General features: G+C 53.3%; 61 protein-coding genes and 2 pseudogenes (2 of these 63 running past the window's edge). 50 read left to right on the forward strand and 13 right to left on the reverse strand.

The window, feature by feature from the left end; translation table 11 throughout:
- Positions 1 to 368: the 3' portion of a zinc metallopeptidase gene (locus tag KNP71_RS02085; protein WP_029595658.1), read on the forward strand. Its footprint begins 316 nt before the window's first position; the window shows 368 of its 684 coding nt (coding positions 317–684); the start codon falls outside the window, past its left edge; the stop codon is at positions 366 to 368.
- Between the two features lie 61 nt (positions 369 to 429).
- The gene (locus KNP71_RS02090) at positions 430 to 894 is read left to right on the forward strand and encodes a GreA/GreB family elongation factor (RefSeq protein WP_214829881.1); all 465 of its coding nucleotides are present in this window, start codon (positions 430 to 432) and stop codon (positions 892 to 894) included.
- Between the two features lie 43 nt (positions 895 to 937).
- On the opposite strand, the gene KNP71_RS02095 is transcribed toward KNP71_RS02090, so the two are convergent.
- Positions 938 to 1,813: a YitT family protein gene (locus KNP71_RS02095; protein ID WP_021067214.1), complete on the reverse strand. Its 876-nt coding sequence runs from the start codon at positions 1,811 to 1,813 to the stop codon at positions 938 to 940.
- A 111-nt stretch (positions 1,814 to 1,924) separates the two neighbouring features.
- On the opposite strand from KNP71_RS02095, the gene bshB1 reads away from it, so the two are divergent.
- The 15 genes from bshB1 (at position 1,925) to KNP71_RS02170 (ending at position 16,883) form a co-directional block, all read left to right on the forward strand.
- Positions 1,925 to 2,608: a bacillithiol biosynthesis deacetylase BshB1 gene (bshB1, locus tag KNP71_RS02100; RefSeq protein WP_029595657.1), complete on the forward strand. Its 684-nt coding sequence runs from the start codon at positions 1,925 to 1,927 to the stop codon at positions 2,606 to 2,608.
- The gene (gene bshA / locus KNP71_RS02105; protein WP_021067216.1) at positions 2,605 to 3,726 is read left to right on the forward strand and encodes an N-acetyl-alpha-D-glucosaminyl L-malate synthase BshA; all 1,122 of its coding nucleotides are present in this window, start codon (positions 2,605 to 2,607) and stop codon (positions 3,724 to 3,726) included. Before bshB1 ends, bshA begins: the two co-directional genes overlap by 4 nt.
- Positions 3,723 to 4,862, forward strand: a complete 1,140-nt coding sequence (locus KNP71_RS02110; protein WP_058763416.1) for a CCA tRNA nucleotidyltransferase — start codon at positions 3,723 to 3,725, stop codon at positions 4,860 to 4,862. The genes bshA and KNP71_RS02110 overlap by 4 nt, the downstream gene beginning before the upstream one ends.
- Entirely contained in the window at positions 4,835 to 5,797 is a 963-nt protein-coding gene (locus KNP71_RS02115; protein ID WP_029595655.1) for a biotin--[acetyl-CoA-carboxylase] ligase, read from the forward strand. Before KNP71_RS02110 ends, KNP71_RS02115 begins: the two co-directional genes overlap by 28 nt.
- 218 nt (positions 5,798 to 6,015) lie before the next feature.
- A complete protein-coding gene (gene panB, locus KNP71_RS02120) occupies positions 6,016 to 6,852 on the forward strand; it encodes a 3-methyl-2-oxobutanoate hydroxymethyltransferase (protein ID WP_021067219.1) in 837 nt (278 codons plus the stop codon).
- The gene (panC, locus tag KNP71_RS02125) at positions 6,849 to 7,679 is read left to right on the forward strand and encodes a pantoate--beta-alanine ligase (RefSeq protein ID WP_029595654.1); all 831 of its coding nucleotides are present in this window, start codon (positions 6,849 to 6,851) and stop codon (positions 7,677 to 7,679) included. Before panB ends, panC begins: the two co-directional genes overlap by 4 nt.
- Before the next feature lie 5 nt (positions 7,680 to 7,684).
- Positions 7,685 to 8,068 (forward strand): aspartate 1-decarboxylase, encoded by a 384-nt coding sequence (panD, locus tag KNP71_RS02130; RefSeq protein WP_021067221.1) that lies wholly within the window; start codon positions 7,685 to 7,687, stop codon positions 8,066 to 8,068.
- Between the two features lie 107 nt (positions 8,069 to 8,175).
- A complete protein-coding gene (dinG, locus tag KNP71_RS02135; RefSeq protein WP_021067222.1) occupies positions 8,176 to 10,986 on the forward strand; it encodes an ATP-dependent DNA helicase DinG in 2,811 nt (936 codons plus the stop codon).
- Positions 10,987 to 11,052: 66 nt separating this feature from the next.
- Positions 11,053 to 11,238 carry a YpmA family protein gene (locus tag KNP71_RS02140; protein WP_021067223.1) on the forward strand — a complete coding sequence of 62 codons (186 nt, stop codon included), beginning with the start codon at positions 11,053 to 11,055 and terminating at the stop codon, positions 11,236 to 11,238.
- A gap of 29 nt (positions 11,239 to 11,267) precedes the next feature.
- The gene (locus KNP71_RS02145) at positions 11,268 to 11,711 is read left to right on the forward strand and encodes a hypothetical protein (protein ID WP_236355676.1); all 444 of its coding nucleotides are present in this window, start codon (positions 11,268 to 11,270) and stop codon (positions 11,709 to 11,711) included.
- Positions 11,712 to 11,732: 21 nt separating this feature from the next.
- Positions 11,733 to 12,920 carry a pyridoxal phosphate-dependent aminotransferase gene (locus KNP71_RS02150; protein WP_021067225.1) on the forward strand — a complete coding sequence of 396 codons (1,188 nt, stop codon included), beginning with the start codon at positions 11,733 to 11,735 and terminating at the stop codon, positions 12,918 to 12,920.
- 20 nt (positions 12,921 to 12,940) lie between these two features.
- The gene (asnS, locus tag KNP71_RS02155) at positions 12,941 to 14,242 is read left to right on the forward strand and encodes an asparagine--tRNA ligase (RefSeq protein ID WP_021067226.1); all 1,302 of its coding nucleotides are present in this window, start codon (positions 12,941 to 12,943) and stop codon (positions 14,240 to 14,242) included.
- A 59-nt stretch (positions 14,243 to 14,301) separates the two neighbouring features.
- Positions 14,302 to 14,889 carry a DnaD domain-containing protein gene (locus KNP71_RS02160; RefSeq protein ID WP_021067227.1) on the forward strand — a complete coding sequence of 196 codons (588 nt, stop codon included), beginning with the start codon at positions 14,302 to 14,304 and terminating at the stop codon, positions 14,887 to 14,889.
- Positions 14,889 to 15,551 carry an endonuclease III gene (gene nth / locus KNP71_RS02165; RefSeq protein ID WP_021067228.1) on the forward strand — a complete coding sequence of 221 codons (663 nt, stop codon included), beginning with the start codon at positions 14,889 to 14,891 and terminating at the stop codon, positions 15,549 to 15,551. The genes KNP71_RS02160 and nth overlap by 1 nt, the downstream gene beginning before the upstream one ends.
- 105 nt (positions 15,552 to 15,656) lie before the next feature.
- On the forward strand, positions 15,657 to 16,883 hold the full coding sequence (locus tag KNP71_RS02170) for an MFS transporter (RefSeq protein WP_029595651.1): 1,227 nt from the start codon (positions 15,657 to 15,659) through the stop codon (positions 16,881 to 16,883).
- A gap of 37 nt (positions 16,884 to 16,920) precedes the next feature.
- On the opposite strand, the gene KNP71_RS02175 is transcribed toward KNP71_RS02170, so the two are convergent.
- Complete coding sequence (locus KNP71_RS02175) at positions 16,921 to 17,772, reverse strand: DUF3800 domain-containing protein (RefSeq protein WP_021067230.1); 852 nt, start codon at positions 17,770 to 17,772, stop codon at positions 16,921 to 16,923.
- Positions 17,773 to 18,125: 353 nt separating this feature from the next.
- Between KNP71_RS02175 and recU the strand changes: the two genes are divergently transcribed.
- From recU to KNP71_RS02215, 8 genes are all read left to right on the forward strand, one after another.
- Positions 18,126 to 18,722, forward strand: coding sequence for a Holliday junction resolvase RecU (recU, locus tag KNP71_RS02180; protein WP_029595649.1), 597 nt, complete (start codon positions 18,126 to 18,128; stop codon positions 18,720 to 18,722).
- Between the two features lie 21 nt (positions 18,723 to 18,743).
- A complete protein-coding gene (locus KNP71_RS02185) occupies positions 18,744 to 21,383 on the forward strand; it encodes a transglycosylase domain-containing protein (protein ID WP_021067232.1) in 2,640 nt (879 codons plus the stop codon).
- A gap of 90 nt (positions 21,384 to 21,473) precedes the next feature.
- Positions 21,474 to 22,034 carry a hypothetical protein gene (locus KNP71_RS02190; protein ID WP_251132728.1) on the forward strand — a complete coding sequence of 187 codons (561 nt, stop codon included), beginning with the start codon at positions 21,474 to 21,476 and terminating at the stop codon, positions 22,032 to 22,034.
- Between the two features lie 14 nt (positions 22,035 to 22,048).
- On the forward strand, positions 22,049 to 24,298 hold the full coding sequence (locus KNP71_RS02195; RefSeq protein ID WP_214829884.1) for a DEAD/DEAH box helicase: 2,250 nt from the start codon (positions 22,049 to 22,051) through the stop codon (positions 24,296 to 24,298).
- Positions 24,295 to 25,452: a ribonuclease H-like domain-containing protein gene (locus KNP71_RS02200; protein WP_214829886.1), complete on the forward strand. Its 1,158-nt coding sequence runs from the start codon at positions 24,295 to 24,297 to the stop codon at positions 25,450 to 25,452. The genes KNP71_RS02195 and KNP71_RS02200 overlap by 4 nt, the downstream gene beginning before the upstream one ends.
- Positions 25,449 to 25,994 carry an SLOG family protein gene (locus tag KNP71_RS02205; protein WP_214829888.1) on the forward strand — a complete coding sequence of 182 codons (546 nt, stop codon included), beginning with the start codon at positions 25,449 to 25,451 and terminating at the stop codon, positions 25,992 to 25,994. The genes KNP71_RS02200 and KNP71_RS02205 overlap by 4 nt, the downstream gene beginning before the upstream one ends.
- A 5-nt stretch (positions 25,995 to 25,999) precedes the next feature.
- On the forward strand, positions 26,000 to 26,299 hold the full coding sequence (gene gpsB, locus KNP71_RS02210) for a cell division regulator GpsB (RefSeq protein WP_029595643.1): 300 nt from the start codon (positions 26,000 to 26,002) through the stop codon (positions 26,297 to 26,299).
- Positions 26,300 to 26,317: 18 nt separating this feature from the next.
- Positions 26,318 to 26,893 (forward strand): nuclease-related domain-containing protein, encoded by a 576-nt coding sequence (locus KNP71_RS02215; RefSeq protein ID WP_029595642.1) that lies wholly within the window; start codon positions 26,318 to 26,320, stop codon positions 26,891 to 26,893.
- Positions 26,894 to 26,921: 28 nt separating this feature from the next.
- Here KNP71_RS02215 and KNP71_RS02220 read toward each other — a convergent pair whose 3' ends face one another.
- The gene (locus KNP71_RS02220) at positions 26,922 to 27,215 is read right to left on the reverse strand and encodes a hypothetical protein (RefSeq protein WP_241764590.1); all 294 of its coding nucleotides are present in this window, start codon (positions 27,213 to 27,215) and stop codon (positions 26,922 to 26,924) included.
- Between the two features lie 95 nt (positions 27,216 to 27,310).
- Here KNP71_RS02220 and KNP71_RS02225 point away from each other — a divergent pair, with 95 nt between their 5' ends.
- The gene (locus KNP71_RS02225; RefSeq protein WP_029595640.1) at positions 27,311 to 27,559 is read left to right on the forward strand and encodes a hypothetical protein; all 249 of its coding nucleotides are present in this window, start codon (positions 27,311 to 27,313) and stop codon (positions 27,557 to 27,559) included.
- 34 nt (positions 27,560 to 27,593) lie between these two features.
- Here KNP71_RS02225 and KNP71_RS02230 read toward each other — a convergent pair whose 3' ends face one another.
- A complete protein-coding gene (locus KNP71_RS02230) occupies positions 27,594 to 29,126 on the reverse strand; it encodes an FAD-dependent monooxygenase (RefSeq protein ID WP_035385749.1) in 1,533 nt (510 codons plus the stop codon).
- A 107-nt stretch (positions 29,127 to 29,233) separates the two neighbouring features.
- Here KNP71_RS02230 and KNP71_RS02235 point away from each other — a divergent pair, with 107 nt between their 5' ends.
- The 13 genes and pseudogenes from KNP71_RS02235 to KNP71_RS02295 all read left to right on the forward strand — a co-directional run bounded on the left by KNP71_RS02235 (position 29,234) and on the right by KNP71_RS02295 (position 40,781).
- Positions 29,234 to 29,860, forward strand: coding sequence for an NUDIX hydrolase (locus KNP71_RS02235; protein ID WP_029595638.1), 627 nt, complete (start codon positions 29,234 to 29,236; stop codon positions 29,858 to 29,860).
- Between the two features lie 47 nt (positions 29,861 to 29,907).
- The gene (locus tag KNP71_RS02240; RefSeq protein ID WP_029595637.1) at positions 29,908 to 30,102 is read left to right on the forward strand and encodes a DUF2187 family protein; all 195 of its coding nucleotides are present in this window, start codon (positions 29,908 to 29,910) and stop codon (positions 30,100 to 30,102) included.
- Between the two features lie 17 nt (positions 30,103 to 30,119).
- Complete coding sequence (locus KNP71_RS02245; protein ID WP_214829890.1) at positions 30,120 to 31,310, forward strand: DUF2157 domain-containing protein; 1,191 nt, start codon at positions 30,120 to 30,122, stop codon at positions 31,308 to 31,310.
- Entirely contained in the window at positions 31,307 to 31,771 is a 465-nt protein-coding gene (locus KNP71_RS02250) for a GDYXXLXY domain-containing protein (RefSeq protein WP_029595635.1), read from the forward strand. Before KNP71_RS02245 ends, KNP71_RS02250 begins: the two co-directional genes overlap by 4 nt.
- A gap of 260 nt (positions 31,772 to 32,031) precedes the next feature.
- On the forward strand, positions 32,032 to 32,730 hold the full coding sequence (locus tag KNP71_RS02255) for a 3D domain-containing protein (RefSeq protein ID WP_241764589.1): 699 nt from the start codon (positions 32,032 to 32,034) through the stop codon (positions 32,728 to 32,730).
- Between the two features lie 171 nt (positions 32,731 to 32,901).
- Positions 32,902 to 33,618, forward strand: a pseudogene (locus KNP71_RS02260) (ABC transporter ATP-binding protein); the annotation flags it as partial.
- A gap of 10 nt (positions 33,619 to 33,628) precedes the next feature.
- On the forward strand, positions 33,629 to 35,134 hold the full coding sequence (locus KNP71_RS02265; protein WP_021067248.1) for an ABC transporter permease/substrate-binding protein: 1,506 nt from the start codon (positions 33,629 to 33,631) through the stop codon (positions 35,132 to 35,134).
- Complete coding sequence (locus KNP71_RS02270; protein ID WP_029595632.1) at positions 35,131 to 36,009, forward strand: diacylglycerol/lipid kinase family protein; 879 nt, start codon at positions 35,131 to 35,133, stop codon at positions 36,007 to 36,009. The genes KNP71_RS02265 and KNP71_RS02270 overlap by 4 nt, the downstream gene beginning before the upstream one ends.
- 133 nt (positions 36,010 to 36,142) lie before the next feature.
- Entirely contained in the window at positions 36,143 to 37,495 is a 1,353-nt protein-coding gene (locus KNP71_RS02275; protein WP_029595631.1) for a sodium-dependent transporter, read from the forward strand.
- Positions 37,496 to 37,666: 171 nt separating this feature from the next.
- Positions 37,667 to 38,383, forward strand: coding sequence for a 5-bromo-4-chloroindolyl phosphate hydrolysis family protein (locus KNP71_RS02280; protein WP_029595630.1), 717 nt, complete (start codon positions 37,667 to 37,669; stop codon positions 38,381 to 38,383).
- Positions 38,367 to 39,596 carry a toxic anion resistance protein gene (locus tag KNP71_RS02285; protein WP_029595629.1) on the forward strand — a complete coding sequence of 410 codons (1,230 nt, stop codon included), beginning with the start codon at positions 38,367 to 38,369 and terminating at the stop codon, positions 39,594 to 39,596. Before KNP71_RS02280 ends, KNP71_RS02285 begins: the two co-directional genes overlap by 17 nt.
- 52 nt (positions 39,597 to 39,648) lie before the next feature.
- Complete coding sequence (locus KNP71_RS02290; protein WP_029595628.1) at positions 39,649 to 40,224, forward strand: deoxycytidylate deaminase; 576 nt, start codon at positions 39,649 to 39,651, stop codon at positions 40,222 to 40,224.
- Between the two features lie 200 nt (positions 40,225 to 40,424).
- Positions 40,425 to 40,781: a hypothetical protein gene (locus KNP71_RS02295; RefSeq protein ID WP_029595627.1), complete on the forward strand. Its 357-nt coding sequence runs from the start codon at positions 40,425 to 40,427 to the stop codon at positions 40,779 to 40,781.
- 162 nt (positions 40,782 to 40,943) lie between these two features.
- Here the strand turns inward: KNP71_RS02295 and hisJ are convergent, their stop codons facing one another.
- Complete coding sequence (hisJ, locus tag KNP71_RS02300; RefSeq protein WP_029595626.1) at positions 40,944 to 41,756, reverse strand: histidinol-phosphatase HisJ; 813 nt, start codon at positions 41,754 to 41,756, stop codon at positions 40,944 to 40,946.
- Positions 41,757 to 41,865: 109 nt separating this feature from the next.
- Here hisJ and KNP71_RS02305 point away from each other — a divergent pair, with 109 nt between their 5' ends.
- The 9 genes and pseudogenes from KNP71_RS02305 (at position 41,866) to hisIE (ending at position 48,813) form a co-directional block, all read left to right on the forward strand.
- Positions 41,866 to 42,789: an ATP phosphoribosyltransferase regulatory subunit gene (locus KNP71_RS02305; RefSeq protein ID WP_021067256.1), complete on the forward strand. Its 924-nt coding sequence runs from the start codon at positions 41,866 to 41,868 to the stop codon at positions 42,787 to 42,789.
- Complete coding sequence (gene hisG / locus KNP71_RS02310; RefSeq protein ID WP_021067257.1) at positions 42,786 to 43,394, forward strand: ATP phosphoribosyltransferase; 609 nt, start codon at positions 42,786 to 42,788, stop codon at positions 43,392 to 43,394. Before KNP71_RS02305 ends, hisG begins: the two co-directional genes overlap by 4 nt.
- Positions 43,391 to 44,608, forward strand: a complete 1,218-nt coding sequence (hisD, locus tag KNP71_RS02315) for a histidinol dehydrogenase (RefSeq protein ID WP_029595625.1) — start codon at positions 43,391 to 43,393, stop codon at positions 44,606 to 44,608. Before hisG ends, hisD begins: the two co-directional genes overlap by 4 nt.
- Positions 44,605 to 45,618, forward strand: a complete 1,014-nt coding sequence (locus KNP71_RS02320) for a pyridoxal phosphate-dependent aminotransferase (protein WP_029595624.1) — start codon at positions 44,605 to 44,607, stop codon at positions 45,616 to 45,618. Before hisD ends, KNP71_RS02320 begins: the two co-directional genes overlap by 4 nt.
- Positions 45,605 to 46,192 carry an imidazoleglycerol-phosphate dehydratase HisB gene (gene hisB / locus KNP71_RS02325; RefSeq protein ID WP_029595623.1) on the forward strand — a complete coding sequence of 196 codons (588 nt, stop codon included), beginning with the start codon at positions 45,605 to 45,607 and terminating at the stop codon, positions 46,190 to 46,192. Before KNP71_RS02320 ends, hisB begins: the two co-directional genes overlap by 14 nt.
- Positions 46,189 to 46,776, forward strand: a complete 588-nt coding sequence (gene hisH, locus KNP71_RS02330; protein WP_214829892.1) for an imidazole glycerol phosphate synthase subunit HisH — start codon at positions 46,189 to 46,191, stop codon at positions 46,774 to 46,776. Before hisB ends, hisH begins: the two co-directional genes overlap by 4 nt.
- The gene (gene hisA, locus KNP71_RS02335; RefSeq protein WP_021067262.1) at positions 46,754 to 47,467 is read left to right on the forward strand and encodes a 1-(5-phosphoribosyl)-5-[(5-phosphoribosylamino)methylideneamino]imidazole-4-carboxamide isomerase; all 714 of its coding nucleotides are present in this window, start codon (positions 46,754 to 46,756) and stop codon (positions 47,465 to 47,467) included. Before hisH ends, hisA begins: the two co-directional genes overlap by 23 nt.
- Positions 47,460 to 48,227, forward strand: a complete 768-nt coding sequence (gene hisF / locus KNP71_RS02340) for an imidazole glycerol phosphate synthase subunit HisF (protein WP_021067263.1) — start codon at positions 47,460 to 47,462, stop codon at positions 48,225 to 48,227. Before hisA ends, hisF begins: the two co-directional genes overlap by 8 nt.
- Positions 48,176 to 48,813: pseudogene (gene hisIE, locus KNP71_RS16100) on the forward strand (bifunctional phosphoribosyl-AMP cyclohydrolase/phosphoribosyl-ATP diphosphatase HisIE). The gene hisF and the pseudogene hisIE overlap by 52 nt, the downstream one beginning before the upstream one ends.
- A 42-nt stretch (positions 48,814 to 48,855) precedes the next feature.
- Here hisIE and KNP71_RS02355 read toward each other — a convergent pair.
- The gene (locus KNP71_RS02355; protein WP_058763459.1) at positions 48,856 to 49,779 is read right to left on the reverse strand and encodes a DUF7916 family protein; all 924 of its coding nucleotides are present in this window, start codon (positions 49,777 to 49,779) and stop codon (positions 48,856 to 48,858) included.
- A 90-nt stretch (positions 49,780 to 49,869) separates the two neighbouring features.
- On the opposite strand from KNP71_RS02355, the gene KNP71_RS02360 reads away from it, so the two are divergent.
- Positions 49,870 to 50,424, forward strand: coding sequence for a maltose acetyltransferase domain-containing protein (locus KNP71_RS02360; RefSeq protein WP_214829894.1), 555 nt, complete (start codon positions 49,870 to 49,872; stop codon positions 50,422 to 50,424).
- Positions 50,425 to 50,463: 39 nt separating this feature from the next.
- Here KNP71_RS02360 and KNP71_RS02365 read toward each other — a convergent pair whose 3' ends face one another.
- From KNP71_RS02365 to KNP71_RS02395, 7 genes are all read right to left on the reverse strand, one after another.
- Entirely contained in the window at positions 50,464 to 51,468 is a 1,005-nt protein-coding gene (locus KNP71_RS02365) for a pyridoxal phosphate-dependent aminotransferase (protein ID WP_214829896.1), read from the reverse strand.
- Positions 51,465 to 52,223: a transporter substrate-binding domain-containing protein gene (locus KNP71_RS02370; protein ID WP_021067270.1), complete on the reverse strand. Its 759-nt coding sequence runs from the start codon at positions 52,221 to 52,223 to the stop codon at positions 51,465 to 51,467. Before KNP71_RS02370 ends, KNP71_RS02365 begins: the two co-directional genes overlap by 4 nt.
- Positions 52,224 to 52,348: 125 nt before the next feature.
- On the reverse strand, positions 52,349 to 52,876 hold the full coding sequence (locus KNP71_RS02375; RefSeq protein WP_214829898.1) for a P-loop nucleotide/nucleoside kinase family protein: 528 nt from the start codon (positions 52,874 to 52,876) through the stop codon (positions 52,349 to 52,351).
- Positions 52,877 to 52,885: 9 nt separating this feature from the next.
- Entirely contained in the window at positions 52,886 to 53,608 is a 723-nt protein-coding gene (locus KNP71_RS02380; protein ID WP_214829900.1) for a nucleotidyltransferase domain-containing protein, read from the reverse strand.
- A gap of 69 nt (positions 53,609 to 53,677) precedes the next feature.
- Positions 53,678 to 54,028 carry a VOC family protein gene (locus KNP71_RS02385; protein WP_214829901.1) on the reverse strand — a complete coding sequence of 117 codons (351 nt, stop codon included), beginning with the start codon at positions 54,026 to 54,028 and terminating at the stop codon, positions 53,678 to 53,680.
- A complete protein-coding gene (locus KNP71_RS02390) occupies positions 54,025 to 54,543 on the reverse strand; it encodes a DNA topology modulation protein (protein WP_214829902.1) in 519 nt (172 codons plus the stop codon). Before KNP71_RS02390 ends, KNP71_RS02385 begins: the two co-directional genes overlap by 4 nt.
- A 27-nt stretch (positions 54,544 to 54,570) precedes the next feature.
- On the reverse strand, positions 54,571 to 55,062 hold the full coding sequence (locus KNP71_RS02395) for a hypothetical protein (RefSeq protein WP_214829903.1): 492 nt from the start codon (positions 55,060 to 55,062) through the stop codon (positions 54,571 to 54,573).
- Between the two features lie 140 nt (positions 55,063 to 55,202).
- Between KNP71_RS02395 and KNP71_RS02400 the strand changes: the two genes are divergently transcribed.
- Positions 55,203 to 56,504: the 5' portion of a phytoene desaturase family protein gene (locus KNP71_RS02400; RefSeq protein ID WP_214829904.1), read on the forward strand. Its footprint extends 162 nt past the window's final position; only the first 1,302 of its 1,464 coding nucleotides appear in the window; its start codon is at positions 55,203 to 55,205; the stop codon falls past the right edge of the window.

Consider the following 56,504-nt stretch of genomic DNA (forward strand, 5'->3'; position numbering starts at 1 on the left):
ATGCATCCGACTATAAGTTGATGCGGGTCCGTCACCGTCTCGTCCCGGTCGTGAACATCACGTCGAACTTGTCGTTCCCACTTCTCTTAGGTGGTTTCTTGCTCGGCGCGATGGGGCTCGCCCAACTCGGTGTCATCATGATGCTCGGGGCGGTCGTGTTCCAACTCGTCACGTTACCTGTCGAATTCGATGCCTCGAAACGGGCTATGGCTGAATTGACGAGCCACGGCATCGTCACGGCAACGGAAGAGTCGGGCGCACGCAAAGTGCTCAACGCGGCGGCTTGGACATATGTGGCGGCCACACTTGTCGCCGTCGCCGAACTGATCCGCTTGGCGCTCATCGTCTTCATGCCACGTGATGAGTAGAATCAAGGGTCCCGTCCACGTGACGGGACTTTTTTAATTTTGCTTTCGAAAGGAGTAGCAGATGAATCAACCACAATTGACGAAAGCGGGACGGCTCCGCTTACAAGAACAGCTGGAGACGTTGCGCGGGGATAGCCGGCATGAGGCGCTCGAACGCGTCAAGACGGCCCGAAAGTTTTGTGATTTTCGTGAAGACGTGACGTACGTGGAGGCGGTCCGGGAACAAGAGCGGATTGAGACTAAAATTATCGAACTGGAGCGTCTGCTCGCCGATGCCGTTATCGTCGACGAGGGTCGGCTCGACGTCGTCGCGTTCGGGAGCCGAGTCGTCATTCGGGAATTACCGGACGGGAATGATGAGACATATCGCCTCGTCGGTGAGCTCGAGGCTGATTTGGCGGAAGAAACGATTTCCGTATCGTCCCCGCTCGGTAGCGGGTTGATGGGAGGCGTTGTCGGTCAATCCGTATCAATCGCTTCACCGGGCGGTCCACTCGATTTTGAGATTGTCCGAATTGAGCCATAATGAAACGCCCCGTTCATCCGAACGGGGCGTCGTTTGTCGTGACTTATTTCAGCGGGACACGGTTCTCATCGAACGTGAACCCTTCACCGCCGACCTCATAGACGTGGTGGAACGTGACGAAGGCGTGTGGGTCGATCTGTTTGACGATCGTCTTCAACCGATTGACTTCGTTTCGTCCAACGACGACGTATAGCACTTCGAGCTCTTTATTCGAATAGCCACCCTTGGCGAGGAGCCGTGTCGTCCCGCGGTTCATCGTGGCGTGAATCCCGTCAGCGATGGCCGTACGATGGTCGCTGATAATCATGGCGGCCTTGCCAGCGTATGTCCCTTCTTGCATCGAGTCGATGACGCGGGCGCCGATATAGACGGCGAGGAGTGTGTACATCGCCTCGCGAATATCGAGATACGTCAAGCTGAGGACGATGACGAAAAAGTCGAACACGAGGAACGTCTTGCCGATTGACCATCCGACGTAACGTTGGACGAGTCGGGCGATGATATCGACGCCTCCCGTCGTCCCACCGTTATTGAAGATGATGCCGAGACCGACCCCGATGAAGAGACCGGCGAATAGACTCGCGAGCACCATATCGTCCGTCAAATCGATGATTAGATTCGAGTACTTGGCGATGAGGGCGTACCAGAGCGAGAAACTGAACGTCCCGATGAGCGTATAGATGAACGTCGTCCGCCCGAGCAGCTTGTAGCTGACAAAAAAGAGCGGGATGTTGAGCGCCAAGTTCGTGATCGATGGCGACCAGTCGAACAAACCGCGCAGAATCAAGGTGATGCCCGTGAATCCGCCTTCCGCCAAATTGTTCTGGACGTTGAAATGATAGACGCCGAACGCGAAAATAAAGGAACCAATTAAAATAAAGAATATATTGCGAAACCGAATCGGTAATTGTACCGTCATTTGGTTCACCTCCCACCTAGTAGCGTACTCGAAAAACCTCTCGATTGACTACCCTCTACATATGACATTCCGCGATGAGTCCGATATACTTTTCACAGAAGAGGTGATTTTATGAAAATAGTAGCAATTGGGGCCCATCCGGACGATATCGAAATCGGAATCGCCGGCATGACCGCCCAATGGACCAAGGCCGGGGTCGACGTTCTATACGTCGATTTGACGAGAGCGGAGCTGTCTTCGAATGGGGACATCGTCACGCGCGGCATCGAAGCCGAAACGGCCGATCGGGTGCTCGGCATCCGTCGCATCAATCTCGGGTTCCCGGACCGGGGCCTGACCGGGGACGCAACTCAAATCGAGGCGATCGTCCGATTGATTCGGTCCGAGCGTCCGACACACGTTCTGTATCCATACGGCATCGACCGCCATCCCGATCACGGCGCCTGCGCCCGACTCGTCGAGGAGGCGCTCTTTAATGCCGGAATCCGTAAATACATGCCCGACGTCCCGGCATATCGGCCGTCGAGTGTCTATCAATATATGATTAACGCCCATACGACACCGGACGTCTGCATCGACATCACGGGGACAATCGAGCAAAAACTTGACGCCTTGCGTGCCTATGCCAGTCAGTTCACACCGGTCGACGGCGTGGCAACGCCGCTCACGGACGCCTATCTCGAACGGGTATTGGCGAGGGAACGTCACTTCGGTAGCTTAATCGGGACCGCATATGCGGAAGGGTTGATGACGAGCCGCCCATACGTGGTCCATCAGGCAGGTGAGCTCACATGAGTCTAAGAATCGGAGTTCTCTGTTATCCATCGGTCGGGGGCTCGGGCATTCTCGCCACTGAGCTCGGGATGAAACTCGCCGACCGGGGCCATGATGTTCATTTCATCACGTCGAGCATCCCATTCCGATTGAACGCTTATCATCCGAACATCACGTTCCACCAAGTCGAAATCAATCAATACTCGGTGTTCCGGTATCCACCGTACGACATCACGCTGGCGTCGAAGATTGCCAGCGTCATCCGGGCGTTCGGCCTCGATGTCATCCACGCCCACTATGCGGTGCCGCACGCCGTTTGTGCCGCCCTCGGACGCGAGATGGCGGGGACGAAGACACCGATCGTGTCGACACTCCATGGCACGGATATCACCGTGCTCGGCGAAGATGAGGAATTGAAGCCGGCAATTTTGTACGGCTTACGCCAATCGAACGCCATCACGGCCGTCTCGGACAGTTTGAAGCAAGAGACGCTCGAGCGGATCGGGTCCGACTTATCGATTGATGTCATCCACAACTTCATCGATGAGGCGGTCTATCAACCGCAGGCCGACACGTCCCTCCGCGAACGGTATGGCTTGTCCGATCAAGACCGGGTCGTCATCCATATCTCGAACTTCCGGCAAGTGAAGCGAATCGATCTCGTGCTCGAGGCGTTCCAGCAGATGAACGTCCCACATAAGAAACTGCTCCTCGTCGGCGACGGTCCGCTCATGGGAGCGATGCGCCGCCTCGTGAGCGAAATGGGACTCGAAGAGCAAGTCATCTTCGCCGGGAAGCAAGAACAAGTGGCGGCGCTCTTGTCGATTTGCGACGTCCACATCCTGTTATCGGACAAAGAGGCGTTCGGTCTCGTCGCGCTCGAGGCGATGGCGACGGGCGTCCCATCGGTCGTCAGCGATGCGGGCGGATTGCCGGAAGTCATCACTGACGGCGTGGAAGGGTTCGTCGTCAAACGCGGCGACGCGCTCGCGGCGACGAGAGCGCTCGAAGCGATTTTGCTCGACGGGGAACTGCATGCACGCTTCCGCACGAACGGGCTCGAACGGGCCAAACAGTTCGCGTCGGCCGATATCGTCACGGCATATGAATCGCTTTATGAACAGGTGGTGCGCCCATGACGGAATGGGAATACGCCAAACGGATTATCGAGACGATTAACGCCCACGGCGGCGAAGCGTATATCGTCGGGGGGGCCGTCCGTGACTATATGCGCGGTACGCTTCCGGATGACATCGATATCGCCACGTCGCTCTTTCCGGACGAAGTCATGCGCTTGTTCCCGAAATCGGTACCGACCGGAATCGATCACGGCACAGTGACGGTCATTCTCGACCATCATCCGTTCGAAGTGACGACGTTCCGGTCGGAAGGGACGTATTCGGATTCGAGACGGCCCGACCACGTGTCGCTCGGCGTCTCGCTCGAGGAGGACATGAAACGGCGCGACTTCACGATGAACGCGATGGCGTTCCACGATGGCAACGTCGTCGATTTGTTCGGCGGTCGGATGGATCTTGAGGCGCGTGTCATCCGTACCGTCGGCAGCCCGTACGAACGCTTCAATGAGGACGCGCTCCGCATCATGCGGGCGTTCCGCTTCATGGCCCAGCTCGATTTCCGTCTCGATGATGACGTGCAACGAGCTTCCCGCGAACTCGGTCATAAACTGCAAGACATCGCGATGGAGCGGGTCGCCATCGAGTTCGAGAAGTTGATGGTCGGTCCGGCGTATCGAAAAGCGCTGGCGGCGATACTGGACCTCGGCATCCATCAGTATTTACCGAACGTCTCGGCAGAACTGATTGAGCGCGTCATCGCCGACAGACGGACGCCGGTCAATCCGGTCGGCGGCTGGGCGCTGTTCGTCCATCATGCCGCTGCGACCGATTGGTTGACGCCGTGGAAACGCTCGAACGCGCTGAAACGGGAAGCGAACGTGCTCGCCCGGTTGTTCACGACCGGCCTCGACACGTTCACGATTTACGAGACGACGACGGCGACGCTCTCGACGTATCTCGACATGTCGGGTCGGACGGAGACGGCTGAACAGTTGAAGCGGCAGTTGCCGATTCAATCGCGCCGGGAGCTTCGCTTCGACGGCCGTGACGCGCTCCAAATCGGGGCCAAGGGCCCGCTCATCAAACAAGTGCTCGCTCACGTCGAACGGCTCGTGCTGGACGGCGAGCTCGCCAACGAACCGGAACCGTTACGAAAGGAGGCGAAACGATGGCTTCAACACGCGGAAAAGTATTAAACCTGTTGCAGGACGGGACCGTCTGGAGTGGTCAGGAGTTGGCCCGTCAATTAAATATTTCACGTACCGCTATTTGGAAGCATATCGAGACGTTAAAACAAGATGGGTATGCGATTGAGACGATTCCTCGAAAAGGGTATCAATTGTTCGGCCAGACCGACCGACTCGATGAGCCAGCGTTCGTATCGTTCCGAAAAGGGCGGTTCGGACAAGCCGTCCATGCGTTTGATCAAGTCGATACGACCCAACGCATCGCCCATGAATTGGCGCAAAAGGGCGTCCTCGAAGGAACGCTCGTCATCAGCGAGGAGCAGACAGCGGGACGAGGCCAACTCGGCCGGAACTGGTATAATCCGAGCCACGTCAATATCGCGGCGAGCGTCATCCTGCGCCCGGCGCTGCCGATTCGCGACGCCTCGAAGCTGACGCTCATGGCGGCGAGCGCGTTCGCGCGCGCCCTGCACACGCAAGGCATCCCGGCCACCATCAAATGGCCGAATGACTTGTTGCTCAATGGGAAAAAAATCGGCGGCATCTTGACCGAGATGCAGACGGAGGGTGACCGGATTCAAGCCGTCATCCTCGGGTTCGGATTGAACGTCAATAGCGATGTCATTCCGGACGAGCTCGCCCATCGCGCGACGTCCATCAAGCTGGAAACGAATCAGACGTATCGGAGAAGCGAGTTGCTTGCGCACTTGCTCGCCGAGCTCGAGACGGAATACGATTTGTTCCTCGCGTCAGGATTTGATTCTGTGCGCGCCCATTGGCTCGAACACGCCGCCTATCTGAACGAACCGGTGACGTTGACGGCGTCAGGGAAGCCAAGACGCGGGACGATGCGCGGCATTTCAGAGGATGGGGCACTCCTGTTGGAACATGAAGGAACGGTCGAGCCGATTTACTCTGCCGAGATCGCAGTTTGGAATGATTGATGGAAACGGGTTCGTGGTCTATAATGAATGTGCCGGACGCTATCGCTCGCGAAGTGTACCAGTACTGCAGACCGTCACTACATTTTTTTGTCTGCCTTGATCATTTTGACAGGGACAGAAGGACACTCATCTACTTGAGATTGTTTTCGTGCGCCTTCTTACCATTCGTGTAGGAAGGCGTTTTTTCTAACCTGTCTCCACATTAGGAGGAGAACTATATGCATACGATGACTTCGTTATTGAAGAAGATGAAGCAAGAAGAGAAATTGGTCATGTTGACCGCCTACGATTACCCGTCCGCAAAACTGGCCGAGGCTGCAGGCGTCGATATCATTTTAGTCGGGGACTCGCTCGGGATGGTCGTGCTCGGTTACGATTCGACGATTCCTGTGACAATCTCGGACATGGTCCATCACGCGAAAGCGGTTCGCCGCGGGGCCCGTGACACGTTCGTCGTCGTCGATATGCCGTTCGCGACATACCACGGTGATTTCGACCGCACGCTCCAAGCGGCCGCGACGTTGTTCCAAGACGGACAAGCCGATGCGATTAAACTTGAAGGGGCTGGCGAGGTGCTTGAAACGATCGAGCGTCTGACGAAAGTCGGTATGCCGTGTGTCGCCCACCTTGGCCTCACTCCGCAATCGGTCGGTGTGCTCGAAGGTTATAAAGTACAAGGCAAATCGCTCGAAGACGCAGAACAGTTGATTGCCGATAGCCTCGAGGCGGAGCGGGTCGGCGCGAAGATGCTCGTCCTCGAATGCGTGCCACATCAATTGGCCAAAAAGATTGCCGAGGCGCTCAGCATCCCGGTCATCGGAATCGGTGCGGGTGCCGATGTGGATGGCCAAGTACTCGTCTATCACGATATCTTGAAATATGGCGTCGACCGCCTTCCGAAGTTCGTCGAGGCATATGCCGACGTGAATGAAGTGGCGACGACGGCAATCCGCAATTACGTCGATGCGACGAAAGACGGCTCGTTCCCGCTCGAACGGCACACGTTCACGATGGATGAGTCATTGCTCGACACGCTCTACGGGGGCAAGGCATGAACATCGTCACGACCCCACGTTCGTTACAAGAAGCATTGACAGGTGTCGGGACGATCGGTTTCGTCCCGACGATGGGTTATTTGCATGAAGGGCACCTCAGTCTCGTCGAAGCGGCCAAGTCAGAAAACGACCTCGTCGTCATGAGCATCTTCGTCAACCCGACCCAGTTCGGACCGAACGAGGACCTCGACCGCTATCCACGTGATTTCGAGCGGGACGAGGCACTCGCCCGCGAGGCGGGTGTCGACGTCTTGTTCTACCCGAACACGGAGACGATGTATCCGCTCGACATGGCACGTGTGACGGTGCGCACCGGCGCTGACGTCTTATGCGGGGCCAGTCGTCCCGGTCATTTCGATGGCGTCTTGACCGTCGTTTCGAAACTGTTCAATCTCGTCCGTCCGACCCACGCTTACTTCGGGTTGAAGGATGCGCAACAGGTCGCTCTAATCGAAGGCTACGTCCGCGACTATTTCGTCCCGGTCGAGATTCGCCGCTGTGCGATTATCCGTGAACCGTCGGGCCTTGCGAAATCGTCCCGTAACGTCTATTTATCGGAGTCAGAGAAGGTGGATGCGAGTGACATCAACCGTGCCTTGATCGAGGCGCGAGACGCCCTTGCGCAAGGTGAGGCGATTCGAGACGTGATGGAACGGCTCGAGGACCGCTTGAAGAACATTCCGAACAGCACGATCGACTATGTCGAAATCAAAGACTATCCGACGTTGACCGAGGTGACCTCCGCGTCAACCGAACTATTGATTGCTGTAGCGGTGCAGTTCGAACGGGCCCGCTTGATTGATAATGTGATTTGGAAGAGAGGATGAATCCAATGATTCGAACATTTATGCACGCAAAACTACACAAGGCGACCGTCACCGAGGCGAACTTACATTACGTCGGCTCGATCACGATCGATGAAGATTTAATGGATGCGGTCGGGATCATGGAAAACGAGCATGTCCACATCACGAACAACCATAACGGGGCTCGCATCGAGACGTACGTCATCAAGGGCGAACGAGGTTCAGGTGTCGTCTGTTTGAACGGGGCTGCGGCCCGTCACTTCCAAGTCGGGGACGTCGTCATTATCATGGCGTACGGTCAAATGACGGCCGAGGAAGCGAAACAACATCGTCCGAAAGTCGCCGTCTTGAACGAGCGAAACGAGATCGATCAACTTCTATACGAAGAAATCGCCCATACGATTTTATAAGACGAACGGGGATGTCCGCGAGAGGCATCCCCGTTTTTTCGTGTATCGTTCTATGGTAAGATGAGACAGACAGAAAGCACGAGCGTGCCGAAGATGGGATGGATGTTATGGACACCTATGTGATAGTGGATTTGGAGACGACTGGTCATTCCGTCAAGTCCGGCGACGAATTGATTGAATTTGCGGCGGTGGTCGTTCAAGGGAGTGAAGTGATTGAGCGCTACAGTACCTTGATTCGTCCGAGTCGCCCGATCCCGCCTTTTATCACGCAGTTGACGACGATCACGAATCAAGACGTGGCGGAAGCCCCGACGTTTGAGGAAGTGATCCCAGATATATGGAAGATGCTAGACGGGCGGATTTTTGTCGCCCATAACGTATCGTTTGATTTGAATTTTTTGAATGAAAGCTTAGAGTTGGCCGGGTATATCCCGTTCCAGGGCCGGGCCATCGACACGGTCGAACTGGCGCGGATTCTATACCCGACGCTCGAGAGCCACGCGCTCGAGTCGCTCGCCGAGACGTTCAACCTCGTCCACACCGACGCGCACCGCGCGCTCAGCGACGCCGAGGCAACGGCTGAACTGTTCGTTCGCTTGGTCGAGCGGTTGCGCGCGTTACCGCTCGTCACGCTGAAACAATTGCGGCGGTTGTCCGAGTCGTGGACGAGCAACGTCGAGCCGCTGCTCGATGAGTTGATCATTCAAGTCGGAATCCGGGCCGACGACGAGACGACGTACGATATTCATCGGAAAATCGCACTGAGACGTCTCGTCGACACGTTCGAACCCGCCGTCGAACGCGAGCCGTTCGAGCCGTTCCTTCACCGGACGATTGAAGAGACGCTCCCGGCATTGTTCGGGCAATTCGAACCGCGTCAAAGTCAATTCGAGATGATGCGCCACGTCTATAAAGCGCTCGATGACGAAGCGACACTGTTAATCGAGGCAGGAACAGGGACCGGAAAAACGTTGGCGTATTTGATTCCGAGCGCACATCACGCGCTCGAGACGAAACGACCGGTCGTCGTCAGCACACATACGATTCAATTGCAGGAACAGCTGTTGACTAGAGATTTGCCGATTTTAAAAGCGATTTTCCCTGAAGTCGAATTCACGTTGTTGAAAGGGAGACGCAATTACATCGACCTCCGCAAGTTCGAGATGATTCTCGAGGAGGCGAACGAAGGCTTGCTCCCGGCGATGTGCAAGGCGATGGTACTCGTCTGGTTGACCGAGACCGTGACAGGCGACTTGGAAGAGTTGTCGCTACCGGGTGCGGCGTCACAAGGGCCGGCCTCGTTCAAACGGCTCATCCAAGCCGACGCGGCCTCGGACTTCGGGCGTTTCGACCCGTGGTATAGCCGGGACTTCTTCACCCGGGCCGTCTTGCGCTCGAAAGAGGCCGATATCATCGTGACGAACCACGCCTTATTGTTCTCTGATTTGCAGCATCAGGCCGGGATTCTTCCGACCGATACGCCGCTCATCTTAGATGAGGCCCATCAAGTCGAGGAAGTCGCGTCGCATCACTTCGGTGTGACGTTCGACGCGATTCAGTTCGACCGCTTGTTCAAGTGGTTCGGTTACGGCGCCGATGGCAAGTTCCATTCACGCGTGCTCGGACTCGCTGATTTGACGGCCGTCGCGGAAGAAGCCGAGGCGTTCAGCAAGGCGACCGATCAAGCGCTCGCGCGCGTCGACGATGAACTGAACGATTTGCTCACGGCGCTCCAGTCGCTCGGTAAAAAGCGGGAGCAACGTCAAACCGTCCGCTTCGAGCGGGAAGGGGAGCCGTTCCGTCCGATTCGGGAAGTGGCGAAGCGACTCGAAGACCGTCTGCGGACACTCCGGACGACGCTCCGGCAACTGCATCGGCTTCTCGATGAGCATAAAGAACATATGACGTTCAAACAACGGGCCGTGCTCGGGGATTTGAAGGCGTTCATCGGGGACGTGCGCGATATCGAGAGCGTGCTCTACGAGACGATGCTCACGCGGGATGACGATGCTGTCAGTTGGGTCGAACTCAACCTGGCCAACCGTAAGTTGACTTCGGTGTATACGCAACCGGTCGAGATCGGTCCGCTCTTGCATGAACGACTGTTCGCCAAGCGTCCGACCGTCTTGACGTCGGCGACGATGACCGTTTCGGGCCGATTCGGATTCATCGAACGCCGTCTTGGACTCGACGGCGAAGATGTCCGTCGCGTCGTCCTGGCGTCACCGTTTGATTTCAAGAAACAAGCGAAACTGTTTGTGCCGTCCGACATCCCGCTCATCAACGAGGTTCCGTTGCCGCGGTTCGTCGAACAGATTGCAGGCTCGATTGCCCAAATCGCCAATGTGACGAAAGGACGGATGCTCGTCTTGTTCACATCGAACGAATTGTTGCGCTTGACGCATGAGGCCGTCAAAGACCAGCTTGATGAGGGCTATACGCTCCTCGCCCAAGGCGTCAGCGGCGGATCACGTAGCCGTTTGACGAAACAATTCAAGCGCATCGACCAATCGATTTTGTTCGGGACGGCCAGCTTCTGGGAAGGCGTCGACATTCCGGGCGAGGCACTCACTTGCCTCATTATCGTCCGACTCCCGTTCGCCCCGCCCGACCAACCGGTCATGCAGGCGCGGTCCGAGAAAATCGAGGCGACAGGCAAATCGTCATTCTTCGAGCTGTCACTCCCGCAAGCGGTCATCCGCTTTAAACAAGGGGTCGGCCGTCTGATTCGCTCGAAAGAGGATTACGGCGCCATCTTCGTCTTCGACCGTCGTGTCGAGACGACCCGGTATGGGAAGCAGTTCATTAACAGTTTGCCGGCCGTCGACCGAATCGACGGTCCGCTCGAGACCGCACTCGCCGAACTGGAGCTGTTTTTAGACGAGAAAGAAAAGACCGGCCTAGGAAATCAGAGATAACGCTAGGCATCGTGATATTATCGTTTTATAATAATGGGTATAGTGTTTTTTGAAGGAGGAGTAATCATGAATTCGAATATCGAGACGTTGGCGACGGTTCGAATCGAGCCGACGGCAGATGTATACAAAATTGTCGACTTGTTGAACCGCACGTTGAAGGGCCAAGATTTAATGTTCGGTCTTGCTTTAGAGAAAAAAGTGAATGATCCGAAGAAAGAAGAGATGGTGTTCACCATCTATCGGACGGAATGACACGGAAGACCAAAGTAGTGGTTGCGTTCATGACGGCACTCATCGGTGTCGTCATCGTATTTAGTGGCATCTATTGGTTCACGGTCGGTCATACCGAGCGCACGAAAGACAAGATGATCGAGGCGGCACGCGAGCGTCTCGAGACCGAGCAACCGTCCGTCAACATCGAACGGGCCGAGCTGTATAACGGGACGGAACCGTACGTCGTCTTCGAGGAGACGGATCAAGTCCAGTTCGTGCCAGTCGATGACAAGTTGCCGATTGTGACGCGTGACATCGCGTCGGTCGACCTCGATCAAGTCTGTGCCGAATCGGTCACAGAAACGGGCGGGTCACTCGTCAGCTGTAAATACGGGTTTGACGAACGGGCCTTGATTGAGGTCGTGACGAAATCGGGCGCATCGTATACGTATTCGTATTATACGCTCCAAGCGGGCGAATTTATTCGACGGGTCCAATTGACGGACTCGTAACGAAACCAAGGGGGAGTTTTTGTGGAACATCTATTGGCACAACGTGTAAAGCAGTTGACACCTTCAACGACACTCGCCATCACAGCGAAAGCGAAAGCGTTAAAGGCTTCGGGACAAGACGTCATCGGCCTCGGCGCCGGGGAACCGGATTTCAATACGCCGGAACGTATCATCGAGGCAGCCTGTCAGGCCGCGCGCGATGGTGACACGAAGTATACGCCATCAGGCGGGACGGTCGAATTGAAAGACGCGATCATCGAGAAGACGAAGCGCGACAGCAACTTGACGTTCACGCGTGCGGAGGTCATGGTCGCCTCAGGTGCGAAGCATGCCCTCTATACATTGTTCCAAGCGATTTTAGATGAAGGCGACGAGGTCATCATCCCGGTACCGTACTGGGTCAGCTATCCGGAGCAAGTGAAGCTCGCGGACGGTGTCCCGGTCTACGTCGATACGAACGAGTCGACGATGTTCAAATTGACGCCAGAGTTGCTCGAGGCGGCCATCACGGATCGGACGAAAGCGGTCATCTTGAACAGTCCGTCGAACCCGACCGGTATGATTTATACCGAGGCCGAGCTGTCGGCACTCGCGGACGTCATCAAACGACACGACTTGCTCGTCGTCAGTGACGAGATTTATGAGAAACTCGTCTACGGCGATGCGGAGTTCGTCTCGATCGCGACGCTTCCAGGGATGTTGGAGCGGACGATCATCATCAACGGCGTCTCGAAGTCACACGCGATGACCGGATGGCGCATCGGTTATGCGGTCGGCGATAAGACGATTATCGAGGCGATGACGAACCTCGCATCGCACTCGACATCGAACCCGACGTCAATCGCCCAAGCGGCGGCGGTCGAAGCGTATAACGGGCCACAAGACGACGTCGAGATGATGCGTGTCTCATTCGCGGAACGACTCGAGATCGTTTATGAGCGTTTGATTGCCATCCCAGGCATCACATGCTTGAAGCCGCAAGGCGCATTTTACTTATATGCCAACGCCAAAGAGGCGGCATCGATGAGCGGGTACGACTCGGTCGACGCATGGTGTGAGGCTGTGCTCGGCGAAGCGTTCGTTGCCCTCGTCCCAGGCTCAGGTTTCGGACAGGACGACTACGTCCGCTTGTCTTATGCAACAGAATTGAAACGGGTATTAGAAGCGCTCGATCGAGTAGAAGACTTCATTACACGTAACGCTCGATAAGCGAAAGGATGGATATGGATATGACAACTATTTCAATCAGCCAATTTAAAGATTACGAAGGCCAGACGGTCCGCGTCGGAGCCTGGATCGCCAACAAACGTTCGAGTGGAAAGATCGCTTTCCTTCAACTTCGTGACGGGAGCGGTTTCGCTCAAGCCGTCGTCGTCAAAGCCGATGTAGCCGAAGAGTTGTTCGCGCTCGCTAAAGGCGTGACGCAAGAAACTTCGGTCTGGGTCACGGGTACGGTCAAATCGGACGGCGGACGCACGCCGCTCGGCTTCGAGCTCGAAGTGACGGCGATGGAAGTGATAGCGGAATCGGTCGACTATCCGATCACACCGAAAGAGCACGGCACCGAGTTCTTGATGGACAATCGTCACCTTTGGCTCCGTTCGCGTCGCCAGCACGCGATCATGAAAGTTCGTAACGAATTGATTCGGGCGACGTATGAGTTCTACAACCAAGAAGGTTTCGTGAAAATCGATCCACCAATCATCACGTCGAGTGCACCGGAAGGCACGACTGAGTTGTTCGAGACAGATTACTTCGGACAACCGGCCTACTTGTCACAAACGGGCCAGCTATACATGGAAGCTGCCGCGATGGCACTTGGCAAAGTATTCTCGTTCGGACCGACGTTCCGGGCCGAGAAATCGAAGACGCGCCGCCACTTGATCGAGTTCTGGATGATCGAGCCGGAGATGGCATTCTTCGACCACGACATGAGCCTCGAGCTCCAAGAGCGTTATGTCTCGTATATCGCCAAATCGGCGCTCGAGAACTGCCGCAATGAATTGGAACTGCTCGGACGCGACTTGTCGAAACTTGAGAAAGTCCAAGCACCGTTCCCGCGTGTCCGTTACACCGATGCGATCAAGTTCTTGAAAGACGAAGGCTTCGACGACATCGAGTACGGCGACGATTTCGGTGCCCCGCACGAGACAGCCATCGCCAACGCGCATGACCTCCCGGTGTTCATCACACATTGGCCGAAAGACATCAAGCCGTTCTATATGAAAGTCGATCCGGAAAACCCGGAACTCGTCCTCTGTGCCGACTTGATCGCACCGGAAGGCTACGGCGAGATTATCGGCGGTTCGCAACGTGAAGACGATTACGACCGGTTGAAAGAAGAAATCATCAAAGAAGGTCTCGATGAGACGGACGCGTACGACTGGTACCTCGAACTCCGCAAATACGGATCGGTCCCGCACTCTGGCTTCGGTCTTGGCCTTGAGCGTACGGTCGCCTGGATTAGCGGGATCGAGCATATCCGCGAAGCGATTCCGTTCCCACGCCTTTTGAACCGCATTCACCCATAATCGCCAATCGGGGATGACTTCGTCTTCCCCGATTGATTTGTCTAGAAAGGATGTGCGACATGGATGCACATAATCTAATCAAGCTGTTCGAACAAAATCCAGTCGTCGTTCCGAGAAAATTGTTCACGGAGGCGCGTCGCCTCAACTTGAGTCCGGTCGAGTTCAATCTCGTCATCCACTTGCTTGAGATGACGGGGGAAGGCATTGAGATGCCGCTTCCGAGCGAACTCGGAGACCGGATGAATGTGGCCGAGAGCGAGGCTCGTTCCGTCTTGCTCGGCTTGCTCCAAAAAGAGTTGATCGCCATCGATGCGTCGACCGAGGTTGAACGATACAGTCTGCTCCCGTTGTTCCTTGCACTCGAAGAAGGGGCGACACCTGAAAAGTCGGCTCATTCGTTAAATGAGAACATCATTCATACGTTTGAGCGCGAGTTCGGGACGATTACCCCGTTCGAGATCGAACAGATTGTCGGTTGGTTGACCGAGGACGGCTTCAGTGAAGAGCTGATTATGGCCGCGCTTCGGGAAGCAAAGCTTCGCAACGTACGCAACTTTAAATATATGGACAAGATTCTCAGAGTGTGGCAAGACCATAACGTCGAGTCACTCGAGGACCTCGTCGATTATCAACGGAGGAAAAAGTGATGTTGACGAGAGCCCAATTGACCGAAGTGTCTGACACGATGCGTCGCATGTTTCCGGACGCCCACTGTGAGTTGACGCACCGTAATCCGTTCGAGCTTGTCGTGGCCGTGGCGTTATCGGCGCAGGCGACCGATGCACTCGTCAACAAAGTGACGCCTGGTCTGTTCGAGACCTATCCGACCGTCGAATCGATGGCTGCGGCTGACGTCGCCGACATCGAGGCGTTAATCAAGCGCATCGGTCTCTATCGGAACAAGGCGAAAAACGTGAAGGCGCTCTCGATGCAAATCGTGGAACGTCACGACGGGATCGTCCCGTCGGATCGCGAATCTCTCGAGGCGTTGCCTGGCGTCGGACGGAAGACGGCGAACGTCGTCTTGTCCGTCGCGTTTCACGAACCGGCATTCGCCGTCGACACGCACGTCGAGCGCGTCTCGAAACGTCTCGGCATCTGTCGTTGGAAAGATAACGTCCGTCAAGTCGAGGACACGCTCATGAAGAAGTTCCCGCGCGAAGAATGGTCACAGCTCCATCACCAGTTCATCTTCTTCGGCCGCTATCACTGCAAAGCGCAACGTCCTGCTTGCGAGACATGTCCGCTGCTCGATATGTGCCGCGAAGGGAAGAAACGAATGAAGTCCAAGCAAGCGACCGGACAATGAACGGAAGCGTCTTCCTGATCACGAAATCGGGAAGACGCTTTTTATACGCACGGGGGTATTTTTTGATATACTCAATCCAGCAACCAGTTGGCAAGGAGGATGTATATGAATCAACCACGTATCGGCGTCCGAGAAAATCGATTCAATTTTATACTGCTCGTCGTGACAAACTTCTTTGTCGGATCGATGGTAGGGCTTGAGCGGACAATCTTGCCTATTATCGGAGAAGAGGATTTTGCTCTCATCTCGACGAGTGCGGCACTCTCGTTTATCATCAGTTTCGGATTCTCGAAGGCGGTCGTCAATTACTTCGCAGGAGCCATCGCCGACCGATACGGTCGCAAAAAAGTGCTCATCTTCGGTTGGGCAATCGGGCTCCTCGTTCCCGTGCTCGTCATATCAGCATCGGCATGGTGGGTGATTATCGTGGCGAATGTCTTGCTTGGGGTCAACCAAGGGCTGACGTGGTCGATGACGGTCAATATGAAAATTGATTTGGCCAAACCGACGGAGCGGGGACTGGCGGTCGGACTGAATGAGTTCGCGGGTTATATTGGCGTCGCCGTGATGGCGGCGGTGTCCGGGATGGTTGCCGTCACATACGGCAGTCGGCCGGAACCGTTCTACATCGGTGTAGTCGTCGCCTTGATCGGTCTCACGTTATCGTTGTTCGTCCGCGATACGACGAAACAATTACAGCTTCAGTCTATAGGTCAACCTGACAAGACACGTTCGCCGAAACAGGTATTCCTGGCGACGACATGGAGAAATCGTTCGCTCTCGAGCCTGACGGTAGCCGGTCTGTCGACCAATTTGAAGGACGGCATGGCATGGGGCTTGTTCCCGATTTATTTTGCCGCCCAAGGGCTGAGTCTCGCGGAGATCGGGCTGATCGTGGCGCTCTACCCCGCGGCATGGGGCTTCTTTCAACTGTTCACCGGTGTGTGGAGCGACCGCATCGGACGAAAAGGGTTGATTGTCGCAGGGATGTGGGTTCAGGCCGGCTCGCTATGGGCGATTCTCGTCATGACCGACTATTGGCAATGGGTGTTCGCAGCGGTCATGCTTGGCATCGGGACGGCGATGGTCTATCCGACGCTCCAAGCCTCAATCAGTGACGTCGCCGAACCTTCGTGGCGCGCCTCGGCGATGGGCGTCTATCGTTTTTGGCGCGACAGTGGCTATGCGTTCGGGGCTATATTCGCCGGGCTGTTGACCGATGTCTTGTCCATCGGCTGGGCAATCGGATTGGTGGCCGTGATCCCGTTTTTGGCCGGGCTCAACGCGCTCATTCGTTTGCGGGAGACGCTCCCGGGCTTGCGCCGAACATAAAAACTGCCTTGCCGAATGATGATCGGCAAGGCAGTTTTTAGTGATTCCACGGATGGTCGCTCCATTCGCGGCGCTTTTTCGTAATCGGTACTTTTTTGAATCCCCAGTTGCGGAAATCTTGGTCAGGACTTTCTTTACGAATGTAAATCTTGTCCTTGATGGCTTTGAAGATGCGGTTCTCATCCCCATAATGGACGAACCGTGGTTTTACTTCGATGACGCCGCGACGCACGCGCGAGAGCGGGAGGCAGACGAGGTCAGCGATTTCGAGACCCGACTGATACACCGTGTTCTGCTTCTCTGAAAAGATGAAGCCTTTGATTTTTTGACGGCTCTTCTCGACGTCGAGATGGACCGTCCCCGAATTGAAGATATCGAAGAACGCTTTTTGGATGAGCAAGTTCTGATAGTCATCCCGTGACTCCAAGACGACGCGGGCGCTGACGGCTTCCGTCTCTTCCAAAAACGCATAGAACGACTTCATCAAGTGAGCGAATGCGACGACGTACGGGTCTTTCGGTGTCGAGTAGAAGTCATGGAGCTTTTGTTTATCGACCTCGACGCTGACGATCGTACAGTCGATATCGCGCAAGAAATCAGGCAACTTGTTCCAGAAATCACGAAGCATATCGATCGTGATGCCGTCTTCTTTCCCGTACGGATGCTCGGCTTTTAAAATCTCTTTTAAATGGAGCGGGATATTTTCTGTCTTGAACACGTCGCGTTTGAAGGCGTGTAACCGACGTTTCAATTCGCAAGGCATGCCGGCCTCGTCGGCATCAATTGCATATTTATATTCCATCAATACGCCGGTCAGATTGAATTGCGTGTTCCCCTTTGGCGTTCCCGTCTCATCGACGAACATGACATACTTCTTTTGTGTTTCCATCTTACTCCTCCAACCATGGCTCTACTGCTTATAAAAGCGGGCCTGCTAATTGTTTATCAACCTTGGGTTACACTATTTATTGCACACTTTTTAGAAACTTCCGTCAATCTGCGTTTAATCCGCCCTGATTATGGCTAATAAGTAGAAGACTTATTTCAGAAAAATAAATAGCTTCTCCGTAACAAGGTCGTGTCAATTTGACTACACAATGCACTACATACTAGTTTAACATACGGGAGTTTGGTACGATATGGATTGCGGAAAATCCACACAGGAGTCGAGCGACAGAACTCGACAATCAGACTTCAGACGGAAGGAACGGCTGGGCGAACCTGTTAAACTAGATATTAGGGGTGACGACATTGTTCCATTATCCAAACGGAAAAAAGCCGCAACCTTCGGCTGGGCCGGCCCGATCGAATCCGCAGACGTATGCGAACCGAGGCATGAACCTCGAGACGCTGCTGAACGACACGAACGAGTTTTATCGGCTCCACAGTCGGGCGGTCATCCATAAGAAACCGACGCCGCTGCAAATCGTGAAAGTCGATTATCCGAAACGGAGCGCGGCGAAAGTAACCGAAGCGTATTTCAAGCAAGCATCGACGACCGATTATAATGGGGTGTATCGCGGCAAGTATATCGATTTCGAGGCAAAAGAGACGAACAATAAAACGTCGTTTCCGCTCGGAAACTTCCACGACCACCAAATCCACCACATGCGCGAGTGTGAGCGGCATGGAGGGATTTGTTTTGTCATCATTCGGTTTAGCCGCTATAATACGCAATATGTGTTATCAACGGAGCAATTATTAGTCTGGTGGGAACAGCGCGAATCAGGACGCAAGTCGATTCCGCTCTCCTATATCGAGCAAGAAGCAATTGAAGTTCCAACCCGGGCGATGCCGGCCATCGATTATTTGACGGCGATTGAAGCATGGCTCGATTGAAATAGAAGGAGTGAAGCGTGAATGGAACGAAGTCGGATGGCACGTCGACAAGACACGACGACCAATAAACGTAAACCAGCGGCCAAAAAGCCGAAACCAAAAGCGAAGAAGTCGAAGTTTCGACGCATAATAACGATTTTAGGGATTTTATTCATCATCGGCGTCATCGCCGGCGGCGCATACACCGCGTATGCGATCGCGACAGCACCACCGCTCGATGAAGAGAAATTGGTCGATACGTACCCGATTCAGCTGCTATCGGCTGAAGGTGAACCGCTCGAAGAGAACGGACAGATTCGCGAGTACGTCTCGATTGACGATATCTCGGAAGTGATGCAACAAGCGGTCATCTCAATCGAGGACCGTCGTTTCTATGAACATAACGGGGTCGACTTGCGTCGCATCGGCGGCGCCGTGCTCGCGAACGTGACCGACGGCTTCGGGGCCGAAGGCGGTTCGACGATCACGCAACAGCTCGTCAAGCAGTCGTTCTTATCAACGGATAAAAAGTTGAAACGGAAACTGCAAGAGCAGTGGCTCGCCATCAAACTTGAGCGCGAATACACGAAAGAACAGATTTTAGAGATGTACTTGAACAAGAACTATTATGGTTCAGGGGCATGGGGTGTCCAAGCGGCTTCGAAGACATACTTCAATAAGCCGGTCTCGGAAGTGAACTATCAAGAGGCGGCCATCTTGGCCGGTCTCCCGCAACGTCCGAGCGCCTATGACCCAATCAGTGGTGACCAAGAGCTCACGCGTTACCGTCAAGAGCAAGTGCTCTCTTCGATGAAGCGTGACGGTCACATCACGGAAGAACAATACAATGAGGCGCTCGACGTCGAGATTGCGGATATCATCTCGCCGGGTGCCCAATCGGAAGAAGAGTCGTATACACGTTCGATTTACGCCCGCGTCCAGGCCGAGCTCGAAGAAGACTACGGTCTCGAGCAGGCCGATATTTACGGGACGGGCTTGAAAGTATACACGTCAATCAATAAAGAGTTGCATACGAAGTTCAACAGCGACATCAAAAACAATAACGTCAATCTTCCTGCAGATCAGTTCCCAGAAGATCTTCGTATGGGTGCGACCGTGCTGAATACGAAGACGGGTGAAATCGTCGCCGTCATTGACAGCGAACAAGCGAAACAAGGCGATAAGAACTATCGCGACTATTCGCGTGAGAAACGTCAAATCGGTTCCACGGCGAAGCCGTTCTTCGATTACGGTCCAGGCATCGAGAATGCGCAATGGTCGACGGGGAAAGTGTTGATTGATAAAGCGTTTGACGAGGACGATAACTATAAGCCACTAAACTATTACGAAGGTTTCCGCGGCGCGAATACGATGCGCTATTACTTGACGATTTCCGGTAACACCCCGGCCGTCCGTGCCTTTTATGAAGTACGCGACGAGTTCGGCCAAGACGCGATTCAATCGTTCGTCGAGAACGTCGGCATCGAACCGTCGATGTCAGGCGACGAGATGAACGCGTCGAACGCACTCGGGACGGCGGAAGCAAGCACGACGCAAATGGCGGCTGCTTACGCTGCGCTCGGGACGAACGGGATGTACACGAAGCCGCACTTGATTCAAAAAATCGAGTTCAACGACGGATCGACGATCAATTCGCCAATCAAGGCGAAGCAGGCGATGGAAGACTATACAGCGTATATGTTAACGGACATGCTCCGTGACGTCGTCAGCGGTTCGAACGGCACGTATGAGCCTGGTGCGTTCCCGTGGGATGTTGCCGGGAAGACCGGAACAACGACCGATGAAGAGGGCGACGAGAAGGATAAATGGTTCACCGGATATACGACCGACTACTCAATCTCGGTATGGACGGGTCGTTCCAGCGCCACACCTGTATCTGTGATGAAGCCGAACTACGCCCAATACTATTTCGAGTATATGATGCAAGAAGTGACGAACGCGACGGGACAACCGGACCGCTTCCAGCAACCGGAATCGGTGCTCTCGCTCGGCAATGAGTTGTACGTCAAAGGGACGAAACCGAAAGATTTACAGCCGGATAAACTGGCCGCTCCGACCGGCGCATCGATTGACTATGATGTGCCAGGTGAGACAGGCACACTCTCGTGGTCGTATGACACACAAGGAGTACAAGCCGCTGGCTATCAAGGTCTTTCTTTCACCGTGACGGAGACACGTCCGGACGGTAGCGAACGTGTCGTCGGGACGACCGAAGACACGAGCATCGCCATCGCCGGTCTGGCGGAAGGGCAGACGACGTTCACGATTGTCGCCAACGCGACGAATGCGCTCGTCGGTGATCAACAATCGAGCCCACTTCAAACGTCTTACACGGTCGAACGAGGCGAAGAGCCTCCGGCCGAAGAGGAAGAAGAACCAGCCACGGAAGAGACGCCGCCTGAAGAGGAAGGCGAACCGACCGATGGCGAAAATACTGAGAACAACGGCAATAACGAGAATAATGAAAACAGCGAAAACAATGAGAATAACGGCAACGACACGAACACCGAAGACGAGAATACGGAACCACCGACCGAAGAAGAACCACCAGCCGATGAGACTGATGGGGAAGCGGATACGAATGGAGACGTCAGCCGTCAATCGACAGACTCGAATAGCCAGGGTAACGGCAACGGGAATGGCAACGGTGGTCGTGACTAAAACCGACTCACAGCAAACAGGGCGACATCAGCGCCCTGTTTTTCTGTTTCGTTTGCTATAATGAAAAGAAAGCGAATAGGATGGTGACACATGGTACAACTCTCACTGAAACGCAAGATGAAAGTGTTGTTTGTGATCGACCGACTGCAAGACGATGATTTAGGTATTCCGTTACACGGTATCAACGGCTTGAAAATGAGCCGATTGCTCGTCGAGGAGTCGATTCCGTTCGGACGTTTGATTGATGATCAAGCTGTGGCCGAGGCCAGTGGCCATCCTTATTTGAAACGAATCGGCGTCGAGACGATGTTCCTCGGCGACGAAACATTCTATCCAGAACTTCTGCGGGGCAAGCGTCAAGCGCTCGCGACGCATGAAGATTATCATAAAGCGGTGCAGCGTTACACGAAACACTTGCAAGCCGTTCATTCGAAATGTACGAAGCTACATACCATCGTCTTGTTCGGACGATCGACGCAACGGTTGTATGACGATGCGATCATTCGTCTCGAAGAAGAGAATGGACATGTCGCCGACGCCTTCAAAGAAATGGCTGTGCTGCGCTTACCTGCTGTCCATCGGCTCGTACGCGATGAACGAATCGGCGAAGTGAAAGCTATCGTGGAGCGACTCGCACCTTCGAAACCATAAAGAAGGTGAACCTCATGCGGAAAAAACGTTCCGTGGAAGAAATGATCCATACGCTCAAGACCGACCCGGTTTTTTCTCAAAACGTGACACATTGGCATACGGTCGAGGCGAAACCGGCTCGCTACGCACCGATTCCGTCGAGTGTGCCGCCAGATCTTGTCCGAGTGTTGCATAGCCGGGGAATTGAACAACTGTACACCCATCAAGCCGAAGCAATCGAGCAGACGTCGCGTGGGAACTCGACGGTCATCGTCACACCGACCGCATCCGGGAAGACGCTCTGCTACAATTTACCCGTCCTGTCGAAAATGATTGAACAACCGAACGCCCGGGCGCTCTATTTGTATCCGACGAAGGCGCTCGCGCAAGACCAAAACAGCGATTTGATGGAGATGGTCGAAGCGCTCGAGGGCGACTTGCGTTGCTTCACCTATGATGGTGACACGGCACCGGCAGCCCGAACGAAAGTACGGGACGCCGGCAATATCGTCATCACGAATCCAGATATGTTGCATTCCGGCATCTTGCCACATCATACGAAATGGATTCGCTTGTTCGAGAATTTAGAGTATATCGTCGTCGATGAGCTTCATACGTATCGCGGCGTGTTCGGTAGCCATGTCGCCAACGTCTTCCGCCGCCTGAAACGGATTTGCGCCTATTACGGGAGTCATCCGAAATGGATTATGACGTCGGCGACGATTGCCAACCCGGTCGAGCTGGCTGAACTGTTGACGGAAGAAGACGTCGTCCTCGTCGACAATAACGGGGCGCCACAAGGCAAGAAGCATTTGATTTTCTATAACCCGCCCGTCGTCAATGAAGCGCTCGGCATTCGCCGGAGCGCGACGCTCGAGACGAAGCGCATCGCCTCAAAATTGGTCGAGGCGGACATTCAAACAATCGTCTTCGCCCGCTCACGCGTCAGGGTCGAGGTGTTGTTGACGTATTTACAAGAATTGACGCGGCGCGAGCTCGGTCCAAAGTCGATTGTCGGGTACCGAGGCGGTTACTTGCCATCGGAGCGTCGCGAAATCGAGCGTCGGCTCCGTAACGGGGAGATTAAGGCCGTCGTCTCGACGAATGCGCTTGAACTCGGCGTCGATATCGGCCAATTGCAAGCGTGTGTGTTGAACGGCTATCCGGGAACGGTCGCCTCGATGTGGCAACAAGCCGGCCGGGCCGGACGCCGTCATTCCGAGGCGCTCGTCATCTTCGTCGCCTCATCGTCATCGCTCGACCAACTCGTCGTCGAACAGCCCGATTTGATTTTAGACCGGTCTCCGGAAGCGGCTCGTCTCGACCCGAACAATTTAATCATCCTCGTCGACCATATGAAATGTGCCGCCTTCGAACTGCCTTTCCAGAAAGAGGAGCGGTTCGGCACGGTCGAGACGGAAGAGATTCTCGATTTCTTGACGGACGCCCACATCTTGCATGAACGGGCCGATAAATATTATTGGATGACTGATGCGTTCCCGGCCCATGACATCTCGCTTCGGACGAGTGACCAAGAGAACGTCGTCATCGTCGATCAAACCGCGAAGAACCAAGTCATCGGTGAGATGGATACGTTCAGCGCGATGACGTTGCTCCACGACGAAGCCATCTATTTACATGGTGCCGAGCAGTATCAAGTCGAACGTCTCGACTTCGAAGAGAAGAAAGCGTACGTCCGACGCGTCGACGTCGACTACTATACGGACGCCAATTTGGCAGTCGAACTGAAAGTGTTGGAAGAGAACAAGACGACCGGCGTGAAGACGTTCGGGGAAGTGTCGGTCATCGCGATGGCGACCCTGTTCAAGAAAATCAAGTTCGGGACGCATGAGAATATCGGTTCCGGACCGATTCACTTGCCGGAGCGGGAACTTCATACGACCGCGACATGGTTCACGCTCGACGAACGGTTCGCCTATTCGGAAGCCGATATGGAAGACCAGCTCGAGGCGGTCAGCGATCTGTTGCGACGCCTAGCCCCGCTCTATTTGATGTGTGACACGCTCGACCTGTTCACGACGATTCAAATGAAAGCGACCCATACGAATAAACCGACCGTTTATTTATATGATCGTTATCCGGGCGGCATCGGGCTGAGCGAAGCACTTTATCGCGACGCCGATGAGGTCTTGGATGCGGCCATTCGAACGGTCGACGATTGTCCGTGCGAGAGCGGTTGTCCGCGCTGTGTCGGAATGATCGGCTACGGTGACTTTAAACAGCAGGTCGTCAGACAGTTGCAAGCATTGAAAGGAACGATATGAAAGCAAAACTATCACGACTCATTAAAACGAATGAACCGAAACAGGTGACCGTGACGCCGGACGACGTTGAACAGGCGAAGTGGCGCGAGCGCGGCGGAGAGATTTTGACGTTCGAACAAGAGTGGTGCGTCCGCTTGAAACAGATTTATCCACTCGATGAGACGTACCATGACTATACGTTCGGAGAGGCCAAAGCCTCGCTTGCGACATCGACCCACCCGTTCTTTCAAGTCGATGTCCCATCCGAGCAGGTATTGTTCATGGACACGGAGACGACCGGGCTTCGCGGCTCCGGCACCTCCATCTTTTTAATCGGCTTCGCGCGTTTCCAAGACGATCATCTGGAGATGATTCAATACGTCTTGCCGCACCCGGCGTTCGAGACGGCGTTCTATTATCACTTCTTGAATGACATCGGCGACGAGGTTCGGTTCGTGACGTATAACGGCAAGTCGTTCGACTGGCCCCAAATCAAAACGAGGCATACGTTCGTCCGTTCAAAAGTGAAGGCGCTCCCGGCTGTCGGCCACGTCGATTTGTTGCATGCCTCGCGTCGTCTACTGAAACCGACGCTTGAATCAGTCTCGCTCAAAGCGGTCGAAGCCCACTTCGGCCACGCCCGGACGGACGACATGCCCGGCTTTTTGGCGCCGATGCACTATTTCCAATACGTAAAGGAGCGGGAACCGGATATCATCCAGCCCGTCATCGAGCACCATCATGCCGACTGTTTGAGTCTCGTCTCGCTCTATAAACGGCTCTGTCATCTCGTCGAAGTCGACGAGACGCCGTTCGGCGAAGAGCGGGCCCACTGGTTGAACGATCTCGGCAATGCCGAGGCGGCGCTTCAAGAATATGAACGCCTTGAACGGCCGACGAAACGGGCCTTGATGCGTCAGGCGCTCCTGTTGAAACGGACCGGCCAGATGGAGCAGGCGCTGCCGCTGTTCGAACAGGTCGGCACGGTCGAGGCACTCGTCGAGTTGGCGAAATATGCCGAGCATCATCAAAAAGACATCAACCGGGCCATCACGTTCACCGAGCAGGCGATTGAGCTCGCGGAACGAAAAGAGACGGTGCTTCGACAGACCGCCTTGACCGAGATGCGGGCGCTCCGTCACCGGATGAGCCGGTTAGAAAGGAAGCGATCATGAAAGTTGTCGCCATCACCGGATATCGGCCACACGAGCTCGGCATCTTCAAAGCCGACCATCCCGGCATCGATATCATCAAGGAAGCTTACGAACGAAAAATCATGGAAGCAATCGAACTTGGGGCCGAATGGTTCATCTTTAGTGGGACGAACGGTTGTGAATTGTGGGCTGGAGAAGTATTGTTAGAGTTAAGAGAATCTTATCCAATCAAAATTGCCGTCTTTCCACCTTTTTTACAGATGGAAGAGAAGTACAAGCCGTTTGAACAAGAACTGTTCATCCGCATGCAGCTCGAGGCTGACTTTTTTGAACCGCTGACCCAACGTCCTTATGAGGATCCGAGCCAATTGCGCGCAAAAACCGCCTTCTTTTTGGACAAAGCAGCAGGATTAATCACGCTGTATGACGAAGAGACGGGGGGAAGCCCTCGTTTTCTCGTCGAAGGGGCTAAACGAAAACACCAGATGGAGTTATTCTTGATTACACCGGAAGAGTTACGTGTAATCGAAGAAGAAAAACAATGGGAACAACATTGGGAGTGAAAATCATGCAGACCGAACTAACAGCTGAAGCCATTTATAAACAAGAATTCAAGACCGCCCTTCGTGGCTACTCGCAAGAAGAAGTCGACCAGTTTTTGGACGTCGTCATCCGCGATTACGAGAAGATGACGAAAGAAATCGAACGGTTGCGCCAAGAGAACGAGTCGCTCCGTCGCGGTTCGAACGAACAAGCGGCAGACCCGGTCAAACCGGCCCAGCCTGTCGCGTCGAACTATGACATGTTGCGTCGCATCTCAAATCTAGAAAAGGCCGTCTTCGGAAAACAGGTCGGTCCAAGCGAATAAAGGGAGGAGGCGGAGAAGATGTTACAAGTATTGACGGCCGTCAAAAAAGAACCTGAGAAACGACAGACGAAAGGCTTGTTCCGTACGAAAGAAGAAGTCATCGCACCACCGAAATCATACACGGACGAGATCGTCGAGATCATTCGTCACACGTGTCGCTTTGATTGGATGATGATTGAACACGTCCAGCTCGGCGAAGATGTGCTCGATTATGTATTGGTCGGACCGAAAGGCGTCTTTTTAGTCCGCATCAATCGGACGACGTCGGCCGTCCATATGACGAACCGGGATTGTCGTCTCGAAACGCCGCTCGGCTGGAAAAACATCTATCCGCATCCAATCGAAGAATTAGAGCGGATGACGAAACAAGTCCGAAGCGCCCTGAAAAAAGAATGCGGGCAAGCGATCCCTGTCTCGTCATTCCTCATTTTCCCTGAGGCGGAACGGCTCAAAGTCGAACGGGTCAAAGCGAATTGTGCGGATACGTTCGATGTCGTCGACGCCGTCATCACGAAAACGAAGCTCGACTTGTTATCGGAAGCGACCGTCAAACAAGTCGCCTATTACTGTGTCGAACGCCAAATACATAAATAAAAATGGCGCTGAAGAGTCAGCGCCATTTTTATTTCAACAACTGTCGCGCCTGCTGTTCATCTTTCCGATGGACGAACAAGGCGACCCGGTCATCCAAGTTTTTCGCGAGCGGGCGGAATAGGCGTCCGGTCGGCAACCCGTGCTCGACACGGCAAGTGATCCCTCGTTCCGTCAAGTACGTGTAGTCGTCGAGGAGCGCCTCGCCTTGTTTGCCGAACGCCTCACCGAAGCGGACCCACTGCAGGTTGCGGACGGCGCGGACTGAGACGAGCACGACGAATGTGATGCCTAAGACGATAATTAAAATAGTTTCCAAATTCAAAGCGTTCAACCCCTTCTTTACATAATTTTAAGGGCGCAACCGCTTGAAAGCAACAACGATAGACCGGTATACTCAAAAGAAAGTGAGGGATGACTATGAAAACAACGATTCAATCGCGTCGCGAAGCGGTGACGCTGTTAGAAGACAAGCACGTGCTCTACATCCGGATTCATAACGGGCAGACCGGGATGATCAAGCAAACTGAGGACGGTATCATCATCGCAATCCCGAATGAAGAGACGGACAAAGTTGATTTTCGTAAGTTGGAGGACATCGAAGCATTCGAGACATTTTACGACTTGACACTGTCGAAACCGGGGACGCTCTATTATAATCAATCGTAAACAAAAGCTCCGCTCATCATGAGCGGAGCTTTTGTCATGGGGACGGCAACCAAGCTGCCATCGTTTCTTGCAGCGCGTCCGGTCGGAGATGCCGCTGTTTGTGGAGCAGATACCCGTCGGGGCGGATGACAAGAACACCGCGTTTCATGAATAACGACTTCGCGAGCTCGTTGCCTTGATCGAAGAAGGGACGGCTCGTCTTCGATAGCGTGATGATTTGGAAGAATGCTTGATGCTCGTTCAAATACGTATAGAGAGCGCTCGCGTCTCGTTTATCATCGTCGAGCACAAGCACTTGGAACCGTCCGTCGGCGACTTCTGAAATCTTGGTACGGAGACCATCATCCGTCCGGATAATCTCGATTTCCGGAAAAATTTTGCCCTCGGTAACGCGTAAGAACGGGACGCGGGAATGTCCGGGATACGACAAGTGTAGCTGGGCAATCCGTTCTGTGATTTTTTGATTGATGAGATTGACACGCGTGAAGACGTCGGCGCCGAGCGCTTGGAACGGTAACAGGACCGGGAGCGTCGTCTGTAACACTTCGGTCGCGATGTTTGTTGTCTGAAGCACGTTGCGTGCCACATGCTCGCGCTCATCGCGATAAGACGCGACGACGCGGTAAGGGGCACCTGCCTTCAAATGAAGCCACAGCTTCCAACCGAGGTTGAACGAGTCGGCGATGCCGGTATTCATGCCTTGTCCGCCGACGGGTGAATTGATATGGGCGGCGTCTCCCATGAGGATGACGCGATTGTGAATGAACGAGTCGACCATGCGGTTATGGACCCGGAACAAGGAGAACCATTCGACCTCATCGATTTCGACATCCATGTGACTGCGCTGTTCGATCAATTCACGTAGTTCCGCCTCACTGAACGATTCGTTGCTCGCGAGATTACCGGTGATGCGAATTGTGTCGTCCGTGAGCGGAAATACTTCTAAAACACCACGGTCCGAAAAGAAGATATGGACTTCTTCGCGCGAGATATTCCATTTGGCTTTCATGTCGGCGAGCACCCACGATTCCTTGAATGATTTTCCGCTGAACGGCAGAGCGAGCATGCGTCGAATCGAGCTGTTCGCCCCGTCGGCTGCCACGACATACTTGGCCTCGATTGTCCGGTTCGAGTCCGACTGCAGATGTGCGAGCACACGGGACGGATAGTGTGTCAGTGAGACGAGCGATTCACCGCGCTGGACGTAATGCCCGTGCTCGTTCAACGCTGCTTCGAGAATCGCTTCGGTCTCGTTTTGACGGAGCAACGTCACGAACGGGTAGGGCGTGACGAGACGAGAGAACTCGAGCTTGGCCGTCCATTGCCCTGAGAAGTATAGATTTCCTTTCTCGATTGTCCGCGCCCGGCCGAGCACTTCTTTGGCGACATCGAGCCGAGAGAAGACTTCAATCGTCCGAGGTTGAATTCCGATGGCGCGTGAATTGTTCGACGGTGTCGTCTTGCGATCGATGATTTCAAATGAAATTCCATATCTGGCCAACGTCAGCGCGAGCGTGAGTCCGGTTGGGCCCGCCCCGACAATCAATACATCAACTTGTTTGTCCACCACATCTACCATCTCCTATCATTAATAATGATATTTCCGACATTTGATGCGTTTAAACGAGGAGACAATGGTGGAAGTGTAGAAACAAAGAGAATGAGGTGGATAGAATGAAACAATCGTGGATTACGGAACAACAATTACGTGACAGTTTCTCGATGGAGGAAAACTATGAACAGACAGCTGCCGTGATGATTCCTTTGACCGAGATCGAAGGGGCGTGGCACGTCATCTTTGAAGTGCGCGCCCATACGATGCGTCGCCAACCCGGAGAAATATCCTTCCCGGGCGGTCGTCTCGATCCGGGCGAGACACCGGTCGAGGCGGCTGTTCGTGAGACGGGCGAGGAACTGTTGCTCGCTGAATCGGACATTGAAGTGATTGGACGCTTGCAACCGCTCGCGACGCCGCATCGACAACTGATTTACCCGTTTGTCGGAGTGATACCGTTACTCCCAGACGTCCGGCAAACCGATGAAGTCGACCATTTGTTCTCGATCCCGGTCGAAACGTTGTTGTTGCTCGACCCGTTTCATGGCGAGATGGAATGGACGATGAATCCAGATCGAAATATTCCGTTTGACAGGATGGCGAATGCTAAAGCGTACGAAAAACGGGTAATTAAAATGAAAGAACCTTTTTACGAACATGAAGACTACATTATTTGGGGATTGACTGGAAAAATTTTGACGCAATTTATTAAACGACTTAAAGAAAACGTATTCAAACCGATATAATTTCGTTATAATGATAGAAACAAATTTAAGATTGGAAGTGACTGGTTATGACTGTAGAATTCGTAGTGGGTGATATCGTCAAATCAACTCGTGAAGGATGGGTCGCAGAAGTGACTGCCGTATTGACAAATACGGTTATTGGGGACGTTTCCATCATGGAAGAATTTCAACAGCTTGGTCTCGAATTTGAGAAACAAGTGTTATTGAAAAAAGATTTAGAATTGATCGAACGCGCCAGCTGACCTTTTAAGCGAAAGGGATGATTCAGGTGTCCATTGACAAAAAAGTTCGTGAATGGGAAGAGGCCGGTTTGCTTGATGAAGTGACCGGTCAGCGCTTGGTCGAGTACGAACATAAGAAGTTGGCGGTCGGTGACAAACGTGAGCACAAACCGCCTATTCTTGTGATAATCGGATCGATTTTGCTTGCGCTCAGTCTATTCAGTTTTGTCGCGGCCAATTGGCAAGCGATTCCTGACCTTGTGAAAGTCGCCATTTTCCTCGTGTTCATGATCGGGATGTATGTGACCGCCGAACGCCTACAAGTGAAGGCGTCTCGCTACGTCACGTTATTTCGTCTATTGGGCGTCGCCTTCTTTGTTGCCACGATGATTGTCATCTTCTCGACGTATAATCTTTCCTCGCAAATTCCGTTCTTATTCTGGCTATTCCTTGCCGTCGCCGTCATGCACATACTGATATACAAACATCCGATTTTTACGTTCTTGGCCGCACTCGCAGCCTTTTTGGCCATCACGAATAGCTTTCAAGGGATTGGTATCACATTGATCGTGTTCGGATTGGTGGTGACGTGGGTCTGGTTCCATTATGGGGACAACGAACTCGACCGCATCTTCGCCTGGTTTGGTTTCTATGGACTATTGATCGCAATCGGTCAATACGCCGACTATGAAGGTCGGTTTTGGCCGCTATGGGCACTTGCCGCGCTGCACGTCCTGTTTCTCATTTATCGGGAGCGAACCCAATGGAATTATCTTTACCTCTTCGTCGCGGCAGTCTTGTCGATCGGGTACTTGATTAATGCGACGGAAGGCTGGTTGTCGCAACGCATGCCGTCGGTCATTGAGGCGACGATTTTATCGGTCGCCCTCGTCGCTGTCTATTTGTTGCACCGACGTCCAGAATTGATATGGGTTAGCCTGCTCGCTGTCATCCCATTCGCATTGTTTGAGGATTCGGGAATTTTGCTGGCCATCCTGCTTGAAGTGGTTGCACTTGCCTATCTTGTCTATCAAGACCACAATCGTCAACCAATCGTGCTCGCTTTCATCTATTTCTTGTTCGTTCAAATGACGATTTATTTCATCTACGTTTGGGATAAACTCGATATTTCGCTCTTCTTCCTCATCGGAGCATTGATCGTCTTCGCATTGTCGCTCGCCTTATGGTGGCGCAGCCGTAGTCGTACGAGAGGGGATGCACAGACATGAAACGATTGATACCTTGGTTAGTGCCGATTGTGCAAGTGTTGATTGCCGTCGGATTTATACTGCTCGTCTATGCCGTCTCCTGGTTCGGGGACACGTATACGTTCAAAGCAAGCTCTTACGAACCGTACGACCCGTTCTTCGGTGATTTTGTGTACTTGGAATATGACTCGTTCGAAGGTAGACAAGATGTTGAAACAGGGACGGTATACGTCTCGTTCAAAACTGGGGATGACGGGTATGCGACCATTGACCGGGTTAGTTCACGGCCTTTCTTCGGGGGCACTCGAGCCAACTATTACGACCGACAAGTGTATATTGATGACATGAGTTCGTATCGGGTCGCTGAGGAAGAATCGTCTGCGATTGAAGGGGCGAAGGCGTTCGAAGTGGACGTCGACGTGGCACCATGGGGAATGGTGCGACCTCACGATTTGCGCTCGATAGATGCTGAAACAGAATGACAAACAGATTACAGATTTGTTACACATCACGTTGTAACGAATCTGTAATTTTTTTATGAGAACGCTTGGTAGAGGTAGGTTCATCGTAAATGTTACAGATTGTAACCAACCTTAAGCCCATATGTCAGGAATATTTCACTTCATCAAAATCCCTTCTCGAGGTCGCGCGGGCATGGTAAATTTACACCTGTTCGTTAGAAGACGAGAAAGGTGCTGACCTATTAATAATGCATTCCTTAAAATATATGATAACTGTCCTCATGATTGCTGCTGGGTCGTTTGCGTTTGCTGCGACAGCTGATGCCGCTCAAATCGGAATTGGGACAGAACAAAAAATTGTCCAAAACCCACTTGAATTGGAACGGAAGGCGATCGAGCAAGAACGCCAACAACAGATTGCCCGAGAAAAGAGACTTGCCGAACAAAAACGCATCGCCGAAGAAAAACGTGTCGCTGAAGCTAAACGAATCGCTGAAGAAAAACGGGTAGCCGAAGAGAAAGCCGAGCGGGAGCAGGCAGAGCGTGAAGCGTTGGCCGAAGAAAAACGTGCCGCTGCCGAGCAGGCACGACAAGAAGAAGCGAAACGCCAAGCTGTAGCTGTGAAAAAACAATCGTCGACAGCGACCGCATCGCCAGTCTCGACGACAGGACGTTCTATTCAAGCCGAATCGACGGCGTACACGAACGATGCAGCTGATAACGGCTCATACGGAGGTCGCGTCTTGACGGCGACCGGACATGATGTCACGGATTCGATTTACTATAATGGCATGCGCATCATCGCTGTCGATCCAGCCGTTATCCCACTCGGAACGGTCGTTCAAATCGAAGGTGTCGGTCAAGCGATCGCTTTAGATACCGGTGGACGCATCAAAGGAAACATCGTTGACTTGCTTGTCGATACTAAAAGTGAGGCCATCAACTGGGGCCGTCGCCACATTACAATCACACTTCCATAACACCAGGTTCTCCTTCGGGAGGACCTTTTTTTGAGTCTTCTTTCCTGATTCTGCCTGCCGGAAGTAGTGACACGTACCGAATCAGCACGTCCAATTGTTTAACAAACGTTGGAAACGGGCAAACTAATATTTGACTTTCATGAAACAGTTACGAGCCGAGGAGGGGTAGAGTTGATAGAATTTCAAAATGTATCCAAGCGCTACGAAGACGGGACGCTAGCCGTTAAAGACTTGGATTTGACAGTCCGTAAAGGAGAGATTTTTGTCTTGATCGGGCCATCGGGGTGCGGGAAGACGACGACGATGAAGATGGTGAATCGACTGATTGACCATACAGATGGAAAAATCCTCATCGACGGAAAAGAGATTTATCAATTCGATATTTATGAGTTGCGACGCAACATCGGCTATGTGCTTCAACAAATTGCCTTATTCCCTCATTTAACAGTGGAAGAAAATATTTCTGTCGTTCCTGAATTATTGAAATGGCCAAAACAAAAGACGAAAGAGCGTGTGACCGAACTCATGAAGATTGCTGGATTGGACCCGGTCCTGCGCGCGAAAAAACCAACGGAACTATCAGGCGGCCAGCAACAACGCGTCGGCGTGCTAAGGGCACTTGCAGCCGACCCGGAAGTCATTTTGATGGATGAACCGTTCTCGGCACTCGACCCGATTAGCCGTGGTCAACTTCAGGACGACATCAAACGCTTGAACGATGAGCTCGGGAAGACGATTCTATTCGTGACCCATGACATGCAAGAAGCGATGAAACTCGGAGACCGGATCGCTTTGATGCGTGACGGCGAATTGGTCGTCATCGGTACTCCGGATGAAATCAGAGCGAGCACGGACCCGTTCGTCCTCGACTTTACACAACGCGGAAGAGGTGAAGTGGATGCTTGAGACATTTCAAAATCGGCGGGGCGAACTCGTCGAAGCGCTGATTGAGCACTTACAGCTATCCGTCGTTTCACTGTTGATTGCCGTCTTAATCGCCGTTCCGCTCGGGATTTGGTTGACGCGCCGCAAGAAAGTGGCCGAGACCGCAATCGGCGTCACCGCCATTATTCAAACGATTCCTTCATTGGCGCTCCTCGGTCTCATGATTCCGCTCGTCGGAATCGGTGCCTTACCGGCAACAATCGCCCTCGTGTTATATGCGTTGCTCCCGATATTGCGAAATACGTTCACAGGGCTGAACGAAGTCGACAAATCGCTCATCGAAGCGGCCCGGGCTTGTGGGATGAAACCGAACCAAAGCTTGATGAAAGTCGAGCTCCCGCTCGCACTTCCGGTCATCATGGCCGGGATTCGAACGGCGATGGTATTAATTGTCGGAACGGCGACGCTCGCCGCCCTCGTCGGCGCAGGTGGGCTCGGGACGTTAATCCTGCTCGGAATCAACCGGAACGACAACTATTTGATTCTGCTCGGGGCAATCCCAGCCGCCATCCTTGCCTTGTTGTTCGATTTCTTACTTCGCCAAATGGAAGGCGCGACGGCAACCCGCAACAAGACGAAATTGATTGCAGTCTCGACCGTGTTGGCGCTCATCGTCGCGGCCCCGCTCGCTTTCGGTCGAACACAACAGACCGATCTCGTCATCGCCGGGAAACTTGGGCCAGAGCCTGAGATTTTAATGAACATGTATAAACTATTGATTGAAGATCAGACCGATTTGTCCGTATCTGTCCGCCCGAACTTCGGAGAGACGACGTTCGTCTGGGGTGCACTGCAATCCGGAGATGTCGACATCTATCCGGAGTTCACGGGAACGGTGCTCGCCAGTCTCGTAAAAGAGACACCGAACTCGAACGATGCCCGTGAAGTGTATGAACAGGCTCGAGACGCGCTCGCCGATGACGGCTATGCGTTGCTTGAACCGATGCAGTTCAACAACACATACGCCATCGCGATCCCACGCGACTATGCCGAGCAAGAAGACATCACCGCCATCTCGGATTTACGAAACGTTCAATCGGATATTAAGGCCGGATTCACGCTCGAGTTCACAGACCGTGAAGACGGTTACCCGGGACTGCAACAAGCGTATGGTCTCGATTTCCCGTCGGTCGTCTCGATGGAACAAAAGTTGCGCTATCGTGCCATCGCACGTGGAGACGTCAACCTCGTCGATGCGTATGCGACCGACCCGGATATCGCCGAGAACGAATTGCTTGTCCTCGAGGACGACCAACAGTTCTTCCCACCTTACCAAGGAGCTCCGTTAGTGAAACAAGAGACGCTCGATGAACATCCGGAAATCGAGGATGCCCTCAACCAATTGGGTGGTAAAATTACTGACGAAGAGATGTCTGAATTGAACCGTCGCGTCGCGTACGGGAATGAACGGGCGTACGACGTCGCGAAGGACTTCTTGGAGCAGGCTGGTCTGTTATGAGAGCATTGATTATCTCCAATCCCACGTCTGGCGGGAACGAGACGATGCTCGGTGAGGTCGTCGGGACGATTGAATCGTTATACGATGAGATTTTGATTCGGAAGACGCTCGCGCAAGGAGACGCCGGTCGCTTCGCCGAAGAGAGCGGGGCTTACGAGCACTTGATTGTCATCGGCGGGGACGGGACGCTTCATGAGGTCGTCAATGGCTTGATGAAGCTTCCGCGAGATGAACGGCCGACAATCGGTCTGATTCCGGCCGGCACGTGTAATGATTTCGCCCGTGCCCTTGCGCTACCGGTCGAACCAATCGAGGCGGCCCGTTTGTTCAAGATGAGTTACGCACAATCGGTCGATGTGATGCGAGTCAACGAACGGTACGGGCTCAACTTCATCGGGGTCGGCCTGATCGCGGACGCGTCGAGACAAATCGATCCGCTCCAAAAAGAATCACTCGGGTCGATTGGTTACTTTTTAGCGACGATCCGGCAGTTTCGTGAACTCGATCCGTTCGATGTTCGCATCGAACACGGTGGGGAAGTCGTCCACGATGGACCAGTCAGCTTCCTATATGTAGGGAACGGGGCTTATCTCGGGACGGTACCGACGAAACTCCCGACCCAGTCGTTCACGGACGGACTCGTCGAGGTCGTCCATAGTTCCGCCATCGGCTTCCCGATGATTCGTCAATTGTTGACCCAACAGCTCGGACTCGAACAGTCGTCTCCGGAATGGGTGCATCTACAGATGTCTCAACTGACCGTCCATTTAAATGAATCTCAAATCATCGACGTCGATGGGGAGCACTTCGAGGCGGAACGGCTGGACGTCGATGTCCTGCCAAGAGAGTTGTCATTTCTCGTCCCGTCACACTAAAAATCGATAAAAATTGCTGACAGAGAAAAGAATTCAGACTTTTCTCTGTTTTTAGTTGTTCTCATTTCTGAACCGTGTTAGTATTTCACTATTATTATGAAAAAAGATATGAAAACAGGAAGTAGGGATGGTAATGGCGCAAAATTCGTTCGCCTCAAAAATTGGATTCATCTTAGCGGCCGCAGGGTCTGCGATTGGTCTCGGTGCAATCTGGAAATTTCCGTATGTCACCGGCACAAGTGGAGGCGGCGCCTTTTTGCTCATGTTTTTAGCGTTCACGCTCTTACTCGGGTTACCGTTATTGATTGGTGAATTCATCGTCGGACGCTCGACACAAAAGACGGCACTGCTCGCCTTTAAAAAATTAGGGCACAGTCGTTGGACATTCGTCGGTTACCTGGGCGTCATCGCATGTTTCTTATTGCTCTCATTCTACAGTGTCATAGGTGGTTGGGTCTTGATATACATCGGGCTCGGACTGAGCGGGACGTTGAACGGACGTTCGCCTGATGAGTTCGGTGCCGTGTTCGGAGATGTCGTCTCGTCACCAGGCATCGCCGTGTTCGGTCAGTTCTTGTTCTTATTGATTACGCTCTTGATTGTCTTAAAAGGTGTCGAGGCTGGCATCGAGCGCATGAGCAAGATTTTAATGCCGCTCTTGTTCGTCAGTTTCATCGTGCTCGTCATCCGTTCGTTGACGCTTGACGGAGCGATGGAAGGGGTTCGCTTCTTCTTGCAACCTGACTTCTCTGCCTTGACCGGTGAATCGGTTTTGTTCGCCCTCGGTCAAGCGTTCTTCTCGCTATCGCTCGGTGTCGCGGCCATGTTGACGTACGCGTCGTACATTCAGACGAAAGGGACGCTCAATCGTTCAGCGAACATGATCGTTCTATTGAATATCGCTGTCTCGCTATTGGCAGGACTTGCGATTTTCCCGGCCGTCTTTGCTTCGGGTCTTGACCCAGCAGAAGGACCAGCACTGCTCTTCGTCGTCTTACCAGCGGTGTTCAACCAAGTACCGCTCGGAGGATTCTTTATGGTGTTGTTCTTCCTCTTGTTCACGTTTGCCTCGATTACATCGTCGATTGCGATGCTCGAAGTCGTCGTCGCCGGTGTGACAGACAAGTTGAACGAGAAGAAACACACAATCTCGAAGCGCAACGTTACCCTGTTGTCAGCGGCTATCGTCTTCGCAGTCGGAATTCCATCTGCGCTTTCATTTGGTGTCATGAGCGAGATGCAGTTCTTGGGCGGTCGTACGTTCTTTGATTCGATGGATTACATCGTCAGTTACATCTTGATGCCGGTCGGTGCACTCTTGACATCGATTTTCGTCGGATATGTCGTCGATCAACGCATTCTGAAAGAAGAGATTCAAACGTCAGACATCGGTGTAAAGTTGTACCCGATTTGGCACTTCTTGATCCGTTACGTCATTCCGGTGACGGTCGCCGTTGTCATGGTGACGACGTGGGTCAGATTATAACGTTTGCAACCTCCTGATTCGTCGAATCAGGAGGTTTTTGTACTACCATTTTTCGTTCTTGCGACCGAGGGAGTGAACGGGAGCGTTATGCTAAGCTTAGAAAGATGACGAAACTTTTTTTGAAGGGTCACGTAAGGTACAATAGAAGTATCATGAGACGAGGTGAAACGGATGAAAACATGGATGAAATGGGCCCTGACTGGGGCGATCCTATATTTTGCCATAAGCGTTTTTGATTTCTCTTGGTTGTTTATCATCGTCGGGGCGCTCGTATTGAACGAAGTGTGGTCGAACAATAAACGGCGGAAGCGGGCACCCGCGCCTGTTGCCAAACGGGCCAAGAAGAAACTATTGCTCGATGAAGACGAACCGTTCGTCGGTTCGCGCATTCTGAAACCACTCGAAGAAGCGGCGCCGGTGCGTCAATTCGAAGCGACAGATGATTTGGAGCTGCAATTTCTGCAGCGGACGATTGAACAAGGCTATGAAAAGTTACAACAAATCGACCGCGTCTTGCCTGAAATTAAAGACATCGAGGTGCGGCGTGAGATGAAGGCGGTCTCGAAAGAAGCACACGAACTGTTCGCTGAGCTGTTCGAGAACCCTCAAGATGCGAAGCACGTGCGTGACTTGTTCACGTTCTACTTGGACTCGCTCGTGTCAGTCGTATTGAAATTTAAAGAACTAGAAGGAAAACGCGTCGTCATTCAAGAAGAGACACGTGAACAGTTGATAACCAATATGCGGCTTATCGTCGACAAGTTCAAACAACAGCGCAGTCGTCTCCTCGAAGATGACGCGGTCGATTTTGAACGAGAGTTGATCATGATGGAGAGAGTATTGGCCGATCAACCAGAAGGGAGAAAAAAGCATGACTTCATCGAATGAAACGAACTGGCAGTCATGGCCAGAAGAAGAACTCACTTCCCAAACGAAAACGAAGACGGAAACCGACGCAATCTCAGACCCGTCCGTTGACTGGTCATCAATGACCGATAAACATGAGGTGCCGGCGATTCAAGTAAATGCTGACGTCCCACAAGCGCACCGGGAACGGATCACGCGCATCGCGGAGTCAATCGATATTAAAAAGACAGATTCCGTCATGCTATTCGGTTCGAACGTACAACGTGAACTATCACAATTCTCGGACCAAATCTTGACCGAGGTCCGGATGAAAGATGGCGGAGACGCCGGCAAGCTATTGTCCGACTTGATGCAGAACGTGCGCAAGATGGACCCGGACATGTTGCAACCGGAGAAGAAGAGCTTCATGGACAACCTTCCGCTCATCGGCCGGGCCAAGAAGAAAGCCGAGAACTATAAGTTGCAGTTTGAAAAAATGAGCGTCTATTTAGAAGAGGTCATCCATAATCTAGACCGGGCCAAATTCGGCTTGATGAAAGATATCACGATGCTCGATCAAATGTACGATAAGAACAAACGCTACTTCGAAGAACTCAACGTCTATATCGCCGCCGGCGAGACGAAACTCGACCACGTGCGGAGCTATGAGATTGCCCCGCTTCGTCAAGAAGTCGAGATGTCGAAAGACCAGGTCAAACTGCAACAGTTGAACGATATGATTCAACTCGCGGACCGGTTCGAGAAAAAGTTGCATGATTTGAAACTGAGCCGGACGATCAGCCTGCAGATGGCCCCACAAATCCGGGTCATCCAGCAGAACAACCAGATTCTAGCCGAAAAAATCGAGTCGGCAGTCGTCAATACGATTCCGCTCTGGAAAAACCAAGTCGTGCTCGCGCTCAGCTTGACGCGTCAAAAGACGGCGCTCCGGATGCAGCAAGACGTGACGAAGACGACGAACACGTTGCTCGAGCAGAACTCGAAGATGTTGAAAGATTCGTCAATCGAGATTGCCACAGAGAACGAGAAAGGCATCGTCTCGGTCGAGTCGCTCAAAGTGGCGCACGAGAACTTGCTCTCGACGCTCGATGAGACGCTCCGGATTCAACAAGAGGGACGTCAGAAGCGTCGTGAGGCGGAACGTGAACTCGATCGGATGGAGCACGAGTTGAAAGAAAAAGTCATCGAGATTGCTTCGAAAAACAAAGAGTTGCCAAAAGAGACTGGATATTGAACGGGGAAAGTCTGAGCATTCAGACTTTCCTTTTCTTCGAGGAGGATCAACAATGGATAAACAACACCTATGGGACGAGACGTGGTTACAGTTTGCCGATATGATGGCGGTACGTCATTCGAAGTGTGCCTCTAAAAGTGTCGCTTGCGTCATCGTCAAAGATGAGAAGCCGATTTCGATTGGCTTGAACGGCACGCCGCCGGGGCATACGAACTGTAATGAAATCTTCTTAAAGCGGGATGACGGATTTTATAAGCGTGCTGAGTATGTATCCGCGAATGCGGTCGACTTGCTCGAAACGCCGGTCTCGTTCATTCATGACGGTGTGACCTATATCAAATGCTCGGACCCGTACGATCATCACAATTGGTCGAAACAGCATGAGATTCATGCTGAAATCAACGCGATCGGAAAGCTCGCCGCCGATTCGACGAACGCATTCGGGGCGACGGCTTATGTGACCCATTCGCCGTGCCACGCCTGCTCGCTCGCCTTGATTGCCTCCCGCGTCGCTCGTGTCGTCTATGCGGTCGGTTATGAACATGGCGACGGTCTCGATTTAATGCGCGAGAGCGGAATTGACGTGGTACATATGCCACTTGAAAAAAGTTTTAAAAACACATTGTAAACGTTTACATTCGGTGTTATATTATTAATGTACTGCCAATGGTGTTTTACTCTTCCATTATTTGTCTCTCCTCGGAGGGACCTTTTTTTATGTTCACAACTAGGTGAGACAAAAATTCCACAAAATGTTCAACATTTCACAAACTTTTAGTGTGTTCCTCTCTTATAATGAAAGTAGATTAACGAGAGGGGAAATGTTACATGGAAAAACAAGTTCGTTTCACTGATGGTGCCTATGATGTGGAAGCGTTGATCACACTCGAAGAGGTGTGGGAAGATAAGTTCGCGATTGGAACGCATAAAGAGTTGGCGGTCAAAGCACTAAAGATTAATGGCAACGATATTTCAGAAATGAAGCACGTCCGCGCGCTACTCCGTTACTATCCGACGCTCGGTGTATCAGGTATCTTGCTCGCGCTCGATGATGCGGCAGCCGAAATCGTTCGTATGTCGGGCGACAAGGATCCTGCACTTCAGTTCGTCGAACTCGTGGCGTTACAGATGGACGAGGCGTCTACGGAGGAATTAAAAGGTTTATACGCTGAAATGGCGGTCTAAATAACAAAGGATGACAACTCCGTCATCCTTTTTTCATTTTTAGGTTGCATTGCCGAATCAGTATGGTATTATTGTCAATAGATGAAGAAATGGAACGCCATATCGTTATCGACAACCAAAAATGGGGATCTAGATAGCTAGATCGCTGTGAAAAAGCCACGTTCATAGGAACGTGGCTTTTTTTTGTATTGTTTCGAACCCAGCGCCCACGTCTTTGGCGATATGGGCGTCCGATCCGAGCACGAACGGGATTCCGAGTCTGGACGCCTCAGATGCGACGTCGATGGCATACGGCTGTCCGCATTCAGGCTTGCGCAGTCCGGCCGTATTGAGGTCGAGACCGAAACCGCGAGCGGCCATCGTCTGGAGCAGGCGCGACTGTTCGGCCAGGACGTTTGAGCGGTCCCATACATACTTGGTCTGATATTTGATTGGTAAATCGATATGCCCGATGCGGTCCACTTTCAGGCGTTCCCAAGGGAATGCGAGGCCGGCAGCGAGCGCCGAATAGTATTGTTTCATCACAGCCTCGAACGAACCGACACGTTCGACGAGGATATGAAACGTCTCGAGCGAGAAGTCGACAGGCAGGAGCTCACCGTCGACGAGTAGAAAGTGTTGAGACAAGATCGTTTCATCTAATACGTCGGCAAAGGGCTCGAGCAACGCCAACGTCTCAGCCTCATAGCCGGGCAAGTAGTCGATCTCTAAGCCGAGGCGAAGATCGAGTTCGGGATACTTCCGTTTTAACGACTGCACGGCCTCGATATAATCCGGAAGCAACTCAAACGCCATCGCCGAGTCTTTGTCTGGCGTCGGATCTTGAAACCGGGCCGGGAGCGGAGCGTGTTCGGTGAACGTGAGCGTCTTGATACCACGGGCTAACGCCTGCTCGACGTACGCCTGGAGCGGGTCTGTCGAGCCATGTGGGCAAAATGGGGTGTGAAGGTGACCATCACGGGTAAAGTCAATCATCAAGCGACATTCCTTTCGAGTTCGCCGGTTGACAGCACCGGCTTGGTTTGATAAATTTAACACAATACTTTAGTTTGGTAAAGTGATAATAAGATAAAGGGTGATATCGATGATTTGGTTCAATACAAAAGGATCCATCCCGGAAGGATGGCACGAATTGCAAGGGGAGGACGTTCTGCGTCCGAAGCAGTGGATGTTATCATTTCTCGAACGAGCCGAATCGAACGGCTACAGCGTGATCGAACCGCCACTCGTAGAATATTATTCGCACTATCAAGACTTGGCCTTGTTCGATGAGTCGGCCTATTATCGTCTGTTCGGAAATGACGGAGAGTTGCTCGTCATGCGTCCAGACTATACGTTACAAATCGCACGGAAACTCGCGGACGGTCATGAGCCGATGCGTGTCGCATATGCCGGTGCCGTCTACCGGCGTACCCCGAAGCATTCGGGACAGCCGCATGAACGTCAACAGCTCGGTCTCGAATGGATTGACGGGGACGCTCCTGATATGGAGTTGATTGCCTCGTTCCTCAGTATGACCGAGCGTGTCCTGCCACAAGACGGACTCCGGATTCAAGTCGGATCAGCAGCCTTGGTCGCCGCCGTGGCCGACGAAGCCGGTATCCCTGAGCGGACGCTCCGCCAATATTTGGCGCTTCGCAATTTGGAGTCACTCCGGGAACTCGCCGATACGTATCAATACCCGTTAATCGCGAAATTACCGTTCTTGATTGGCGACTCGGCACTTGGTGAGTTACGTGAAGTCGCCGAGCCGGGCTTGACGGCAGCAATCGATGAAGTCGAGCGGGCGGTCGAACATTTACGGTCCATCGGTTTGAACGTATCATACGACTTCGGACAGACCGGTGATTTTGATTATTATTCAGGATTGACGGTGACAGGCAGCATCGACGGACGACGCGTCCTCTCGGGTGGTCGTTATGATTCATTATACGGACATTTCGGCCAATCTCGTCGGGCGTTCGGACTGTCTCTTGATTTAGAACAGTTAGGTGAGGTGATTTTATGAAAGTAGCCATCGCAAAAGGACGCATTGAAAAAGCGGCCCGAGACTATTTCGAACAAGTCGGACTTACCGTTTGGCCTGAAAAGCGCGGCCGCGAACTGACGGTCGAAGTCGACGGGCATGAGTTCATCTTCGTCAAAGGGGATGACGTCTACAAATATGTCATGCACGGCGCCGCTGATGTCGGCGTCGTCGGAGGAGACATCTTGCGAGAGAAAACGCCGGGCGTCCTTGAAGTCGTCGACTTGCCGTTCGGCCGTTGCCGCATGGCGGTCTGCGGACCGAAAGAACGGAAGAATGGAACGAAAAAATTGAAAGTCGCGAGCAAATATCCGAATATCGCCATCTCTCACTTCGCCTCGAAACGACAGAACGTCGAAGTGATTGCATTGAACGGATCGGTCGAACTCGCACCGCTTACAGGACTCGCCGATTGCATCGTCGATATCGTCGAGACGGGGGCGACGCTCCGCGCGAACGACCTTGAAGAATACGAGACGATTTTCACGGTGAACGCCAAGTTCATCACGAGTGAGGCGGCACTCGCCAACAATCCTGATGAATTGAAGGCGTGGATTCGTCGCTTGAGCAAGGAGGATGCCCAATGAGTACAGAAACGAACCGGACGCGGCGGGAAAGCTGGGCGGAAGCGGTCAAGCCGATCCTCGAGGCCGTGGAGTCGAACGGAGACGAGGCGCTCCTCGCGTTCACGAAAAAATTTGACGGCGTCGACAAAATCGAGACGGTCGATTTGACGACGTTTACGCCACCTGAAGCATATGCTGAACTGACCGAAGCGTTGACGCTCGCGGCTGAACGCATTCGCACGTTTCACGAACGCCAGCGACGTCAAGATGACGTGTACGAAGACGGCATGTTCCGGCTTGGGCGCCGTTTCATGGCGCTCGATTCGGTCGGTGTGTATGTACCAGGCGGGACGGCCGTCTATCCGTCGAGCGTGTTGATGAACATCATTCCGGCGAAAGTGGCCGGCGTGAAGCGAGTCGTCATGGTGACGCCGCCGAAACAAGACGGCATCGATTTGTCGTTATTGATTGCGGCAAAAATCGCAGGGGCGGATGAGTGTTATCTCGTCGGCGGGGCGCAAGCCGTGGCCGCCTTGGCGTTCGGCACCGAGACGATTCAACCGGTCGATAAAATCGTCGGGCCTGGGAATGCCTATGTCGCGACGGCAAAATCGCTCGTCTCCCACATCGTCGGCATCGATTCGGTCGCTGGACCGTCCGAGGTGCTTATCATCGCCGACGAGACGGCCAATCCGAAATGGGTCGCCGCCGATTTGCTCGCCCAAGCCGAACACGATGTCGAAGCGACGGCACTTGCGCTCGTCACGACTGACGAATTGGCCGAAGCGATTCGACAAGAATTAGACCGACAATTGGCTGAATTACCACGGCGTGACATTGCGATAGAGGCGATGAAGCGCGGGGGTGTCCTCGTGAAGACGAAGGCTGAAGCGATTCGTTATGCGAACGAGATGGCGGCTGAACATGTCCAACTCGCCGTCATCGACCCGGAAGATTACATGCAAGCCATCCGTCACGGCGGATCGTTCTTCCTCGGTCATGAAGCGGCGGAGGCGTTTGGGGATTACATCGCTGGACCGAACCACGTCCTGCCGACGAGCGGGACGGCCCGTTTCTCGAGCGGCCTCTCGGTCGATGATTTTTACCGACGCCAGACGTTCCTGCAAATGACAGAACTCGATGAGCGCATCACGCGTGCCGCGATTCGAATCGCGCAACAAGAACAACTTGACGGCCACGCCCGGGCGATGGCGGTCCGATTGGAGGACGTATGAGACTGAACTATGAGACGATTCCACGCTACGTCCCGCATGCGGTCAAAGGGCACGCGTTGAATCAAAACGAAAGCCAATATGTCTTCCCAGAGCGCTTGAAGACGGCTATCCGAGAGCTTCCGCTCGACTTGAGCCATTATCCGGTCGACGAGTTGACGGCGCTTAAACAAAGCTATGCGACGTATGCCGGTGTGAGCCCGCAGCAACTCATGGTCGGCAGTGGCAGCGATGAATTGCTCGCGATTCTCTGTCAAGCCATTCTCGATGCCGACGACGTCGTCGCCGCACCGATTCCAGACTTTTCGATGTATGGCATTTACACGCATATCGCCCGTGGGAATTTCGTGCAGCCGGATGCGGATGGATTGTCGTTCAAGGCGCTCATGCAAACGATTGAGGCGGAACGGCCGAAACTTGTTCTCATATCGAACCCGAACAATCCAACCGGCAAGATGTGGTCGCTCGATGATCTCGAGACGATTGCCAGCCAAGTCCCGTATTTGGTCGTCGACGAAGCGTATATCGATTTCACGATGGAAGATTCATTCAAAGACCGCCTAGCGGACCACGCGAACGTCATCATTCTCCGGACGTTATCGAAAGCGTTCGGACTCGCGAATCTGCGCATCGGCTTCATGATCGCCGATGAGCGCTTAATCGAGAAGATTGATCGGTTCCGCTCTCCGTTCAATGTGAGTGGGCTGAGTGCGGCCGTGGCGACGGTCGTGTTGAACGACTCCGCTTATATCGATGAGTCGATCAGTTTCCATCAAACGCAGCGACAAAAGCTTGAGACGTTGCTCGCACCGATTGGGAACGTCTTACCGAGCCGTGCAAATTTCCTATACGTCGAGACACCGGACAGCGAAGCTTGGGCAGCCCGCTTCCTTGAAAAAGATGTACATGTTCGCGCGTTCGCAGATGGGATTCGTGTCAGTGCCGGAACGGACGAGGCATACCGCTTGCTTCAACAAACGATAGAAGAGGTGACTTCACTTGAGAACAGCTGAGACGAAACGAGAGACAAAAGAGACGAACATCGAGCTCAAGCTTGATTTGAACGGGACGGGGCAAAGTGACGTGAAGACAGGCGTCGGCTTCTTTGACCACATGCTGACACTGTTCGCGTTCCACAGCCAAATCGATTTGACGGTCCATGTCGAAGGAGATACGTGGGTCGACGCTCATCATACGGTCGAAGACGTCGGAATCGCCCTTGGGCAGATGATCAATCAAGCGCTCGGCGACAAAATCGGTATTCGCCGCTACGGCACGAGTTATTTGCCGATGGACGAGACGCTCGCGCGTGCCGTCGTCGACGTGTCGGGCCGTCCGTTCCTCGTCTACCGGGCCGATATTAAAAATCCGAAACTCGGGGACTTTGACACCGAGCTCGCCGAAGAGTTTTTCCGGGCCGTGGCGATGAACGCCCGCTTGACGCTTCATCTTGAGGTGCTCTACGGGTCGAACTCGCACCATATGATTGAAGGGCTGTTCAAAGCGTTCGGTCGCGCCCTCGCTGAAGCGATCGGGCAAGACGGATCGAATCGACTGCCTTCGACGAAAGGACTGATCGAAGGATGAAGGTCGCGGTCATCGATTATGGAATGGGCAACGTGTTCAATGTCGAACGGGCGCTCCAAGCTATCGGCTGTTACGTCACCATCACGAACGATCCCTTAGACTTCGAGGCGGCAGACGCTATCTTGCTGCCGGGCGTCGGTGCGTTCCCGCAGGCGATGCAATCGCTGAACGAGACGGGACTGATTCCGCTATTGAAACGATCGGCACAAGAAAAACCGTTCCTTGGCATTTGCCTTGGCATGCAGCTCTTATTCGAGTCGAGCACGGAAGGGGTGCCGACAGAAGGACTCGGTTTGATTGAAGGGCGCGTCGAGCGGATGCGGGCGAAACGTCTGCCACACGTCGGATGGAACTCGATTTTGCGAGACGAGGACGTCTATTTCGTTCACTCGTATCATGTCGTGACCGACCCGGTCCATGTGATTGCTTCTGCCGACTATATGGGGGAAGACGTGCCAGCCATCGTGCAAAAAGGGCTCGTCACGGGGATGCAATTCCACCCGGAGAAGAGCGGCGCGTTTGGACTCAGTTTATTGAAAGAATGGAAGGAGGCGGTCGAACGTGAGATTACTACCGGCCATTGATTTGATTGACGGAAAAATCGTCCGCTTGACAGAAGGCGATTTCAATACAGAAGAACAGTACGGAGACCCGTATGAGAAATTGAAAGAGTGGCAAGGGCGCGTCCCGATGCTCCACTTGATTGATCTCGAAGGGGCGAAAGCTGGCGAACCGAGACATCTCGATGTCGTCCGCTTTGCCAAAACGTGCGGTTTCTTCGTTCAGACCGGCGGGGGCATCCGTTCCGAGGAAGCGCTCGACGCAGTCATGGCGACCGGTGCGGACCGGGTCTTGCTCGGGACAAAAGCATTCACAGACCCGGATTTCTTGGACCGGGCGCTCGCGAAGTACGGGGATCGTGTCGCCGTCGCCCTCGATGCCTATGATGGCATCGTCGCCGTCAACGGCTGGCAAGAAGCGACCGACTTAAAAGATATCGATGCCGCGAAAGGCCTCGTTGACCGTGGTGTCAAAACGATTCTCTATACGGACATCGGGTCGGACGGAAAGTTGAACGGACCGAATCTCGAGCGGATGAAGGCGCTGCGTGAGGCTGTTTCGGTCACGCTCATCGCTTCGGGCGGTGTGACGACCGAGGCTGATGTCGAAGCACTTCAAGCGGCCGGCATCGACGAAGCGGTCGTCGGGAAGGCATTACTCTCCGGACAAGTCAGCCTCGATGACTTGATCGAGTGGGAGGCGCGCCATGCTTAAACGTCGCATCATTCCGTGTCTTGATGTGAAAGACGGTCGTGTCGTCAAAGGAATCGAGTTCGTGGCACTCCGGGATATCGGCGACCCGGTCGAGATTGCTAAGTATTATGACGCATCCGGTGCGGATGAGCTCGTGTTTCTAGATATCACTGCGAGTACGGAACGCCGCCAGACGATGCTTGACGTCGTCAGTGCCGTCGCCCGGAAAGTGTTCATTCCGCTCACGGTTGGTGGCGGTATTCGGTCGCTTGAGGATATTTCCTCGCTCTTAAAAGCCGGGGCCGATAAAGTGTCGCTCAACACGCTCGCCGTCGAATCACCCGATTTGATTAAACGAGCGGCCGAGCGGTTCGGGTCACAATGTATCGTCATCGCCATCGACGTCAAGTTCGAAGACGACGATTACTTCGTCTATACGTATGGCGGGAAGAACCGGACCGAGTTGCGGGCCGTCGATTGGGCAAAGCAAGTGGCTGCACTTGGGGCGGGTGAACTGCTCGTCACGTCGATGAATCAGGACGGAAAGCAGAGCGGCTACGATTTGCGAATCCTTGATTTGCTCCGGGACGCCGTCGATATCCCAATTATCGCCTCTGGCGGTGCCGGGAACGCAAATCATGTCGTCGACGCGCTCGAGAAGGTCGATGCGGCGCTACTCGCCTCGATTTTGCATGACCGGAAAACGACAGTGGAAGAGGTGAAACACGTATGCAGCGAGCACAACTTGCCGATGCGGTTCGTTACGACGCAAACGGATTGATTCCAGCCATCATCGTGTCGACAGAGGACGACGCCGTCCTCATGTTAGGCTACATGAACGAGGAGGCGATTCAGAAGACGCTCGAGACGAACACGGTCACGTTCTGGTCACGTTCGAAAGGGCGACTCTGGATGAAAGGGGAGTCGAGCGGAAATACGCTCGAGCTCGAAAGCATCCACGTCGATTGTGATCAAGACGCACTCTTGGTCCGGGTCCGTGCCAATGGGCCGACGTGTCATACGGGAAATCGAAGCTGCTTTTTCACGGAGGTGGAAGGATGATTCACGAATTAGAGAAGTTGATTCAAGAACGACAGGCGTCACCGAAAGAAGGGTCGTATACGTCTTATCTATTCGACCAAGGTGTCGACAAGATTGCCAAGAAGTTTGGGGAAGAGTCGTTCGAGGTCGTCATCGCAGCGCTGAACGATGAAGATTTGGTCGAAGAGTCGGCTGATCTCTTGTACCACTTGCTCGTCTTGCTCGCCGCCAAAGGCGTGTCATTACAAGACGTCGAGGCGCTCCTCGCCAAACGGCACGGGACGACGACTCCGGCGAAACCGCGCCGAGACGTCACGGACTGGTAACACAAAAAGGAACGAAGCCATTATCGGCTTCGTTCCTTTTGATTAACGGTTGACTGAGGCTGCCATGCGGATATACGTATGGCGCCGTCCTCGAATGGCAATCGATAACGCCTGGATATTCTCCGGTGTGGCGATTCCGGACAAGCCGGCGTCGCCGATATGGAAGATGTCCGTCCCACCCCGCTTCGAGGACAAGGCGATGTCACGGATTGTCGCTTCATCGGACCCTTCCTGTGACGTACCGATGGCGGCGACGACGAGTTTATCCAACGCCTGAATCTCGCGCGTGACTTCATAGAATTCGTCTTCGCGGACGCCTGGGACCGTCCCAGGCGCAGGAATCAAGATGATGTCGGCCCCGGCCTCAGCGAAGCGGACATAGGCCTCTTGGTCGAGTACTCGGCCGACGCCGGCTTGATGCATCTTCCCGGCGATGATGACGCCAGCGAACTCTTGGCGGGCGTTGATGATGGCTTGCTCGATCGCCTCGTTCGTCACCCCGGTGTTCGGGTTGCCGGTCAAACAGATAAAATCGATCCCGAGCTCGGACGCTCTCGCGAACGCCTCCCGTGTCGCGAGACGTCCTTGTTTCACGTCATACATGTCCTCTGACTTTTCGGAGAAGTCGACCGGTTCGAGGTTGACCCCGATCGGCAAACCGACGAGCCGCTTCAATTCCATAATCGGATTGTCAGACATCGTCTCACCGGGTACGTTCCCGAACAAGGCGTGGCTTTCGAGACCTTTTATGTACGGATGGAATACGTCGAGCATATTCAATAGAATCATATCGGCCCCGAACGCTCGAGCGAGTTCGGCGTTCGTCACTTCTGGATAGAGCGGCTGCACGGTCGGGATGACCTCGGCGAGTACGGTCCGCCCCTCGGCTTTCCGAATCGATCCAATCAAATCCGAGCGGTTGAACGTCAAGAAATCACTGGCTCTGCAATCAAGAATTCGTTTCATCTGTCTATTCCTCCTCTAGTTCGTCATGTTCCTATTCCCCGTTTGGTCAGAAATTCCTCTATACTAAAAAAAGAAAAGGGGGAGAAGCAGATGACAGAAAAAGAAAAGATGATTCGGGGCGAACTTTACATGGCAGGGGATGAGGAGCTCGTCGCCGATCGGCGTCAGGCACGGCGTTTGACGGAACGATTCAATCGTTCCGGCATCGACGAAATCGACGACCGAAAAGCCGTGTTAGCGGAGCTGTTCGGCTCGACCAGGGGTTCGTTTTATCTGGAGCCGACGTTCAAATGCGACTACGGCTATAACATTCATCTCGGAGAACGGTTCTTCGCCAACTTTGATTGCGTATTCCTCGACATCTGTCCGATCACATTCGGTGACGATTGCATGCTCGGTCCGGGTGTGCACGTCTATACGGCGACGCATCCGCTCGACCCGACTGAACGGATTTCAGGTCTTGAATACGGGAAGCCGGTCACGGTCGGACATCGGGTATGGATTGGCGGTGGTGCCATCTTGAATCCAGGGGTGACGGTCGGGGACGATGCCGTCATCGCCTCTGGCGCCATTGTGACGAAAGATGTGCCAGCTCGTGCCGTCGTCGGGGGTAATCCGGCAAAAGTCATCAAACTCATCCCATGACAAAAACGCTCAGACTGGAAACAGTCGGAGCGTTTTTGGTTAATTCGTCGTTTGAGTTGCGTAAATGCTGAGCGCCTCGTGTGCCAGGGCAAGGGCTTGTTCATTGCCGAGCGTGATGCGAATCCCGTTCGGTTGTTTCGATGTGTGAACTCCATACGCGGCGAGGTGGGCCCAAACGGCCTCCGGCTCATCGAGCGTGACGTAAATGAAGTTTGCCTCGGCGGGATGGACGTGGCCGATCGTGGCGAACAAGTCGGTCCACTGTCCGCGCATGTCGGCGTGCCATACGATGGCCTCGTCGAGATACGTAGCATCTTGTAAAAAGATGTTGGCGATTTTCGCGCTGACGCCGCTAATGTTGAACGGCGGGACGAATTGACGGAAGTAAGCGGCGAGTTCGGTCGTCGTGACCATGAAACCGAGGCGGACGTTGGCTAAGCCAAACGCCTTCGATAACGTCCGCAGTACAATCACGTTCGTGAATGAATCAAGGTGGGCCACCATGCTCGACGTCGGTGTGAAGTCGATATAGGCTTCGTCGACGATCAAGTACGGCACGAGTCCCGCGAGTTCGGCCAATTCAGCGACGCTCCACAATTTACCGGTCGGATTGTTTGGATTCGACAACAGCAACAGCTTCGGTTCGTGTTGCGTAATCGCCTGGACGAGTGCGTCATAAGAAAGGTCATCGGCTTGCACGTGCCGGCCATGGGCGATTGTCGTGAAAATTGGATAGAGTGCGAAATCCGGACTCGGTGACAAGACGACGTCTTCCGGTGCCAACAGCGCCTGGGTGACGACATGAATCATCTCGTCACTCCCGCAACCGACGAGCAGCTGATTCGGGTCAACACCGGCGTAGGCCGCATAACGGGTGAACAACTCGTCAATCGGTTGGACCGGATACTCATGCAAGTCTTGGAACGAGATTGTCGCAAGTTGGTCATACAACCGGGACGGCACCGGGAACTGGCTCTCGTTTTGATTCAAACGGTACCCTTCTGGATAGGTGACTGGATAAATCGGTAGCGAGACTTGTCTCATTCCGTCGGCTCCATCGAGAACCATTTCTTGGCGAGTTTGTCGATTTCACCTGAGTCGATCATCTTGTTCAACTCCTCGTTGAACTGATCGCGAAGGTCATCCTCCAATTTAAAGGCGGCGGCAGAACCTTTCTCGCCATCTTCTTTCAAGGCGAACGTGTACAGTCCGGCATCTTGATCCAAGTATTTTTGGGCGACCGTGTCCTCGATGACCATCGCGTCAATCCGACCCGTATTCAACTCTTGAACGATTTCTGGAATCTTGTTCAATGAGACGAGCTCTGCATCCGGAGCTTGGTCTTTGGCGATGTTCTCTTGAATCGATGCCGTTTGGACGCCGATTTTCTTGCCGGCGAGCGCTTCAATCGACTCGAGTGACTCATCTTTCGTCATGACTAGGTTCGTCGCCGACAAATAGATGTCCGAGAAGGCGGCATTTTCTTTCCGCTCTTCGGTCGGCGTCATACCGGCCATGACGAAGTCGACACGTCCGGCGTTGAGTGCCCCGAGCAGGCTACCGAAGTCCATGTCCTCAATTTTAAGTTCGTAGCCGAGGCGTTCCGTAACCGTTTCGGCAATCTCGATATCGAATCCGACAATCTCGTCTCCGTTCGCCGTATCGACAAACTCATACGGGAAGTAATCGGCGCTCGTTCCCATGACGAGTGTTTTTTTCTCTTCGCCCGTCGTCTCTTGGCTACATCCTGCTAGTAATGCACTTGCCACTAATCCCCCTGTAATGACCCACTTTTTCATGTATGAATTCCTCCTTCAAGATATGAGACTAAGTGTATATGTATGATTATTAATTGTAAAGCATAAAAATACAAAAACGATTAAAAAAATACATCCAGGAAAAAGTCACAGGATGCATCAGATGGTCAATCAATCGCTTGGAGATAGGCGATGACGTCAGGCAAGTACGTCTCGAGAGGGCGATTCGTATCAATTGTAAGCGTATGCATATTTGGTGGTTTTTTACTGCTGGCGACGGTCCGATCAAAATTCTCTGGTGAGACGCTTCTGATTTGACTGAGCTTTCGGTCGCGCTCGCGCAACCGCCGATTGATTACATCGACGTCGTCGACGAGGCACTCGATGTAACGATACGTGGCTCCGCTATTTGCTGTAATCGTCAGGCCGCGTTCAATCATCACGTCATATAGACAAGGGCTATCTAAAATAACGTTCCGTCCTAAAGACAACTGGAACTCGACGAGCGACCAATCGAGATCATAAGCGATTTTTCCGGCCAGCGCAGCATCAAGCGGGTGTTGTGAAGTCGATTCGAGCAGTACCGTCTTCGTGACATCGTGATCGACGATGACCGCATCCAGTCGTCGAGCGATTTCCCGAGACAGCGTCGATTTGCCTGATCCGGGGAAACCGGACATTTGCAGAAAGAACATGGGCTACCCTCACGTTTCGTTTGATTTCCCACGGCTGAATCCGGCGAACAACCGGCCGCCGAACGGGGAGAGCGTCTCATCGACGTAACGGATGAGCGCGTCGGTTTCGTTCGTTTGATAATACGCCTCAAGGGCGTCAGTGAGTTGACGTGCGGCTGACGCATCAAATTGTTCAAGCGAACGATACGTCCATTTCGATGAACCAATCCATTTTTTGTTCGTACGCAATATGAACTCAGCCGTGAGCTCACCGATTTTTGCGGCGATGAACAGTCCTTCCGAGCGACGGGTACATCCAATCAAGTCATCGAGTGCATCGGTCAGAAAGTATCGTTTCAACTCAATCGTCTCGTCCGACCAAGCCTCCGGCCCGCTGTCGAGCAACGCTCTCGCTTCACGTTTGATGTCTTCGACGATGTCTGTGTCCTTCAAGACGATGCCTTCGGTGACCATTCTTGGTAACGATGGAATGGCACGCTGGCAATCCTGTTCGAAGAACGTACGATACGACGTCAAGTTATGGGCGAATAGTTCGATGGGCCATCCGGACTCGATGAACGATTCCCGATAAGACGAGACGAGGGTGTCGTCGAAGATGATGATGTCTAAATCCGACGTTGCGGTCGCCTCACCACGGACGACGCTCCCGGCGAGCAGTGCGGCCTGACAGTGGGGGAAATGTGTGGAAATAAAGTTATTCGCCGCTTCGAGTGGTTTAATTTTAGAAGGCATCATGGACTCCTTTCAAATTGATGTGATTGACGCGTTGAATCTGAATGCTTGCTTCTTCTGCTGGCCCCGTCAGCATTGGCACATCATGAGAACGTTTCCGTCCGGGTCTTTGAAATTGAACCAATGATTGTGTTCAATCGGGGTTACAATGTCAATTTGTCGTTGCACCAAATGCGTATACGCTTGGTGGATATCCAACGTGTTCAAATGGAAAAGTGGCGTCTGGATGATGTTCGCTTCGGACCATATTTTACTATCGAGTACGAGATTTGGTCCGTTTAATGGTACGACATAGAGATGACCGAACAGGATGTCTCCGTCTGCCGATAAATCAAACAGCTGACAATACCAATCCCGGGACGTCGCAACGTCTCGGACGGGAATAAAGACGGTCCCGATTTCTGCGAGAATTGGATTCATGTATTCGCCTCCAGTTGATTCGCTACGAAACGACGGACTTCGGCCTGTGAACGCAGGATAATGATGTCTTTTTCGGGTTCAAGTTTGTGTAAACGCTGTAAAATCGCTGGTCGCTGCGACTTCGGATAATCCCACACCCACTTCAAAAATTTCAAATCAAACCGTTCTTCACAACCAGGCCCCATGTCCGGACGTGTCTTGCCTCGATAGAACAGCATGCGCTTCAAAACGCGATATGTACAAACAGTCCTCGGCAAGTCGAGAAATACAATCGTGTCGGCAGCGTGAAGACGCAAGTCGAGCGTGCCGCCGTAATTGCCGTCGATGATCCACGATTCGCGTTCAATTAATGCTGACTGCGTGGTAATTTGTTCGTGCCGTGTGGCGGGTGTCCAATTTGCTTTCCATAGTAAGGCGTCTAAGTGATGGACATCGATGCCGAGTAGGCTTCCCAACACGCGGGCGAGCGTCGATTTGCCCGAACCGCCAGAGCCGATGAGAATTATTTTTTGCATAGGAAATTACCTCTCGTATTTTGAATGTCATGATTCTAGGATACGCCATTTTTCAATGACACCGTCCTCTTCGTATAGGACGCGTACTTCCATCTGGTTCAGTACGAGCCGTTGCTCGCTGGCGAAGAGCACAATCGGATAACCGATCGACAGCGGTTCGTCCGCTTCAAAGACGGGGCTGTGCGCCTGCATGGCATAATAGCCGTCCGAGCGTGTGTTGGCCGCCCCAGCATCGACTTGAATCACCGTATCGAACCCCTGAAGTCGCAACACGTAACTATAAGTCGTGCGCGCCCCGCGTTCGAGCCGCCACTCCTCGATAATCGCCTCGCGGCCGTCGTTCGCTTCCTCGAGTAACACTTTTTGTGCCGTGTACTCGCGTTCATACGGAATCATCTCTTGAATGTTGACAGCCGTCATGGTGGCGACTTTTTGTGATTCTTCTGATGGAGGTGTAATCAAAATACCGATAAAAATCAAGATTGGAATGAGCAGATAAATGATGACCCGACTTCGCATATGGTTTCACCTGTCCTTTATCGATTTTTTCGCCATCTACCCGCAGAACCCTGCCTGACCGGTGAAATATGTCTACGGAACACGTTGAAATGTCTCGGATTTCGGGAAGCCATGTATGATGAAGGCAGGAGGGGATTAACATGCGAATCGGGATTATCGGTGGAGGAGTTGCCGGATTGACGACGGGTGCGTTAGCGAGCCGAATCGGCCATGACGTGACCGTATACGAGTCGTCACGAGAATGGGGTGGTTGTGCCGGGAAATTCGAACGGGGGGACTATCGGTTCCCGGCCGGGGCGACGCTCGGGATGGGATTTGAACCGGGCGGCCTGCATGAGCGAGTCTTGTCCTACTTAGGTGAAACGATTGACGTTCGCCCGTTAACCGAGGTGATGCAGATTCATCTCGACGGACAGACTGTCCATTATCTTCAAGACCGGGATCTGTTTTTAGCAGAACTTGAGTCGATATTTCCAGAGCTCGCTCCGCGAATTCGTGCTTTTTTGAATGAAGTGTGGACCGATTTCGAGACGATCTATCCTTTGTTTGAGACGCTACCGGCGTTGCCGTTTCGAACGATTCGTGACGCATCGATTGCGATACGAGCGTTTCGACCGGCACAGCTCCGGTCGTTCCGGAAGCTGTATCGACCACTCGGTACAACGTTAAAACGGCATCGATTGAACGGGACTGCGTTCGAGCGGGTTATCGACGGGATTTTGCTCGATAGCTTGCAGACTGGTGCCCGCGAAGCGAGCCATTTGCTCGCGGCCGTCGCTTTATCCATTTACCATGAGGGAGCATATTACGTCGATGGGGGATTGTACACACTCGCCCACGCGTTGGAGCGGTCGATTCGAAGAGACGATGGAAAAACGATTCTCGGACGACAAATTGTTAAAATCGAGCGGCTTGCTGACGGCTGGTTGTTGACCGATCGCCGGGGCCGGCTCGACCTCGTCGATGTCGTCGTGTCGGCCATCCCGCTCGAGGCGACCGCTCAGTTGGTCACGGGACAAGCGGCTCGACAGTTCCATAGACAGTACGGCCGTCAACTAGAACGGTCGCAATGGGGGACGTTCAGTCTTTACGTCACGTTACCGGAAGCGGTGTGCACGGGACGTCCGCTCTTCCAACAAGTATATAGTGATGATTTGCCGTCAGGTCACGCCTTCATTTCGATGTCAGATGCGGACGATACGCGCCGAACCGAACGGCCGGAACGAACGTTGACCGTCTCGACCCATATCGATTTGTCGGAGTGGCAGGCTTGGAAAGACAAGGAGACGTATGAGAAACTAGAGACAGAATGGACCGAGCGCCTCGTCAAGGCAGTGCGACGGGCGTTCCCGAGTTGGACCGGCACATCGTCGGTGTTGCTTCCGGGCGGACCGGGGGCATGGGTGAAATATACGAAACGTCCGCACGGTGCGGTCGGTGGA

Origin of the sequence: Exiguobacterium sp. s56 (assembly GCF_018618255.1) — a bacterium.
Lineage (GTDB): Bacteria > Bacillota > Bacilli > Exiguobacteriales > Exiguobacteriaceae > Exiguobacterium > Exiguobacterium chiriqhucha.

Coding starts and splice junctions, on each gene's coding strand:
- KNP71_RS02375 (WP_214829898.1), bottom strand. CDS start 52,876: ATGTTCTTTCTGCAAATGTCCGGTTTCCCCGGATCAGGCAAATCGACG.
- dinG (WP_021067222.1), top strand. CDS start 8,176: ATGGACACCTATGTGATAGTGGATTTGGAGACGACTGGTCATTCCGTC.
- gpsB (WP_029595643.1), top strand. CDS start 26,000: ATGCAGACCGAACTAACAGCTGAAGCCATTTATAAACAAGAATTCAAG.
- KNP71_RS02240 (WP_029595637.1), top strand. CDS start 29,908: ATGACTGTAGAATTCGTAGTGGGTGATATCGTCAAATCAACTCGTGAA.
- nth (WP_021067228.1), top strand. CDS start 14,889: ATGTTGACGAGAGCCCAATTGACCGAAGTGTCTGACACGATGCGTCGC.
- KNP71_RS02215 (WP_029595642.1), top strand. CDS start 26,318: ATGTTACAAGTATTGACGGCCGTCAAAAAAGAACCTGAGAAACGACAG.
- KNP71_RS02280 (WP_029595630.1), top strand. CDS start 37,667: ATGAAAACATGGATGAAATGGGCCCTGACTGGGGCGATCCTATATTTT.
- KNP71_RS02090 (WP_214829881.1), top strand. CDS start 430: ATGAATCAACCACAATTGACGAAAGCGGGACGGCTCCGCTTACAAGAA.
- KNP71_RS02365 (WP_214829896.1), bottom strand. CDS start 51,468: ATGAGACAAGTCTCGCTACCGATTTATCCAGTCACCTATCCAGAAGGG.
- bshB1 (WP_029595657.1), top strand. CDS start 1,925: ATGAAAATAGTAGCAATTGGGGCCCATCCGGACGATATCGAAATCGGA.
- KNP71_RS02095 (WP_021067214.1), bottom strand. CDS start 1,813: ATGACGGTACAATTACCGATTCGGTTTCGCAATATATTCTTTATTTTA.
- KNP71_RS02250 (WP_029595635.1), top strand. CDS start 31,307: ATGAAACGATTGATACCTTGGTTAGTGCCGATTGTGCAAGTGTTGATT.
- KNP71_RS02170 (WP_029595651.1), top strand. CDS start 15,657: ATGAATCAACCACGTATCGGCGTCCGAGAAAATCGATTCAATTTTATA.
- KNP71_RS02190 (WP_251132728.1), top strand. CDS start 21,474: ATGGTACAACTCTCACTGAAACGCAAGATGAAAGTGTTGTTTGTGATC.
- KNP71_RS02140 (WP_021067223.1), top strand. CDS start 11,053: ATGAATTCGAATATCGAGACGTTGGCGACGGTTCGAATCGAGCCGACG.
- KNP71_RS02195 (WP_214829884.1), top strand. CDS start 22,049: ATGCGGAAAAAACGTTCCGTGGAAGAAATGATCCATACGCTCAAGACC.
- panD (WP_021067221.1), top strand. CDS start 7,685: ATGATTCGAACATTTATGCACGCAAAACTACACAAGGCGACCGTCACC.
- hisD (WP_029595625.1), top strand. CDS start 43,391: ATGAGTACAGAAACGAACCGGACGCGGCGGGAAAGCTGGGCGGAAGCG.
- KNP71_RS02145 (WP_236355676.1), top strand. CDS start 11,268: ATGACGGCACTCATCGGTGTCGTCATCGTATTTAGTGGCATCTATTGG.
- asnS (WP_021067226.1), top strand. CDS start 12,941: ATGACAACTATTTCAATCAGCCAATTTAAAGATTACGAAGGCCAGACG.
- KNP71_RS02385 (WP_214829901.1), bottom strand. CDS start 54,028: ATGAATCCAATTCTCGCAGAAATCGGGACCGTCTTTATTCCCGTCCGA.
- KNP71_RS02320 (WP_029595624.1), top strand. CDS start 44,605: ATGAGACTGAACTATGAGACGATTCCACGCTACGTCCCGCATGCGGTC.
- KNP71_RS02270 (WP_029595632.1), top strand. CDS start 35,131: ATGAGAGCATTGATTATCTCCAATCCCACGTCTGGCGGGAACGAGACG.
- KNP71_RS02265 (WP_021067248.1), top strand. CDS start 33,629: ATGCTTGAGACATTTCAAAATCGGCGGGGCGAACTCGTCGAAGCGCTG.
- KNP71_RS02205 (WP_214829888.1), top strand. CDS start 25,449: ATGAAAGTTGTCGCCATCACCGGATATCGGCCACACGAGCTCGGCATC.
- KNP71_RS02295 (WP_029595627.1), top strand. CDS start 40,425: ATGGAAAAACAAGTTCGTTTCACTGATGGTGCCTATGATGTGGAAGCG.
- KNP71_RS02285 (WP_029595629.1), top strand. CDS start 38,367: ATGACTTCATCGAATGAAACGAACTGGCAGTCATGGCCAGAAGAAGAA.
- KNP71_RS02380 (WP_214829900.1), bottom strand. CDS start 53,608: ATGCCTTCTAAAATTAAACCACTCGAAGCGGCGAATAACTTTATTTCC.
- KNP71_RS02225 (WP_029595640.1), top strand. CDS start 27,311: ATGAAAACAACGATTCAATCGCGTCGCGAAGCGGTGACGCTGTTAGAA.
- KNP71_RS02255 (WP_241764589.1), top strand. CDS start 32,032: ATGATTGCTGCTGGGTCGTTTGCGTTTGCTGCGACAGCTGATGCCGCT.
- KNP71_RS02355 (WP_058763459.1), bottom strand. CDS start 49,779: ATGAAACGAATTCTTGATTGCAGAGCCAGTGATTTCTTGACGTTCAAC.
- hisG (WP_021067257.1), top strand. CDS start 42,786: ATGAAAGTAGCCATCGCAAAAGGACGCATTGAAAAAGCGGCCCGAGAC.
- hisJ (WP_029595626.1), bottom strand. CDS start 41,756: ATGATTGACTTTACCCGTGATGGTCACCTTCACACCCCATTTTGCCCA.
- KNP71_RS02235 (WP_029595638.1), top strand. CDS start 29,234: ATGAAACAATCGTGGATTACGGAACAACAATTACGTGACAGTTTCTCG.
- KNP71_RS02200 (WP_214829886.1), top strand. CDS start 24,295: ATGAAAGCAAAACTATCACGACTCATTAAAACGAATGAACCGAAACAG.
- KNP71_RS02290 (WP_029595628.1), top strand. CDS start 39,649: ATGGATAAACAACACCTATGGGACGAGACGTGGTTACAGTTTGCCGAT.
- KNP71_RS02175 (WP_021067230.1), bottom strand. CDS start 17,772: ATGGAAACACAAAAGAAGTATGTCATGTTCGTCGATGAGACGGGAACG.
- KNP71_RS02160 (WP_021067227.1), top strand. CDS start 14,302: ATGGATGCACATAATCTAATCAAGCTGTTCGAACAAAATCCAGTCGTC.
- KNP71_RS02245 (WP_214829890.1), top strand. CDS start 30,120: ATGATTCAGGTGTCCATTGACAAAAAAGTTCGTGAATGGGAAGAGGCC.
- panB (WP_021067219.1), top strand. CDS start 6,016: ATGCATACGATGACTTCGTTATTGAAGAAGATGAAGCAAGAAGAGAAA.
- hisF (WP_021067263.1), top strand. CDS start 47,460: ATGCTTAAACGTCGCATCATTCCGTGTCTTGATGTGAAAGACGGTCGT.
- panC (WP_029595654.1), top strand. CDS start 6,849: ATGAACATCGTCACGACCCCACGTTCGTTACAAGAAGCATTGACAGGT.
- KNP71_RS02395 (WP_214829903.1), bottom strand. CDS start 55,062: ATGCGAAGTCGGGTCATCATTTATCTGCTCATTCCAATCTTGATTTTT.
- bshA (WP_021067216.1), top strand. CDS start 2,605: ATGAGTCTAAGAATCGGAGTTCTCTGTTATCCATCGGTCGGGGGCTCG.
- KNP71_RS02370 (WP_021067270.1), bottom strand. CDS start 52,223: ATGAAAAAGTGGGTCATTACAGGGGGATTAGTGGCAAGTGCATTACTA.
- KNP71_RS02390 (WP_214829902.1), bottom strand. CDS start 54,543: ATGCAAAAAATAATTCTCATCGGCTCTGGCGGTTCGGGCAAATCGACG.
- KNP71_RS02360 (WP_214829894.1), top strand. CDS start 49,870: ATGACAGAAAAAGAAAAGATGATTCGGGGCGAACTTTACATGGCAGGG.
- hisH (WP_214829892.1), top strand. CDS start 46,189: ATGAAGGTCGCGGTCATCGATTATGGAATGGGCAACGTGTTCAATGTC.
- KNP71_RS02110 (WP_058763416.1), top strand. CDS start 3,723: ATGACGGAATGGGAATACGCCAAACGGATTATCGAGACGATTAACGCC.
- KNP71_RS02115 (WP_029595655.1), top strand. CDS start 4,835: ATGGCTTCAACACGCGGAAAAGTATTAAACCTGTTGCAGGACGGGACC.
- KNP71_RS02275 (WP_029595631.1), top strand. CDS start 36,143: ATGGCGCAAAATTCGTTCGCCTCAAAAATTGGATTCATCTTAGCGGCC.
- KNP71_RS02185 (WP_021067232.1), top strand. CDS start 18,744: ATGGAACGAAGTCGGATGGCACGTCGACAAGACACGACGACCAATAAA.
- KNP71_RS02305 (WP_021067256.1), top strand. CDS start 41,866: ATGATTTGGTTCAATACAAAAGGATCCATCCCGGAAGGATGGCACGAA.